The sequence below is a fragment of the Photobacterium indicum genome, from assembly GCF_003026215.1.
Taxonomy (GTDB): Bacteria; Pseudomonadota; Gammaproteobacteria; order Enterobacterales; family Vibrionaceae; genus Photobacterium; species Photobacterium indicum.
On sequence record NZ_PYOC01000009.1, the window covers coordinates 115,344 to 173,014 of the forward strand.

46 protein-coding genes (2 of these 46 cut by a window edge) are annotated in these 57,671 nt (G+C 42.0%); 18 read left to right on the forward strand and 28 right to left on the reverse strand.

Annotation, left to right across the window (positions count from 1 at the left end; all coding sequences use genetic code 11):
- Positions 1–593, reverse strand: partial view of a LysR substrate-binding domain-containing protein gene (locus C9J47_RS20185; protein WP_107255107.1) — the 5' portion only. The gene continues 292 nt to the left of window position 1, outside the view; the window shows 593 of its 885 coding nt (coding positions 1–593); the start codon lies at positions 591–593; the stop codon falls past the left edge of the window.
- A gap of 193 nt (positions 594–786) precedes the next feature.
- Between C9J47_RS20185 and cuyB the strand changes: the two genes are divergently transcribed.
- From cuyB to C9J47_RS20215, 6 genes are all read left to right on the forward strand, one after another.
- Entirely contained in the window at positions 787–1,497 is a 711-nt protein-coding gene (gene cuyB, locus C9J47_RS20190) for a cysteate racemase (protein ID WP_107255108.1), read from the forward strand.
- A 496-nt stretch (positions 1,498–1,993) separates the two neighbouring features.
- Positions 1,994–3,577, forward strand: a complete 1,584-nt coding sequence (locus tag C9J47_RS20195) for an L-lactate permease (RefSeq protein ID WP_107255109.1) — start codon at positions 1,994–1,996, stop codon at positions 3,575–3,577.
- A 151-nt stretch (positions 3,578–3,728) separates the two neighbouring features.
- Positions 3,729–4,448, forward strand: coding sequence for a (Fe-S)-binding protein (locus C9J47_RS20200; RefSeq protein ID WP_107242736.1), 720 nt, complete (start codon positions 3,729–3,731; stop codon positions 4,446–4,448).
- Between the two features lie 12 nt (positions 4,449–4,460).
- Positions 4,461–5,870, forward strand: a complete 1,410-nt coding sequence (locus tag C9J47_RS20205; RefSeq protein WP_107255110.1) for a LutB/LldF family L-lactate oxidation iron-sulfur protein — start codon at positions 4,461–4,463, stop codon at positions 5,868–5,870.
- Between the two features lie 17 nt (positions 5,871–5,887).
- Positions 5,888–6,634 carry a LutC/YkgG family protein gene (locus tag C9J47_RS20210; protein WP_107255111.1) on the forward strand — a complete coding sequence of 249 codons (747 nt, stop codon included), beginning with the start codon at positions 5,888–5,890 and terminating at the stop codon, positions 6,632–6,634.
- A gap of 138 nt (positions 6,635–6,772) precedes the next feature.
- Entirely contained in the window at positions 6,773–7,678 is a 906-nt protein-coding gene (locus C9J47_RS20215) for a LysR family transcriptional regulator (RefSeq protein ID WP_107255112.1), read from the forward strand.
- A 72-nt stretch (positions 7,679–7,750) separates the two neighbouring features.
- Here the strand turns inward: C9J47_RS20215 and C9J47_RS20220 are convergent, their stop codons facing one another.
- The 4 genes from C9J47_RS20220 to torE form a co-directional block, all read right to left on the reverse strand.
- The gene (locus C9J47_RS20220) at positions 7,751–8,233 is read right to left on the reverse strand and encodes a group II truncated hemoglobin (RefSeq protein ID WP_107255113.1); all 483 of its coding nucleotides are present in this window, start codon (positions 8,231–8,233) and stop codon (positions 7,751–7,753) included.
- 134 nt (positions 8,234–8,367) lie between these two features.
- Positions 8,368–10,845 carry a trimethylamine-N-oxide reductase TorA gene (torA, locus tag C9J47_RS20225; protein ID WP_107255114.1) on the reverse strand — a complete coding sequence of 826 codons (2,478 nt, stop codon included), beginning with the start codon at positions 10,843–10,845 and terminating at the stop codon, positions 8,368–8,370.
- A gap of 71 nt (positions 10,846–10,916) precedes the next feature.
- Positions 10,917–12,101 carry a pentaheme c-type cytochrome TorC gene (torC, locus tag C9J47_RS20230; RefSeq protein WP_107255115.1) on the reverse strand — a complete coding sequence of 395 codons (1,185 nt, stop codon included), beginning with the start codon at positions 12,099–12,101 and terminating at the stop codon, positions 10,917–10,919.
- 36 nt (positions 12,102–12,137) lie between these two features.
- Positions 12,138–12,311 carry a trimethylamine N-oxide reductase system protein TorE gene (gene torE / locus C9J47_RS20235; RefSeq protein WP_107255116.1) on the reverse strand — a complete coding sequence of 58 codons (174 nt, stop codon included), beginning with the start codon at positions 12,309–12,311 and terminating at the stop codon, positions 12,138–12,140.
- Between the two features lie 336 nt (positions 12,312–12,647).
- Between torE and C9J47_RS20240 the strand changes: the two genes are divergently transcribed.
- Positions 12,648–13,952, forward strand: coding sequence for a peptidoglycan DD-metalloendopeptidase family protein (locus C9J47_RS20240; RefSeq protein ID WP_107255117.1), 1,305 nt, complete (start codon positions 12,648–12,650; stop codon positions 13,950–13,952).
- A gap of 159 nt (positions 13,953–14,111) precedes the next feature.
- On the opposite strand, the gene C9J47_RS20245 is transcribed toward C9J47_RS20240, so the two are convergent.
- The 6 genes from C9J47_RS20245 to cmoM form a co-directional block, all read right to left on the reverse strand.
- A complete protein-coding gene (locus C9J47_RS20245; protein WP_107255118.1) occupies positions 14,112–14,930 on the reverse strand; it encodes a tetratricopeptide repeat protein in 819 nt (272 codons plus the stop codon).
- A 336-nt stretch (positions 14,931–15,266) separates the two neighbouring features.
- On the reverse strand, positions 15,267–16,295 hold the full coding sequence (locus C9J47_RS20250) for a hypothetical protein (RefSeq protein WP_107255119.1): 1,029 nt from the start codon (positions 16,293–16,295) through the stop codon (positions 15,267–15,269).
- Positions 16,296–16,570: 275 nt separating this feature from the next.
- Positions 16,571–21,034, reverse strand: a complete 4,464-nt coding sequence (mukB, locus tag C9J47_RS20255; protein ID WP_425440612.1) for a chromosome partition protein MukB — start codon at positions 21,032–21,034, stop codon at positions 16,571–16,573.
- On the reverse strand, positions 21,031–21,765 hold the full coding sequence (gene mukE, locus C9J47_RS20260; RefSeq protein WP_036804379.1) for a chromosome partition protein MukE: 735 nt from the start codon (positions 21,763–21,765) through the stop codon (positions 21,031–21,033). The genes mukB and mukE overlap by 4 nt, the downstream gene beginning before the upstream one ends.
- Entirely contained in the window at positions 21,746–23,068 is a 1,323-nt protein-coding gene (mukF, locus tag C9J47_RS20265) for a chromosome partition protein MukF (RefSeq protein WP_107255121.1), read from the reverse strand. Before mukF ends, mukE begins: the two co-directional genes overlap by 20 nt.
- A gap of 73 nt (positions 23,069–23,141) precedes the next feature.
- Positions 23,142–23,954 (reverse strand): tRNA uridine 5-oxyacetic acid(34) methyltransferase CmoM, encoded by an 813-nt coding sequence (cmoM, locus tag C9J47_RS20270; protein WP_107255122.1) that lies wholly within the window; start codon positions 23,952–23,954, stop codon positions 23,142–23,144.
- A 122-nt stretch (positions 23,955–24,076) separates the two neighbouring features.
- On the opposite strand from cmoM, the gene elyC reads away from it, so the two are divergent.
- A complete protein-coding gene (gene elyC, locus C9J47_RS20275; RefSeq protein WP_107255123.1) occupies positions 24,077–24,931 on the forward strand; it encodes an envelope biogenesis factor ElyC in 855 nt (284 codons plus the stop codon).
- Positions 24,932–25,264: 333 nt separating this feature from the next.
- A complete protein-coding gene (locus tag C9J47_RS20280; protein WP_107255124.1) occupies positions 25,265–26,662 on the forward strand; it encodes an L-cystine transporter in 1,398 nt (465 codons plus the stop codon).
- 167 nt (positions 26,663–26,829) lie between these two features.
- On the opposite strand, the gene C9J47_RS20285 is transcribed toward C9J47_RS20280, so the two are convergent.
- The 6 genes from C9J47_RS20285 to C9J47_RS20310 all read right to left on the reverse strand — a co-directional run bounded on the left by C9J47_RS20285 (position 26,830) and on the right by C9J47_RS20310 (position 35,741).
- Positions 26,830–28,770 (reverse strand): methyl-accepting chemotaxis protein, encoded by a 1,941-nt coding sequence (locus C9J47_RS20285; RefSeq protein WP_107255125.1) that lies wholly within the window; start codon positions 28,768–28,770, stop codon positions 26,830–26,832.
- Between the two features lie 627 nt (positions 28,771–29,397).
- The gene (gene kdsB / locus C9J47_RS20290) at positions 29,398–30,144 is read right to left on the reverse strand and encodes a 3-deoxy-manno-octulosonate cytidylyltransferase (RefSeq protein ID WP_006233571.1); all 747 of its coding nucleotides are present in this window, start codon (positions 30,142–30,144) and stop codon (positions 29,398–29,400) included.
- Complete coding sequence (locus C9J47_RS20295; protein WP_006233570.1) at positions 30,144–30,323, reverse strand: Trm112 family protein; 180 nt, start codon at positions 30,321–30,323, stop codon at positions 30,144–30,146. Before C9J47_RS20295 ends, kdsB begins: the two co-directional genes overlap by 1 nt.
- Positions 30,304–31,338 carry a tetraacyldisaccharide 4'-kinase gene (gene lpxK / locus C9J47_RS20300; RefSeq protein WP_107255126.1) on the reverse strand — a complete coding sequence of 345 codons (1,035 nt, stop codon included), beginning with the start codon at positions 31,336–31,338 and terminating at the stop codon, positions 30,304–30,306. The genes C9J47_RS20295 and lpxK overlap by 20 nt, the downstream gene beginning before the upstream one ends.
- Complete coding sequence (msbA, locus tag C9J47_RS20305) at positions 31,338–33,095, reverse strand: lipid A ABC transporter ATP-binding protein/permease MsbA (RefSeq protein WP_107255127.1); 1,758 nt, start codon at positions 33,093–33,095, stop codon at positions 31,338–31,340. The genes lpxK and msbA overlap by 1 nt, the downstream gene beginning before the upstream one ends.
- 186 nt (positions 33,096–33,281) lie before the next feature.
- Positions 33,282–35,741, reverse strand: coding sequence for a DNA internalization-related competence protein ComEC/Rec2 (locus tag C9J47_RS20310; RefSeq protein ID WP_107255128.1), 2,460 nt, complete (start codon positions 35,739–35,741; stop codon positions 33,282–33,284).
- A gap of 116 nt (positions 35,742–35,857) precedes the next feature.
- Between C9J47_RS20310 and C9J47_RS20315 the strand changes: the two genes are divergently transcribed.
- Both C9J47_RS20315 and C9J47_RS20320 read left to right on the forward strand, forming a co-directional pair.
- Positions 35,858–36,370, forward strand: a complete 513-nt coding sequence (locus C9J47_RS20315) for a DUF2062 domain-containing protein (RefSeq protein ID WP_006233566.1) — start codon at positions 35,858–35,860, stop codon at positions 36,368–36,370.
- A gap of 774 nt (positions 36,371–37,144) precedes the next feature.
- Entirely contained in the window at positions 37,145–37,810 is a 666-nt protein-coding gene (locus C9J47_RS20320; protein WP_107255129.1) for a DedA family protein, read from the forward strand.
- 99 nt (positions 37,811–37,909) lie between these two features.
- Here the strand turns inward: C9J47_RS20320 and lolE are convergent, their stop codons facing one another.
- Genes lolE through lolC form a run of 3 tightly spaced genes read right to left on the reverse strand, consistent with a single transcriptional unit; the run spans position 37,910 to position 41,044 of the window.
- Positions 37,910–39,154, reverse strand: a complete 1,245-nt coding sequence (gene lolE, locus C9J47_RS20325; protein ID WP_107255130.1) for a lipoprotein-releasing ABC transporter permease subunit LolE — start codon at positions 39,152–39,154, stop codon at positions 37,910–37,912.
- Positions 39,154–39,843, reverse strand: coding sequence for a lipoprotein-releasing ABC transporter ATP-binding protein LolD (gene lolD / locus C9J47_RS20330; protein ID WP_107255131.1), 690 nt, complete (start codon positions 39,841–39,843; stop codon positions 39,154–39,156). Before lolD ends, lolE begins: the two co-directional genes overlap by 1 nt.
- The gene (lolC, locus tag C9J47_RS20335; RefSeq protein WP_107255132.1) at positions 39,836–41,044 is read right to left on the reverse strand and encodes a lipoprotein-releasing ABC transporter permease subunit LolC; all 1,209 of its coding nucleotides are present in this window, start codon (positions 41,042–41,044) and stop codon (positions 39,836–39,838) included. Before lolC ends, lolD begins: the two co-directional genes overlap by 8 nt.
- A 248-nt stretch (positions 41,045–41,292) precedes the next feature.
- On the opposite strand from lolC, the gene C9J47_RS20340 reads away from it, so the two are divergent.
- The 5 genes from C9J47_RS20340 to bamJ all read left to right on the forward strand — a co-directional run bounded on the left by C9J47_RS20340 (position 41,293) and on the right by bamJ (position 47,579).
- A complete protein-coding gene (locus tag C9J47_RS20340) occupies positions 41,293–41,889 on the forward strand; it encodes a PilZ domain-containing protein (RefSeq protein ID WP_107255172.1) in 597 nt (198 codons plus the stop codon).
- Between the two features lie 9 nt (positions 41,890–41,898).
- A complete protein-coding gene (gene mfd / locus C9J47_RS20345; RefSeq protein ID WP_107255133.1) occupies positions 41,899–45,354 on the forward strand; it encodes a transcription-repair coupling factor in 3,456 nt (1,151 codons plus the stop codon).
- Between the two features lie 88 nt (positions 45,355–45,442).
- The gene (locus C9J47_RS20350) at positions 45,443–46,333 is read left to right on the forward strand and encodes a peptidoglycan binding protein CsiV (RefSeq protein WP_107255134.1); all 891 of its coding nucleotides are present in this window, start codon (positions 45,443–45,445) and stop codon (positions 46,331–46,333) included.
- Between the two features lie 150 nt (positions 46,334–46,483).
- A complete protein-coding gene (locus C9J47_RS20355) occupies positions 46,484–47,041 on the forward strand; it encodes a GNAT family N-acetyltransferase (RefSeq protein WP_107255135.1) in 558 nt (185 codons plus the stop codon).
- Between the two features lie 64 nt (positions 47,042–47,105).
- The gene (bamJ, locus tag C9J47_RS20360) at positions 47,106–47,579 is read left to right on the forward strand and encodes a BamJ family beta-barrel-assembly machinery protein (RefSeq protein ID WP_107255136.1); all 474 of its coding nucleotides are present in this window, start codon (positions 47,106–47,108) and stop codon (positions 47,577–47,579) included.
- Between the two features lie 154 nt (positions 47,580–47,733).
- On the opposite strand, the gene C9J47_RS20365 is transcribed toward bamJ, so the two are convergent.
- From C9J47_RS20365 to hinT, 8 genes are all read right to left on the reverse strand, one after another.
- Positions 47,734–49,023, reverse strand: a complete 1,290-nt coding sequence (locus C9J47_RS20365) for an NAD(P)/FAD-dependent oxidoreductase (RefSeq protein ID WP_107255137.1) — start codon at positions 49,021–49,023, stop codon at positions 47,734–47,736.
- A 101-nt stretch (positions 49,024–49,124) separates the two neighbouring features.
- Entirely contained in the window at positions 49,125–49,661 is a 537-nt protein-coding gene (ycfP, locus tag C9J47_RS20370) for an alpha/beta hydrolase YcfP (protein WP_107255138.1), read from the reverse strand.
- A gap of 140 nt (positions 49,662–49,801) precedes the next feature.
- Positions 49,802–50,611 (reverse strand): DUF6279 family lipoprotein, encoded by an 810-nt coding sequence (locus C9J47_RS20375; protein ID WP_245903552.1) that lies wholly within the window; start codon positions 50,609–50,611, stop codon positions 49,802–49,804.
- 137 nt (positions 50,612–50,748) lie between these two features.
- On the reverse strand, positions 50,749–51,669 hold the full coding sequence (locus C9J47_RS20380) for a phosphotransferase (RefSeq protein ID WP_107255139.1): 921 nt from the start codon (positions 51,667–51,669) through the stop codon (positions 50,749–50,751).
- Between the two features lie 122 nt (positions 51,670–51,791).
- Positions 51,792–52,385 carry a penicillin-binding protein activator LpoB gene (lpoB, locus tag C9J47_RS20385; protein WP_006233552.1) on the reverse strand — a complete coding sequence of 198 codons (594 nt, stop codon included), beginning with the start codon at positions 52,383–52,385 and terminating at the stop codon, positions 51,792–51,794.
- 23 nt (positions 52,386–52,408) lie between these two features.
- Positions 52,409–52,795: a YcfL family putative periplasmic lipoprotein gene (locus C9J47_RS20390; RefSeq protein WP_107242768.1), complete on the reverse strand. Its 387-nt coding sequence runs from the start codon at positions 52,793–52,795 to the stop codon at positions 52,409–52,411.
- Positions 52,795–54,180: a COG3014 family protein gene (locus tag C9J47_RS20395; protein ID WP_107255140.1), complete on the reverse strand. Its 1,386-nt coding sequence runs from the start codon at positions 54,178–54,180 to the stop codon at positions 52,795–52,797. The genes C9J47_RS20390 and C9J47_RS20395 overlap by 1 nt, the downstream gene beginning before the upstream one ends.
- Positions 54,181–54,483: 303 nt before the next feature.
- Positions 54,484–54,834, reverse strand: coding sequence for a purine nucleoside phosphoramidase (hinT, locus tag C9J47_RS20400; RefSeq protein ID WP_107255141.1), 351 nt, complete (start codon positions 54,832–54,834; stop codon positions 54,484–54,486).
- Between the two features lie 387 nt (positions 54,835–55,221).
- Here hinT and C9J47_RS20405 point away from each other — a divergent pair, with 387 nt between their 5' ends.
- Both C9J47_RS20405 and pyrC read left to right on the forward strand, forming a co-directional pair.
- Positions 55,222–57,225: a methyl-accepting chemotaxis protein gene (locus C9J47_RS20405; protein ID WP_107255142.1), complete on the forward strand. Its 2,004-nt coding sequence runs from the start codon at positions 55,222–55,224 to the stop codon at positions 57,223–57,225.
- A 295-nt stretch (positions 57,226–57,520) separates the two neighbouring features.
- Positions 57,521–57,671: the 5' end (the start) of a dihydroorotase gene (pyrC, locus tag C9J47_RS20410; protein ID WP_107255143.1), read on the forward strand. The gene runs 878 nt beyond the window's last position; the window shows 151 of its 1,029 coding nt (coding positions 1–151); its start codon is at positions 57,521–57,523; its stop codon lies off the right edge, out of view.

Sequence of the window (57,671 nt, forward strand, 5' to 3'; positions counted from 1 at the left end):
GGACTGTATGCCAGCCATGGCACTTCTGTGTCTTTGGTGAGCTGATAAAGTGGTTGCCCCTCACTATTACACGCACAAACTGGCAACAGCTCCGCCTGTCCAATTTGTAATGATTGATAGGGTGGTAACCGAAGCAACTCATCATCAAATGCTAATAACAAATCACAACTACCTTCTTGCAGCTCCTCAATTGCCTGATCGACATCGATCGCTTCAACACTCAATAAGGGGCTATGCTTACCCGCCAATAACTTAGGCTGAATAGACGGTACAAGGCTAGTTGCTAATGAGTGTGCAGCCGCCACCCGAACCATATTACCGCCAAGTTTCGATAAATCAGACAATTGACCAATTCCATCCACCATTTGGTTCATCAGGCTACGGGCTGTTATCCGAAATAATCGACCACTGGGCGTAAGAGAAACAGGCGTCTTGCTTCTATCTACCAATTCCGTACCCACCATATGCTCCAATGCTTTAATCCGTCGACTAAAGGCTGGCTGGGTCACATTGCGTATTTTTGCTGCCAAAGAAAAATTTCGAACATCCGCGAGAGCCAGAAAATCTTCTAACCACTTACTTTCTATATTCATAAGATTTGAGCTAAAGATAAAAAAGTAGTATATCGAAACGAGCAAGCTATCCAGATATATTTCAACCACTCATGATCACAGTTTAATTATTTAGTCATACGGATTCGGCATAATAGCTTCAGCAACGGCATTTCTAATCGAACTACCGTCATCTTATAGTAATTGCAGTTAATAATACTGTAGGAACAATAACATGAGCAGAAAATTAGGAATTCTTGGTGGTATGGGTCCATTAGCAACTGTTGAATTTATGCAGAAAATTATTTCACGTACCCCTGCTCATAATGACCAACAACATATTCCGATGCTTGTTAGTAATAATCCACAGATTCCAGATAGAACCGCGTATCTTATCAGTAACGGTGAAGATCCATATCCAGCACTAAAACAAGGTATGGAACAATTACAGCAAGCTGGCGCCGAATGTATTGTTATGCCCTGTAATACAGCCCATTATTGGTACACTCGCCTAAGCAATAGCTGCAACGTACACACCATCAGCATTATCGACAGTGTTGTTGACGAAGCGAAACACCGTCGCTACCGCACCGTCGGTCTGCTCGCGACAACCGCTACAATGATGGCAGGCATGTACCAAACAAAACTGGCTCAACAGCAAATCAATGCTATCGAAACTACCGATTCGGAACAGCAAGCAATAATGAACGGGATCTACGCGGTCAAAGCAGGGAATGTAGAACACGGGAAGCAACTTATGCAACCCGTCTTTGAAGCAATGCTAAACCGTGGTGCTGAAGCCGTTATTTTTGGTTGTACCGAAATACCTGTCGCGCTTGCAAAACAGACAATTTCTCAGCCACAGCACTGTTTAGATTCTCTCGACATTTTAGCTGAGCAGTGTGTTCATTGGGCCCAAGCAGATACGCCAGAGCTCGTCGCATAATCTTGTCTTAAATCGTAAATATGTAGAGAAAGTTTACAACAGGAAATTCATCAAACCCCATGTAATGTCGTAACTTTACGACATTACATTTCTTCTGCGATATCCCTCTCCTTTGTCATTCAGTAAAAACACCCTAATCCGCTATTAAACACACACTTCTATTGGTGCATTGCTACAAAATTATTGTTTCCAATACTGCTCCAATCAGTTATCAGCAAAAAGACCAGAAAAAAAGTAAGTGATTGAAAGGTACTGAATTAATGATACAGGGTTGATTTAACATCTAAACATCAATCACAAATTGATGATTTGTCTGATGAAACCATCAATAAAAAAACATAGCGCCAATCCGCTTGATACTTAAAATATTCTACTCACGACGTCGTCATTGCAATTTCGTTAAACAAAATTACAAAGCAGAAAAGGTCATTCCTGCCTTCTTTATTAAGAAATAGCTTTCTATAACAATAAGATTCACGATGGAGTGAAAGTACCCATGTTAAACCTGATTATTTCGGTAGTCCCTATTTTGCTATTGATATGGATGATGACCAAGCGTAATGCTTTGCCATCCCACATAGCTTTACCTACAACAGCGGCACTCATTGGTATATTACAACTTTTTTATTTTGGTTCGGATTTCACCCTTCTTGGTGCCAATATTATTGCTGGAACCTTGTCAGCTATTACGCCAATATCCATTATTGCTGGCGCTATTTTGCTTAACCGTACTATTGCTTTATCTGGTGCAGAAGACGTCATACGTCAATGGTTGGAAACAATCAGCCGAAATCAAGTCGCCCAATTAATGATCATTGGCTGGGCTTTTGCCTTCATGATAGAAGGAGCATCAGGTTTTGGTACCCCAGCGGCGATTGCTGCACCTATTTTAGTCGGCCTTGGATTTAATCCTTTAAAAGTAGCAATGCTTGCCTTGGTTATGAACTCTATACCTGTTTCTTTCGGGGCTGTGGGTACACCAACATGGTTTGGCTTTGGCAATCTTGGGCTTACAGATGCAGAACTATTAATTACAGGCCGTAATTCTGCATTAATGCATGCTATTGCTGCTTTTGTTATTCCCGTAATTGCCCTTCGCTTTGTCGTAAGCTGGCAGCAAATTCGTCGTAACTTTCTTTTTATCCAGTTAAGCGTATTAGCCTGTACTATTCCGTACTTTCTACTTGCTCAGTGGAATTATGAGTTCCCATCACTCATTGGCGGCGCCATTGGTATGGCAGGCTCCATTTTACTTGCGCGTTCTAATATTGGTTTAGAAACACCAAACGAAAGTAATCTAGATAAGCCTAAACACATTCCACGGTCTCAAATTATCAAAGCCATGAGCCCGACACTGATTCTAATCAGTATTTTGATTGTCACCCGTATTCAACAGCTAGGTATCAAAACCATGCTGAACGATGCCACGCCATTATTCAACTTCCAGTTAGGCGCATTCGGTGACCTATCTATAAGCCAAGCCCTGATCATCAAGCTAACCAATATTTTAGGTACAGATACGGCATGGGCCTATAAAACCCTGTATGTACCCGCGCTGATCCCTTTCTTATTGGTTGTGTTGATTTCAATTCCAGTATTAAGCCTAACCAAGCCAATGGTGAAGCAAGTCTTCAGCGAAACGGCAAGCCGAATAAAAATGCCATTAATCGCCCTTATTGGTGCTTTGATTATGGTCAAGCTCATGATGATGGGTGGCGACAATTCACCAATAATGACAACGGGGCGCGCTTTCTCCGAACTAACGGGCGCTAACTGGCAGTATTTCGCCTCATTCTTGGGCGCACTTGGTGCCTTTTTCTCTGGTTCGGCAACCGTGTCTAACCTCACCTTTGGTGGGATCCAACAAACCATCGCTCACACTGTCGACCTACCACAAACCACCATTTTGGCACTTCAGTCAGTGGGAGGGGCAATGGGTAACATGGTCTGTATCAACAATATTATTGCCGTCTCAACCATTTTGGGAATTGCCAATAAAGAAGGTTACATCATTAAACGCACAGTCATTCCTATGATGCTTTATGGGGCGATTGTCGCGGTGGTGAGTGTGTTTATCTAACCCTACAAAATACGCACCGCTATAACAATAAATCCGGCAGCAATGACTGCCGGATAACCTACGGCCCCGAGAGTTAATCGACAAGGGCGAGTACAGCAACTTCGGTTGCCAAAACGAAATACATGGCGGATCACCGTCAACTGGAGCAATTATGAAGGTAAACTTTTTCGTCACCTGCTTATGCGATACCGTTAAAGCCGAAGTGGCCAAAAAAACGGTCATGCTACTTGAACAGCTTGGCTGCGAAGTCATTTTTCCCGAGCAACAAGGATGCTGTGGCCAACCTTCGCTAAACAGCGGGTATATCGAAAGCAGCAAGCCGGCCATGAAAAATTTAATCAAGGCATTTGAATGCAATGACCTGCCAATTGTCACGCCTGCAGGATCGTGTGCGGCATCGATCAAACGCTACCCTGAATACCTCGCCGATGAACCCGAATGGGCAGAACGTGCACAACATGTTGCCGATCGCCTGTTCGAGTTAACGCAATTTATTGTCAACCAGCTAGGAACAGTCAATGTAGGCGCTCGTCTTGAAGGCCGAGCGGTCTACCACCCATCATGCAGTTTGATCCGCAAACTCAATGTACGAGAAGAACCATTAGCCCTACTTGCTAACGTTGAAGGATTAGAGATGCTACCCATCGAAAATCAGGAAACCTGCTGCGGTTTCGGCGGCACGTTCTCCGTCAAAATGGCTGATATCTCTGCAGAAATGGTGAAAGAAAAGGTCCATCACATTTCAGCAGTTGAGCCTGATTACTTAATCGGTGCTGACATTAGCTGTTTGGTTAATATTGGTGGACGTATTAGCCGTGAAGGCAAACCTATAAAAGTATTGCACATTGTCGATGTGCTGATGAGCCGCTAAGGAGATCACACTATGTCAATGAAAACCAGCAAACTAAAATTCAAAGAACGCATCAAAGTTCAAATGAAAGATGACTTTATGCGTGAATCTGTCGCCAATGCTCAAACCCGCATGTACACCAATCGCCAGATAGCGGCTGATAAACTGGGTAACTGGGAGCAGTGGCGAGAAATGGGCATGGATATTCGCGACCATGTGCTAGAAAACCTTGATTACTACCTCCACCAGCTTAGCGAGAACGTGAAAAACAATGGCGGACAAGTTTTCTTCGCCCGTACAGCCAGTGATGCTACCAACTATGTAGAAAGCATTATCAAAGCGAAAAATGCTAAAAAGGTGGTGAAGTCCAAATCAATGGTCACAGAGGAAATTAACCTTAATCAGATCATTGAACGTAATGGCTGTGAGGTCATTGAAACAGACTTGGGAGAATACATTCTACAAGTTGACGATTGCGATCCTCCATCGCACATCGTTGTACCTGCTTTACACAAAAACCGTTACCAGATCCGCGACATATTTAAAGATAAAATTGGTTATGAAGGTAGTGAAGATCCTGAAGAGCTGACTCGATATGTCCGAGATTATATTCGCCACGACTTCTTGCAAGCCGACATTGGGATCACTGGGTGTAACTTCGCGGTTGCCGAATCAGGCACTGTAACACTGGTGACCAACGAAGGTAATGCACGATTAGCGACAAGCCTACCCAAAACCCATATCGCTGTTATGGGGATGGAGCGTATTGTTCCTACCTTTGAAGAGCTCGATATTGTCATCAGCCTACTATGTCGTAGTGCGGTTGGTATTCCGCTCACGGGCTATGTAACTGCACTAACCGGTCCTCGTGAGGAAGAGCACCTTGATGGCCCAGAAGAGTTTCACCTTGTCATCGTCGATAATGGACGCTCTGATATTCTAGGCTCAGAATTTCGCGACATTCTACGTTGTGTACGTTGTGCAGCTTGCGTTAACACTTGCCCTGCTTATCGCCATATCGGTGGTCAGTCATATGGGTCTATATACTCAGGTCCCATTGGTGCAGTTCTGTCACCCCTATTAGGTGGCTACGATGACTTTAAAGATCTGCCCTACGCCTGTAGCTTGTGCCGAGCCTGTCATGATGTTTGTCCGGTCAAAATCCCTCTTTCCGATCTGCTACTCAAGCACCGCCAGAAAATGGGAGAGGAAAAAATCACCCCGCTTGCCGAGCGAGCTGCAGTAGGTGCCTTTAACATCATAAATGCTCACCCACTCTTGTGGGATAAGACGGTAAAAATAGGGGCAACTGTAGCAAGTGGTTTGATCCGAAACGGTAAACTGCCTTTGCAAATGGGAGCTATTAGCGAATGGACTGAAGCGCGTGATCTACCGCAGCCTGATGGTCAATCTTTCCGTAGCTGGTTCAAAAACCGTAACTAATTTTAGGAGTGGTAACCATGAGTCAAATTCATAACCGCGACAGCTTTCTCGATAATATAGCGAATAAACTAGGGCGCCCACGCCAAACTGAACCAGTTGAGCGCCCTAAGCTAAAGCACACTTGCCACCATGAAGTAATGGCTGAGTTTAGTGTCGATGAACTCAAAGATGTGCTCGTTAATTACGCCCGCACGGCTTTGGGTTCACAGGCTATTGAAACAACAAAAGCAGCACTTACCACTACCCTTGCAGACGTCTGTAAAAAATACTGCACTGATGAGGATAACAGTACTGATGCCACTCAGGTACCTTGCGAGACAATAGTCTCTGCAGACCCTCGTCTGCTGGCCATATTTGACCCAGAACAACTTGATACTCCTGAGCATATTGTTCATATTTGGGATACAAAACTTGGATATGGTCCGAATATTGAGGTTGCCGAGCGTGCAAAAGTGGGGATTGTTTTCGCCGAACAGGCTTTAGCCGAATCTGGCACTATGGTGCTATACAGCCAGCCAGCGCAAGGTCGTGCCATTAGTCTATTACCGGAAGCATCTATCTTTGTCGTGCCCAAAAGCCACCTCGTTGCACGACTCACTCAGGCCACTGCGGTTTTACATGAAAAAGCCAAGAAAGGTGAACGCCTACCTTCTTGCGTTAACTTTATTTCAGGTCCAAGTTCAACCGCCGACATTGAGCTAATCAAAGTTATTGGTGTACACGGCCCTATTTACGCAACCTACGTCATCATTGACGACATGTAAGTGCGAAGCCTAATCGCGGTATAACCGTCTAAGGTCAGCCTTCTAGTTATTCATATCATAACTAGGAGACTGACCTTTTCCTCTTTATACTTATATCAACCCCGTACTTATACAAACCCAACGACGAGAAACATCCAAATGCCTCAAATCGATGATCTGGTTCTTTTTACGCAAGTTATAGAACATGCCTCTTTTAGCAAAGTGGCTGAGCTAAACAAAATCACTAAATCAGTCGTCAGCAAGCGGATCAGCAAGCTTGAAAATCAACTTGGGGTACAGTTGATTTACCGCACCACGCGTAAACTCACGCTCACCGAACCAGGCTCGATACTTTATCACCGTTCAAAAGATATTAACCAAGTTGCCCAGTCAGCCTTTGATGCCATCACCGGTTATAATGAAGCTCTATCCGGTAATATAAGAGTATCCGTTCCAACCATTTCAGGAGAACTATTACTTGCTGAAGCTCTTTCTGATTTTTGCCAGAAGCACCCTGGGCTAACAGTAGAAATGTCGATGGATAATCACTTTGTTGATTTAGTCGCTCAAAACTATGACTTAGTAATACGCACAGGCTACCTTGAAGACTCAAGCTTAATTGCCCGCCACATATTCAATTCTCGCTGGGTGATCTGTGCTTCAACCGATTACCTAGAAAAAAATGGCATTCCGGAAACACCAAAAGCCCTTCAACACCATAACTGCCTGGGGTATACCCAACAAAGCACAGGTCCATTTGATTGGCTATTCATTCGCAATAACACTGAAACTTATACGCTTAAAGTAAACGGCAACTTTTCTTCGGATAACGCCGTCGCCCTGCGTAAAGCAACATTGGCGAATAACGGGATTGCTTACTTACCCACTTGCTTGGTCTTTGATGATCTTAAGTCAGGAAAGTTGATAGAGGTGTTACCGGAGCATTCCGGTAAAGTGGTGGGAATTTACGCTGTATACCCTTATACAAAAAAGCCATCGAAGCGAATTCAAGCGCTCATTGAACATATTCGCGATCGCTATATCACAATGAAAGAACGATTTTAACGCCTTGTACGACACGTGCTATTGCCTGCAATAAAGAACGATAAAACAACGCTCTTTATTGCAAAGAAAAGATTAACTTCTGTTACGACACATTTCAGCAGGGAAAGAAAGTTGTACCATAACGTAACGTTTAAAAACATCATCATAACCTTGCTCATCAAGTGCTTTTTGCATACACAATAACCACGCTTCTTTTTCTGCAATACCAATGGAAAGATGACGATGAGCACCAGGGATATTCATGCTGCCATATTTTTCAGCATAACGAGATGGACCGCCCATCCAGCCAGTTAAAAACGTAGTGAGCTTTTCACGAGAATCAGTAAGATCGGGCTTATGCATCGCACGTACAATCTCAGCTTCCGGCAATATGTCCATGTAATCATAGAAAGCATCAACCAGTTTTTTAACCCCATCTTCACCGCCAGCGGCTTGTAACGTAGCGTCTCCCATGCCATAAACTGGTGCTGGTTTTTTGGCTGGTGCAACATTCTCTTCTTGAATCGCGTCTTGTGTTTCACTGACTTGTGGGCTGCTAGATTGATCTGTTTTCATCATGGTTTCTTTTTGTGTTTTCGATAATATGCTCTTTATACCAAAGCATAGCGTATTTTATTAAATACTTATTCGATTGGCATTAAAATAAAAAGAGCTGCCAAAGCAACTCTCAGTATTGTTAAAGATGAACCTTAACTTTCAAATATTGGACCACCAAATGATGTTACAGGCGGTACTTCACCTTTAAACTTCTCAATCTCTACGATAACGGTATTAGCACAGGTTGCCTGAGCAAGCTCAGATGACCCGATATCTTGCGTAACCGTATTAGGGTCGCCATAGGTATCAATCGCACCAATTTTTTCATTTAGCGGGCCATACCAAGCACCTTCATGAATACGAATAACGCCTGTTGGGTAGTTATCTGACACTTTTGCACCCGCTAACAGTTGCCCTCGATCATTAAATACTCGCACCAGATCCCCATCTTTAATGCCACGTGCTTTCGCATCTTCAGGGCTAATGTAAACAGGCTCTCGATCTTGCACCGTATAGGTCGCTCGATATTCATCTGACTCACACATTTGTGAATGTAAACGCTGATCAGGGTGGCAAGATTGTAACCACAGTGGGAATTTATCTGAATGTGGCCCACCATGAGAACGTTCTGATTTTTCAAACCACATAGGGTGACCTTGGCAGTGCTCATAACCATAGCGATCAATCTTACGGCTGAAAATTTCAATAAAGCCAGAAGGCGTACCTAATGGATTTATTTCAGGGTCTTCACGGAATCCGGCGTGTTGAATGAAGGGTTTTCCGGGGCCAAATTCAACAATGCCATCCGCCCAAAACTGATCAAACTCTGGCATAGGGAAATTGGCTTGGTTCGCTTTTTTGCAGTCGGCGTACAACATACGCACCCACTCCATTTCATCCATACCACGAGTATATTGTTTCTGGCGACCAAATCGTCGCGTTAGTTCAGTAAAGATATCAAAGTCAGTTTTCGACTGATAAAGCGGATCCACCAGCTTATGCATCGCCAAAATACCACTTGCCGAATACGCACCATATAAATCAATATCGTTACGTTCAAACTGAGTACAGGCAGGCAAAACGATGTCAGAGAATCGACATGTTGCTGTCCATGCAAACTCAATAGTCACGACCGTTTGTAACTTTTGAAATGCTTTCTTCATTCGATTGCGATCTTGGTGATGATGCCAAGGGTTACAGCCGCTCACCACCAGCATCTTAGTATCTGGCAGGATCACTTTACTGCCGTTGTATTTAATTTCTTTGCCCGGCTCTAAAATCGCATCAAGCCATCGTGCAACAGGAATGGTTTTACTGTACCCATTAAAATCATCGTTATCCCATTTAGGCTTTTGACCTTCATCCACATTACGCGGAAAGCCCCCGGGACCTGCACCGCCTGTAGGAGGAATTCCCACCCCACTATAATGGTGTGAATAAGAAACACCGCCACCCGGTAAACCAATTTGCCCCAACATTGCAGCAATAACGGCTCCCATCCAGTAAGGCTGCTCACCATGTTGCTGACGTTGAATCGACCAACCGAACATTATCTGTGTACGATCTTTTACTATTAGGCGTGCCAGTTCGCGCGTCTGATCCGCCTTCACACCACAAATTTTTTCGGCCCACTCAGGTGTTTTTTCTACGTTATCTTTCGATTTACCCAGTACATACGGTAAGAAATCATCAAAGCCTAACGCATAAGTCTCTAAAAACTTTTTATCGTAAAGATCTTCTTTATAAAGTGTATGGGCAAGGGCCAACATGAATGCCACGTCTGTTTGCGGGTTCACATAAAGCTGATCACAATTCAGGTAATTCTGCGTTTTTGATTTAACAGGATCGATAGAGATCACTTTGATCTCGCCTTTTGCCACTTTCTCTTTTAACTGCTCATAATACTCATACGAGCCATGTGTTTCAGCTTGCCAGCCTACCTGTGTATTTTTGAAGGGATCGTTACCCCATAACACAATCGTTTTACTGTTCGATAAGATTTCGGGCCATGATGTTGCTTGCGCGTAGACCTCTGTTGAACCTAACACGTAGGGTAAAATAGTTTGACCAGCGCCAGTTGAATAATCACCGACTTTCGTCATGAAATTACCGTGCATACCAACAGCACGTTGCATATGTGATGTACAGCTGTGGAACTGCCCTGTTTGTCGCCAGCCTGTCATGCCGGCATGTAACGCCCAAGGGCCATAATCTTTCTGAACCCGTTCTAGTTCTTGATAGAACAGATCTAATGCTTCATCCCATGTCACCCGAATAAAGCGATTATTACCCCGTGTTTCACCGCTGTATTTGTGCTTTTTCAACCAATCAAGCCGCACCATCGGGTACCGAACACGAGAAGGGCTATAGATAATGCCTTTAATACCTTTCAACATATCAGTCGGATATTTATCTAATTCTAAGGCCTTAATCTCTTGCACTTTACCGTTATAAATACGGGCACGAAAAGCCCCCCAATGAGAACCCGATACCTTCCAGACCCCATCGGCAGTAGTGGCTGCACCTTCTGTCGCAGCATTAGCAGCTTGCACCAAAAGGCTTGGTCCAATCACAGACACTGCACTTGTCGTTGCTAGCCCTTTCAAAAATTTACGTCGACTCAGAGACATAAAAAATCCCTCGCTCTATTACACCACCCTAGACAAACAACTGATTATCAACTTATCCAGAATGGTATTATTTAGTGACCAGAATCAGAAAAATCTGATGAATGTTTTTGTAGGTATTTAAGCACTAACGCTTCACTATCACGATCGAGGTTAACGAACGCTAGCATGCCGTTAAACATACCTGGCCACGTATTGGCGTCGAAGTGGTTTTCTGCTGGCTGAGTATGACAAACACTACAGTTGGTTGTGTAAGCAGACTTAGTTTCACTCCAGATCATATCTACATTGTCTACTAACGATTCTTTTGGCATCCACAATTTCACTGTTACGCGCTGCCAAGGAAGACCGGTTAAATCATCTTCTTTTTCTTCAAATTTCTGTACTAACGTATTATTTTGCGCAGCATCTTTGCTTAAGGCAGCAGTCGGAATATTCATCCCAAAGTCTTCAGATATAACCCGTCCAAATCCTTTCGTTTTACGCCAGCCATTAATTTCAATTTGTATCGCATTGCCTTTTACTGCCACAACTTTTACTTCAGAAGCAGGATTCAGTTCTCCGCCACTTTGGGTTAATGCTTCATCTTCATACATAGGTAAGTAACGAACGCTGAAATAATTACTCCCTTCGGTGTAGCTGGTATTCTGAGATTGCGACACTAACTGCGATACCATGCCACCAGAAGTATCCATATTGTCGGGTAAGCTGTGAGCAATACCTTTATGACAATCCAAGCAACTTTGATCTTTCTCGGCCGCCTGTTTCATTTGCGATTGTGCCAAAGGAGACATTTCCTCCCACTTCATGCTTTCATATTGGTGACAGTTTTTACATTCGAGTGAACCATTAGAAGCAAAGCGTTTCCATTCATGTTGTGCTAACTCCCCACGTTTTGCTAAGAATTTTTCGCGGGTATCAATCGTGCCAAAAATAGCGCCAAACACTTCCTTACTAGCCTGCATCTTCCTTGCTATTTTATCCGTCCAATTATGAGGGACATGACAATCGGGGCATGTTGCTCTTACACCAGCATTATTCGACCAATGCACCGTTGTTTGTAATTCTTTGTACACGTTATCTTTCATCTCATGACAGCCAATACAAAACTTTTCTGTATTGGTAATTTCTAGTGCCGTATTAAAACCACCCCAGAAAATCACCCCAGCAACAAAGCCGCCTAACGTGAGTATACCTAAACTAATATGCACCGCAGGACGCCAAAAAGTGCCCCACAGCTTTTTAATAAAACTCATCATAATCTTAACCTGTCTGTTTATTGACTGTGATTTGAATTAGCCGTGGCCAGGAGGGCCGAGGAAGAAGATTTGTAGTGCCCAGACAATGAAGCCATAACCACCAACAAGCGCTACAGACAAAATGGGGAAGAGAAAAACAGTGATGAAAATAAATGATCGCCACTCATATTTTGATTTATCATTATCGGCAACATTATCGACGCTACTCATTGCTAATATCCTATTCTAAATATGCCACCCACCTCACCTTACGACTCATGAGGTAACCGTTAAAAAAGTATAGTTAACAATGTTACAAACACACATATTTTGAAGCACATCTGAGCTGCATTACAATTTTAAGCATTGTCGATTATCGTGAAAACTAACAAAAAACAAACATCCTGAAGTTGCTTGTAAAATTCAAATCATTAATTGTTTATAAATCAACCTCTCGAAACATCAGTTCATTTACCGTTCAGAAATGCTGTGCTTTTATGGTGAAATTTTGTGCCTATTTGGCGCAAATACAACACAAAAAAATAATAATGATGAGCACTTCTATTTATGTCGACGTTTAAAATGACAGTATTAAGTAAGTTTATTAACTATAAATTACTAAGCATTGCGGGATTATCTTTGGTCACTGTTGCGACAGTTTTATCTTTTCGTTCTAGTCCTATTCAAGACATCGAATTAGATATCGCATCATTCACATCAGTAAACACAGCCCCCGCTTCGGGCCCTCGCAACGACTCAATAAAAGACATTGTAAACCCGCCTAGCTATGAATATCAGATTCAATCAGGTGATACGCTAAGTGAGATTTTTGCAAAACTCGGCATCCCCCTATCTGATATGCAACAGGTGATGGAAGCTGACTTGGACAATTTACGTATTGATACGTTACGACCAGGCCACCTTTTACGGTTCTGGTTAGATGACTCGAGGCAGCGCCTCGACAAATTAGAATTAGAATTTAATGCAGCTCAGCGCGTTGACTATCAACGAGTGAATGAGGGTGGGTTTGAGTTTGTTGAAATTACGTTACCAGGTACATGGAAGTCATCTGTTGCTGCTGGTAGCATTTATGGCAGCTTCTCGGTATCGGCTCAAAAAGCAGGACTGGATTTCAGTGAAATTAACGAAATCATTAACTTGTTAAAAGATAAGGTTAATTTTTCGCGGGATCTTAAGGCTGGCGATACCTTTGAAGTTGTCGTTGCTAATCAATACATCGAAGGCAAAGCCACCGGATTGCACGACATAAAGGCTATTCGGCTTGAAAACCGAGGAAGAACAATATCAGCCTATTTACATGAAGACGGTAATTATTACGATGCAAACGGTGAAAGCCTGCAACGTGCTTTTTTACCTTACCCTTCAGCTAAGCGCTGGCGTATTAGCTCAAGCTTTAACGCGAATCGCCGCCACCCTGTTACTGGTCGCCGGGCACCACACAACGGTGTCGATTTTGCGGCACCAAGCGGAACTCCTGTATTAGCTACCGGTGATGGTGTCGTAGTAATGACCACCAACCACCCTTATGCTGGGCGTTATATTGTTATTCAACACGGGACAAATTACCGAACGCGATATTTGCATAACAGTAAAATCTTAGTGAAAAAAGGGCAAAAAGTATCTCGAGGACAACAAATTGCACTCTCGGGGCAAACTGGCCGAGTTACCGGTCCACATATTCATTATGAATTTTTGATTAGAAATAAACCCGTAAACCCAATGACGGCTAAGATTCCAATGGCGTCATCGGTTCCAACCAAAGAAAAAGTCCAATTCGAACAGACGGTCGCAAAGTATAATAAATTAATGCGACTAGAAGACACAAACCCCATCGAAATTGCTAAGCAATAACGATGAATTTATATCTTTTTAAAAGTCGCTAGTCATTTTTCATAGGCTTCTTGTCACGAGAATAAGCTGCGATCAAAAAGGGCTGACTTCCATAACTCGTTAGAGTATTAGAAGTCAGCCCTTTTATAAGGAATCTATTTATAGGCGATTAAATCATGATTAAAGTGAAGCGCTATAAAGTGTTTGGCTTTGCTTATAAAGCTGTAAGCGCTGCTCGAATTTAGCAATACGCTGTGTATTTACTCGCTCAGCTTTATTACTCGGCACGGCTTTTTCTAACTTACCAATCGCTTCTTTTTGTGCGTTTACTGCCTTTGAAAATTCACCACATGCTGCATACGCGGCTGCAAGATTATCATAATCACCCGCATCACCCGTTCCAGAACGGCTTAATACTTGCTTCGCTAACTTAAGAGCACGTTCACCATCACGCATACGTTCGTCGGTGCAGGTTGCATATAACCATACTAAATTACGCTTAGATTCTAACGACCCACCATTTGATGCATCATTGAACCATTTAATCGCATTAGCACAATCAACTGAGCCCGTAGCCCCTGACGCATAATATGAGCCTAGCTCAATCATTGCAGGTACAGAACCCTCTTTTGCAGCTTCTGTATACCAATATAAAGCTTGCGACGTATCTTTAGGTACAAGCTGACCTGCTTTAAATAAATCAGCAATCATAGTTTTAACTTCAGGCATATCAACAGCTGCTTTCTGTAACCAATACATACCTTTTAGTCGGTCAACCTTAAGACCATTAGTTCCTTCTAAATAAGCACGCCCGAGAAAAAGCTGCATATTTGTATCACCCTGATCAGCTTCAAGCTCAACATACTTCAATGTAGAAAGTAGGTGATTAGCTGGAGACGTGGTAACTGACGCATTGGCAGTTGAAATACCATATCCAGTGACAGCAAAGCCGAACATTGCACTGATAACAACTTTTTTTAGGGTCATAACTGCTGGCATAAAAATGTCTCTTTCAAATGACTGGGTGACGTTGAGAAGAGAAGTTATAGAACTGGCGGTTAAAAAACAACCACAAAAATACAGCATACGTGACCATTTACCACGACATTATCATTTAATTACAGCTTGGTCAGAAGGTTAAGTTAGCTAGCATTTTATTCTAGGATTTTAATAATGAGAGATCGATCGAATTAAAAAGGACCATAATGACCCAGCTTAACTGAATAACCGCTGAATAAATCACCAACAAAAACCCGATATAGTATGACCAAAAGCTGAAAAGCCGAGAAACTTTTTAAGATTTCTCGGCTTTTATCTCGTACAACAAATGCTCAGTTAGAAAGGCTTATAGTACTCTTGCCCACCACTAACAGATTGATCGTTATGCATAGAGTCTTCATCTAGATCGATATCCAAATCAATCTGATTAGGTAAATCAGCTAAAGCATTACACGCTAACAGAACATCGTATGTTCCTTCTGGTACGTAGCCCATTGAATATTGGTTATCAATAACTTTTGCTGTACTAACGGGTGGGTTATCAGACCCTAAATCACCATAACCTGAGTCGTCATTATCATAAAGATACACATACGCATTATCTGAAGAGTCACATGTTGCCGGATCAACATCACCATAAATAGTTGCGGCCATTAAATTATCAACTAACCGTAATCCTTTATTTTTCAAGTAATACGCATTTTCGAGCATCTGCAACATGCTTCTAAGATCAAATGTCATGGTATAAGTCGTTGGCACATCGATATTAATATCTAGCCCATCAAAAGACAGCTCATCCACCACTTCCATATATTGTTTATTTAAAGCATCACCAACATAAGAGTAATATTGTGGCTGACCAAGAGTGTCCCCTATTAGTGAATCATACGTACCCTGAATAACAGACAACGACATACCGGTATATTCTCCAGCTGCCACTAACTGATCAGAAATTAACTGAATGATATCCACACCAGTTAAGTCATGAAGATCGATCACAATAAATTTTGGGTAACCATCATTATCAACCGGAATAGAGGAATCAGCAGGAATACATTGCTTATTACTGATTTCATCTGGGTTGTTCATACTTTTGGTTGTCCACTTTGTAATCGTGCCGGCTATATCCGTCACACTTACAGCATCGATAGCAACACAAGCTTGCAATTCATCACCATCAGGTACTTCTGTTGGCGGTACGACGACATCAACAGAGATTGGCACATCTGCTTTCGCACCGTCACTGCTTGTTGCTGTTCCGCCACCAGAATCACTATCAGAAGCCGATGTTGTACTAGAATCACCGCCACCGCCGCACCCAACCACCACAAACATGGTGAGCACCATTAAAATTATTTTTTTCATGTCATCACCCCTACGAGATTACAGAAATTGTTATGTTGGATGGCCGAATCCAACATTAATACCCACCTAGCAAATCAGATTGGTAATGAAATTTTAGGAGTTATTTGAGGTGTGAAAAATTTATCGGAGCCGTTATTAAACATTGAGAAAATGATCTTACAAACAAGACAATTCTAGGGGGAGAAAAAAGGAATTACGTGGCAGGGAGAAAGCCAAGAATATATTTGAAGTATAAAAAAGGCCAGATTTCTCTGGCCTTTTCAATACATAAGCTATTATGCAGGATTAAAATCTAACATCTCTTGTATGTTTGTTTCGCTCTTTGGTTCTTGTCCAAAACCACGAAGACCCACCACATGTACGTGCTCTCGATCTTTGAAAATCTTACGCACTAACTTGTAGGTCGTTCCCTTTTCAGGGCTAATATTTTCTGGTGCTGCAATTAATAATTGCATATCCAAACGCTCACAAAGTTCGAATAGTGTCGCGATGGATTTACCATCTAAACGTGCAGCTTCATCCAAGAACAATAAACGACATGGGATAAGATCTTTACCGCGTAAGCGGCGCGATTCTTCTTCCCAGCTTTGAATCACCATCAGTAGAATTGCCTGGCCCGTACCAATGGCTTCACCCGTGGATAACGCGCCAGATTCAGCCTGTAGCCAACCGTCTGTACCACGGTTTACTTCAATGCTTAATTCTAGGTAGTTACGGTAATCCAATAATTCTTCACCTAAGATTTGCGGCGAACGCTGCCCCATATCAATATGAGGATTCAAACGCTGGAACAACTTCGCAATAGCTTCAGAGAAGGTTAAGCGGTTATTACCAAATAAGTCTTGGTGTTGGTCTTGCTGCTCAGCCAAACCACTCAGCAATGATTCGTGCGTCTCGCGTACTTTAACGTTTAGACGTACACCATTAACCTGACCAAAACCGATATTTTGCAAACCTTGGTTTAGCATACGAATACGGTTTTGCTCACGCTGAATCGTTTTTCGAATAATGTTCGCAACAGAGTCAGAACTGATAGCCAAACGTTGTTCACGTGCTGTTAGCTCTTCAGTAAGGCGGGCGAGCTCTACCTCCATCTCTTCAATCGCTTCAACCGGATCATCGGTACGAATAATATCGTGACGGATACGTTCACGAAGATGTTGATAAACAGCAATGTAGAACAGTACTTTACGCTCAGGGCGCGAAATATCTTCAGAAGCACGTAAGGCATCACGCAAGTCTTCGTTATCTGCGACGGCAAGACGTAAAGCACCTAATGATTTATCCGATAATGAACGTAATTCATCAGCAGACATATACGCCATTTCACGGCGGTGTAAACGGCGCTCAACATCATTTTCGCGTGCTAGGCGTAATACTGCACACCAGCCTGCTTTCGCATTCACGACCAACTTACGAATTTCTTGGTACTCTTTGCCTACTTTACGCAGACGTTTCACCAATGCCTTCATTTCAAGTTCAATGGAGGTAATCGCTTTTTCTAGCTCACTACGACGGCTACGCGAACTGTGTAGACGTTCATTAAGCTCATCACGGCGAATACGTGCCCGCTCTTCTGCTTCAACATCAGCACGAACACCCAGCTCTTGCAGCTCACGTTCAAACTCCAGCACGGTTTCACGTTTGGCTTGATGCGAACTCTTTAACGACGCCATTAACTGGTTGTACTGGTTCGCTTGCGCACGAGCTTGTTTAAGGGCATCACGACAACGTGTACGTTCACGCTCTGCTGCTACCAATTTCGCTTTAAGCTGCTCATTAAGCTCTGAGCTTTTGTTCACTAACTCAACAGAATCGATATACGTGAAGTGATGACGACGCTCTACCAAATCGGCGACAGCAAATATCTGCTTCTTAAGAGCCTGTAGTCGACTATCAGCATCAACATAACTTGTTTGTAGTGCATCAAATTGCTCTGGATCCGCATCTAGCGCAGACACTAAACCTTCAAGCTCTGTAATGGCTCTACCGTGACGATCTAAGTAATTACGCGCTTCATCAAGTTGTGAAAGTTGCTGCTCTACTTCTTCAAAACGAGCAGTTAAGGTTTCATCTTCTAACAAGTTAACAAGCGGGTTCAGTTTACCTAATAACGCTAAGCCTTCACGCGCTGCGACAAGCTGGCTACGTTGCTGTTGTTCTTTAGCCGCTGCATCGGCTAATTGACGGGTCGCTTGATTTCGCTTTTCTCTCGCAAGCTTTAATTCCGCTTCAGGATCAGCATTGAATGCTATCGACATGTGTGTCGCGACAAAACTGTTAAAGCTCTGATATAAACGCTGGAGCTTTTGCGAATCAAATGCCGATTTCGCGTGGTCTTCAATCAGTTGATCACGTTCTTCACGTAATTGCTCTAGACGTTGTTCACGAGCTGCTCGCCCAAATAGAGGCACCTTCGGATAACGAGAATAGCGTAATTGACGGTCGTTTAAGTGAACGCATATCGCCCCGTCTAATTCATCAACATCAAAGCCGCTGTCATCAAATGAATCAACATCGCCTTCAATGATATAGAGATCGTCGGGGCAATCTTCTAATGCGATGAGCTTATCTTTAATATCTTTAAGGTCGGGTACAACAATCGCATGACGAGCAGGACCATACATCGCGCTAAAATACGGTGCATCAGCTAAAGTAATGTCATCATAAATTTCAGACAGTAGACTGCCGCCAAGTGTATCTGCTAAGCCACTTAAACGTGCATCATCACTGCCACCAGGCTGTGCAAGACGTTCAATATCAAGCTCCAGTTGTTTCTTGCTCAAGGCAAGCTGATCACGATGAGCAGAGACTTCACGTTCATTGTCTAATGTTTGTTGCATTGCATTCATAACAGACTGACTATCTGTTAATTCTGCATCTACCTGATCAGACAGTTTTTCAAGTGCATCAGATGCGGCAATCCATGCGGGTGCCGACGCTTCTAAAGACTTAATTTGAGTACCTAGTTGCTGCTCTTGACGACGCAAATCGTTGCGTTGATCAACTAAAGCTTCTTGTTCTTGCTCAAGACTTTCGAATGTAGCTCCATGACGAGCTTGCTCTTCTGCTAACACTAACTCGCTATCAACAACAGTTGCAAAACGCTTGCTGTAACTTTCTGCCAGCTCAACCGCTTGACGTTGATTACGCACACTGCGTTCAAGATCACGGTACTGACCTTTTAGCTGATCGCCTCGCTCTGAAACTGCACGAAGTCGACGAGCATGTGTGATCAATTCACGGGCTTTTTGACCAGCCGTTGCTCGGTCAATGGCACCCGCAATGGTCTGGACAATTTTAAGGCCTTTCTCAAATTGTTCAGCCGCCGCAGACGACATATCCAACTTGTGTTTAAGTGCCAATAAAGCGGTGGTTTGTAATTCTTGGTCACGCTTTAGTTGCGACAAATATGCAGGTGCGTTATCAGCCAATAAATCATTAACATTCGACAGTTCACGTGCTTTTTCTAAAGCATGAACCGCTTGTTGATATTGTAAAGCACGGGTTTGCTGCATATTCAATGCTTGCTGGTAGTCAGCAAGCTGCGTCTTCAAGCTATCAACTTCTTCTTCAGTTAATACAGCTTGTTCTTCAGCCATTGCAAGTTGTTCAGCCGCTTCTTCAACGACCATTACCTGCTCTTCAAGACGCTCGGTTAATTCTTCTAGATCTTCTTTATAACGTTCGATCTTTTCTTGTTGACGTACTGCATTTTGTACAAGTTGCAGATGATCAGACGCTGCTTGATGATCTTGCTCTAAAGCACTTTCACGATCATTTAATTCGTCTAGCTCGCCTGACATGTTAGTCAGTGAGTTATTTTGATCGCCCAGTATCTTGCGTGAACCTAATAATTCGCCACGTAATTTCAGCGTTGTTTCTAACTTATTACGACGTTCATTAGCATGACGCATATAATCAGCCGCAACATAGTGTGTTGCTTCAGAGATCAAATGCTTAAATAAATCACGATCGCTTTGAGTCAGCTTAATCGCTTCTAATGTCATGCGGTTTTCACGTAATGCCGCTTCCATATCTTGGAAAGCTTTTTTCACACCGGAGTTATGTGGTAATAAGTAGTCACGTAACGAACGGGTAATGGCACTTGAAATACCACCGTAAAGTGATGCTTCAATTAAACGATAGAATTTAGAGCGGTCTTGGGTATTACGCAATTTCTTGGGTAATACACCAAATTCAAACATTTGCGTGTGATAATCCGTAACAGAATTAAAGGCTTTAAATTGTACGCCTTCATATTCACCCGCAATTTCTTTCACTTCATTAATTTGACGAACACGAGCCTGATTTTCAGACAAGGTTTCAACCAATAATTCAGTCGGTTTAACGTGTGATGGCAAACCTTGAATAAGGAACGGTTTAATATCGACTTTTTTATCGCGACCCGCTACTTGCTGCAGTTTTACACCAAAAATAATACGCTGCTTTTTCGAGTTAACGACATCCAATGCCGCATAACACGCACCCGGTTTTAACTTACCGTGCAAGCCTTTATCACGAGATGCGTTTGAACTACCCGCTTCTGTGGTATTACGAAAATGCAGAAGACTTTGATCAGGAATTAAAGTCGTGATGAACGCAGCCATGGTGGTGGATTTACCCGCACCATTACCGCCAGATAATGTGGTAACCAAATTATCGATATCAAAAGTACGAGCAAAAAAGCCGTTCCAGTTGACCATTGTGAGTGATTGATACTTACCGCGTTCCATCAGACTTCACCCTCTTGCATTGTCTGCTCTGAATCATGATGTTCAGTATCATCCGCGTCAAACCCATCAAGTAAGCTTGATTGACTTGGTTCTTGTTGATGCACAACAGCTTCACCGTCACGAATTAGGCGTAATTGCGCTTCGCGCACATCATCACCTGTTCGTACATCAGCACCAAAACGGAATACCGATTCACTGATACGGAATTTACCATTTTCACCAATTGGGATAAGCATACCGATACGACGTAAACGACGAAGCGACGTTTTCACTTTGTCGTACAGTTTTTCACGATCAAGATCGGAACCCGATGCACGGTGTGTAACAAACTTCATTAGCTTTTTTTCATCAGCCAACACTAAAAGTTCATCAAACAGCTCTTGATTGGTAAAAATACCTTCATGGGCAAGGCGCTCAGGGCTAAGGTATAAGAAACACAGCACTTTACCGACCAGCATGTCGATTTCAGACAAGACTGAACGACCAATCAATGACGTAGAACGTGGGCGCAGATAAAAGAACCCCTCTGGTGCGCGAATAAGTTCGGCATTGTAACGGCGGTAAAACATACCTAACTCACGCTCAAACTCGATCAGTAAAGCGTGGTTATCTAAATCTTCGCTAGAAACATGACGACCAGATCGGAGCGCATTATCTAGCGCCGGAAAAAGTGGGTTAGCTATCGCTTTTGCCAGTTTTTCAGGCATATATTCTTCAATATTTATCGATGACATTGGCTTGTACCTTGGCTCCATGTTCATTAATCGCTTCCCAATCAGGCTGAATGGCATTGAAGTCAGATTCGGAATACCCAAGTCTTACTGCCTGATCAATTACAATTCGCGTTACATCAAAATGTCGCGCTTGCGGGTGTTGAGCCAAATAATCTTTCAGAAGCGAGCTCAAATTAATGGCTGCACCTGTTTCTTTATGGGCTTTTAGCATTTCAGCAACTTGATCAGAAAGCTGATCATTGACTAGGCTAAGTTCTTCAAATTCCATTTCTTCAGGTACGATGCCTGTTACTTCATCATCACGTAAAACTAAGGTTTCATCGCGCATATCAAGTAAACGTTCGGCATCGGCATATGTAAGAAGCCATGGGTTATCGAAGTAATCTGTTACCGATTGGCGCAAACGCTGGCTAAATGCCCGGTTCTTATCCATATCGATAGCTGTTCGAATAAATTTATGTACGTGGCGATCATAACCAATCCACAAATCAATCGCTTGCTGACCCCAATTAATAATACGGTCTAGCTTCATTTGTAGAATAAAGATCATGCCATCAACGAAATCCAGTTCAATATTGCCCTGAATTTCTTCTTGGATAATCAGCAACTGTGTTTGCAATTGGTCACCAGCAGCTTGCAAGGTGTCTTGCAATTCACGTAACGTGCTTGATGTTTCGTTAAGCAATGCTTCACAGTTAGTAATTGCCGCGCGCCAATCTTGAGTCAACAATTCAGCGATATTGGTTTTCACCTGCTGTTGCTGCTCATCCATAGTGCGTTGGTTTAAATCAATGCGGTCAAAAATTTCTGCCACTGAATATTTCAACACTGCGTGAACATTCAGTCGCCAGTGCTTCTCGTCACCGCCTTTTTGCGCTGCATCTGCTGCTTTGTTAATTTCATCAGCGACCATCGCTAATTGAATTGACAACTTCAGCGTCGAATACTCTCGTTGACGTACGTAGTAGTCTGTTATACCTAGCGCTAATGGACTTAAACGGTAAATACTTGCACCGTCGTTCATTTCACTGGTAAAGCGCGTAATTAAGCGCTGACGTACTAATTCATTTATGGCGTTGTTGGCACGAAAGGCTAGAGTTTCTTTTGATTGATCAAATAAATCGCTCACAATACGGAACGCATCAATCAACTCTCCTTCCCCTAATTCTTCATCAAAGCGATCGCCACTTAATACAGCAATCGCCAACAAGAACGCCAGCCGTTCGGTTGGTAAGTTAAGCGAGAAATCATGCTGCTTAACCCAAGTCACCAACTCAGGAACGGTCTGGGAAACTTCACTCATCCGTTGTCCTTATTGCTGTTATGTTATGTTCTTTTCTATGGGTAATATGTTCTTTTATAAGGGTAAATAGTGCTTATTCACAGTTACTGCCGTTCACTTGCATCTCTTCGCACAAGGGTTTACGTGCATAAACGTGAATATAACGCCCCAAAGACAAATAAGGCTCCTGACGACAAAGCTTTTGCTCCATCTCAAGAACTTGTTCAAAACTGTAATCACCAACCATCGCATTTTGCATGTAATCGTGAAAAGTGCGTACGCCAGTTTTGCCTAAAATAGTTAATCCCGCGTTTATCAGGCAACTATACACCTCATCAGGCTTAATGCCTTGCTGCGGTTGCAGCTTAAAACGCTTACGATGAGGCATACCTTCTTCTATGTGCGTCAAATTACCACAAATTAGGTTTTTAAATAGCAAACCATTGTAGTTATAAAACATCACTGAAATGACACCACCAGGTTTGACTTGTTCCAATAATTGGTCAAGTACCGTTATTGGATCCGATAGCCACTCCATCACTGCATGAAAAAGCACCAAATCGACAGGTTCATCAAGATGGTCACCAATATGCTGAACAGGACTATGAACTAAGCGATATTGCTTAAGAAGTCCATTTTTAGCAATTTCCTGCTCGGCTAGTGTCAGCATTTCACCAGAAAGATCACATAAAGTGACATGATGACCTAACTCTGCAACTTTTTGTGACAATTGTCCGATACCCCCACCAGCGTCTAAAATACGCAGCGGAATATCACCGTCGAACCCAGATAGAATCTGCTCTATATCCTGCCAGACAACTGTTTGTCGGATCTGCCCTTTGGCAGTGCCATATATGTTTTTCGCAAATTTTTGCGCTAAATCATCAAAATTTCGATCTTCGATCACGGCAACTTTACGTTATGATAGTGGTTCAAAAAAAGTGAAGCTTATTTTCTCACAAGCGTTATAGGAATAAAGGCTTGTGATGCTTTTTCAAGCTTGATTGCTGAAATTTCGGACGACATTACATGTTTGAACTAAAAAAAATGATATCTGCCTTACTTATGCCCCTACCCGCGATGCTTATTCTTGGGTTTATCGGGTTATTGATTTTATGGTTTACCCGTCGAAAAGGACTTGCTTCTTGCTTTATCGCTTTTGCGTTCTTAGGAATTTTCATGGTCTCTTTCCAACCGATTGCGACCAGTTTATTACGCCCATTAGAAACTGAAAACCGACCGTTTGTACCTTCATCCACACCGGTTGATTACATCATGGTACTGGGAAGTGGGCATGTTATTGACAAGGCAATGCCAATAACATCCGAATTATCTCGTGCTGCCCTAATGCGCCTATCTGAAGGCATGCGCATTTATCGGCTCTTTCCAGGCTCTAAATTGATTCTATCCGGTTATGGTGGAGGCAGTGATATAAGCCAAGCACGTATGATGGCAAAAGTCGCATTAGCGCTAGGGGTGAACAAATCTGATATTTTATTACTTGAAACGGCCCGTGATACTTGGGAAGAAGCATTTCAAGCAGCCTCTGTTGTGGGTGATAAGAATATGGTGCTCGTTACCTCGGCAAGCCATATGACACGCGCATTGTATGAGTTTAATCAGGCAGGGCTAACCCCAACACCCGCTCCCACTAACTTCTTAGCCAGTAATAAGATTAAGCAACCATGGGACAGATACGCGCCTAAAGCAAAGTATCTCGAGCAAACTGAGCGCTATTGGCATGAGACCATGGGGCAGATTTGGCAAAGAATACGCGATACAGCAGCAAACGTTGAAAAAGACAAAGCGGATGAAACCAATAAAAATGCAAATATCAGCCCTGTCGAAGTATTGGATGAAAACGACAGTACTGCCACGCCATAAAACAAAGTAGTAAAATCACACAAAACCAACATAAGGCTAACATTCATTGTTAGCCTTTTTTATTCACCAAGCAAATACCTCTTTTACTTAGCTTTTCTGCTTGAAGTACACATTTCAACCCTTATTACTAAAAGTTTTATTATGTGCGATTTTCATATAGGAAATTCACCTAAAAGTACTAACGGTTTTGCAACTCACGTCATATTATCTACGCCCTAAGCATATTGATGCTTCTGTCGGTATTTCTTAAACATATTTTAGACACAACACACTTTTGTAATAAGTAAGTAAACGGACTTACGGCTTAACTTCTCTTTTTTTAGGATTCCACCCATGATTTATCCCATTATCAACTTGGCTTTTTTTGCCCTACTCATTGCTTTATTGCTGAAGCAACAACGCACAGAACAAACTCTTTCTAAGCGCGTGTTTACTAGCCTTGGCTTAGGGGTACTTTTTGGTGGCGCATTACAACTCATTTATGGTGGTGGCAGCCAGATAGTTGCAGACACACTTGAGTACGTGAACATTGTTGGTGCCGGTTATGTCAGCCTACTGAAAATGATCATCATGCCGCTAATCATGGTGTCTATCATTGGCGCTATCGTGAAAGTGAAAGACTCAGGTTCACTGGGTAAAATATCAGGATTAACCATTGGTATTCTGCTGGCGACAACAGCGGCTTCAGCGTTAATTGGTATTCTAGTTAGCAATATGTTTGGCTTATCTGCAGATGGTATTGTGCAAGGCGCACGAGAAATTGCACGTGGCGAAATGCTTGAATCACGCTTAACGAACATTGAAGCTGTGTCGTTTGCTGACATGGTTATTTCTTTCTTTCCTGGTAACCCATTTGCTGACTTAGCAGGTAGCCGTGCTACATCGACTATTGCCGTTGTTATCTTCTCTGCTTTCATTGGTGTAGCAAGCCTGAGTGTTATGCGTACTCATCCTGAATTGGGTGCAAGCTTCGAAAAGTTCATTAACGTTGCTCAAGAAATTGTTCGTACATTAGTACGCATGGTACTTAGCCTAACGCCTTACGGTGTTCTTGCGTTAATGACCAAGGTTGTCGCAGGCTCTAACTATGCTGATATTCTAAGCCTAATTAATTTTGTGGTCGCGTCTTACGTTGGCTTAGCACTAATCCTTGTTCTGCATTTAGTTCTTGTTTCATTCGTAGGTGTTAACCCAATTCGTTTCTTGAAGAAGATTCTTCCGGTACTGCTGTTTGCTTTCACTTCGCGTTCAAGCGCTGGCACTATCCCACTAAATATTGATGCGCAAGTTAAGCAACTGGGTAACGGTGAAGGGGTTTCAAACTTCTCGGCATCATTCGGGGCGACAATGGGCCAGAATGGTTGTGCAGGTTTATACCCTGCGATGCTTGCAGTAATGATTGCACCAACTATTGGCATAAATCCACTAGACCCAGGCTTCATTGCAACACTTGTAGCGATTGTAACGATCAGTTCATTTGGCATTGCAGGTGTAGGTGGTGGCGCAACATTTGCTGCGCTAATTGTTCTTTCTGCTCTTGATATGCCTGTTGCGCTTGCTGGTCTACTTATTTCAATCGAACCTTTGATCGATATGGGCCGTACTGCTGTAAACGTTAGTGGTGCCATGACGGCCGGTACTATTACTTCTCGTGTACTGGGGCAAGCTGATGACACCATCTTCAATCAAGACCTTGAAACAGATACAACGACTGATACTGCGAAAGTGTAATCTGTTTTAAAGTTGGCTTTTCAAAAGATAATATAAAAAATCCGAGTGCATGATTACACTCGGATTCTGACATCCCTAGAGGATCGTTCAACTGATCATTTTTCGCTAACTGATCGTCATTAGAGCTAATGCTCCCTTTTATTTACACGTAAACAATATCAGTGAAATTAAATTCTAAAGTAAGAAAGCAGTGCTTTTTGCTCCTCAGAAAGCCTTGCTAGTTCTTCACTTGCCTGTGAACTCTGTGCAATCCCCGCAACATTTTGGTGAACCATATCAGAAGTCGATACGATGTTTTGAGAGATATCCTGTGTAACACCTGACTGCTCTTCGGAAGCAGTAGCTACTAGGGTGTTTAGATCGGATATTTCACTAACAGAATGAGAAATTGTTTCAAATGTATTAGATAGCTTTTCATTAATAGTGAAAGCCTCAGTGATTAGCACTGTATTGTTTCCCATGAACTGATCTGCTTTTAAGGCTTGCTCTTGAAGGCGAGAAATCAAGCCTTGTATATCAACAGTAGATTGTTGGGTCTTCGCGGCTAGCGATCTAACTTCGTCCGCAACTACAGCAAACCCTCGACCTTGTTCTCCAGCTCTAGCTGCTTCAATTGCCGCATTCAAAGCTAATAAGTTTGTCTGCTCTGAAATGCCATTGATAACGTCAACTACTGTTCCAATTTCAGTAGAGAAGTCTCGTAGTTGACTAACAATTTGTGTCGATTCCTGAATAGACGAGGCAATTTCGTTTGAAATTCTATCTGATTCAACTAGTGCAGTTTTTCCATCGTCTACGTTCACATTAGCTGTATTAGCTGCTGTTTCAGCATTGGAAGCGTTTATGCTCACTTCATTAGCCGTACTTGATAGCTCACTAATTGCTGTCGCTACTAGCTCTACTTGAGTTAATTCCATTTCCGAGTTTGCTTTAGACTCGTTCATCACCGCAGATAGCTCAGAGGAGGCAGAAGAAACATTTTCTGAGACTGAGTGCAGCCCAGATAATATTCTTCTTAATTCGTGATGCATGTTGAGAATATTTGCGTAAATACCGGTTTCATTACCTGTCATTGAGAGTTCAGTTTTCAGATCTCCTTCTGAAACCATCTTCACCATATCAGCAATTTCACTTGGCTCACCACCTACAACTCGCATAATACTTCTGTAGATGTAAACTGCTGATGCCAAACTTGCAACAACTGCTATAACTGACAGCAAACTTAGTAGTATTTTTGCATTGCTTATCTCGCTTTGCAATTGAGGGCCAATAATGTTTTGGCGAGAAGAAGTATCTTCTTCTATTTTCTCAATAGACGCCGCAGTATCATCGCCAACTTTATTAAGAACTTCGTAATTTACTTTGTTCCGCTCTTTAATTGTTTTTGATAGATCTAAAAATGCAGATTGATATAAGTATAACGATCGCTCATATCTATTTAATAATGCCACTCGTTTAGGGTTTTCTATTTTATCTGTTAGAGTTTTTAGCCTTTTCTTCATGCTGCTAAACTCTAAAAGTACTCTTTTTTCGTCGTTACTGCTGTTGCTATCTAAGAATTTCATAATATAAAGTCTAGACAGCAACGTACTTTCTTGTAGCAAACCAGAATAATAGCCAGCTTCAAAGTCTAGATCATCACGAGCTGTTCTTGTTATGTCTGTTAGTGACTCTTGCATTATTAACCCATTAGGGTCAAGAATATCATTTACTATTTCAGTTCCGTCCTTTAACAGAGTGTCAATTCTCAAAAAACCATCATTATATTTTATTGCCGAGTTTTCTATTTTTAAGAACTTGTCTCTCAATCCCGAATACTGCGGCAAGTCAATTACTCCGCCAACAAGGCTCTTTAGTTCTCCAATATTTTCATGAATAACCCCCTCTAGTTCAGGAGATTGCTTTCTTATGTATTTGCTGGCAGCTAGCCTAGTTTCTAGGATATTTGACTGTATTTCGCCAGAAGTAACGCTGGCAATAGCTAAATTACGGTATTCAGTAAAACCGTCTAGTGTCACGCTGAGTTTATAAAATGAAGATGTTGCCAATAAAAGTAATAACACCAAACACACTCCAAACCCACCAATTAACTGATGCCTTAATTTCATACACTTGCCCTTTAAAATATTAACAACTTTCTAATTATTAGGTTTACTGCACTCGGTAACTAATTCTTATTTAAAGATTTATACCTATGCCGCCCTCTATATACGCCTAGCGCATGGATATTAAAGGATGACGTCCTTAATAACTAGCATAAGAGGCTATTACCTGTGCTTCATATCACAGGCGTATGTTCTTAATTGTTTACAGTTAGTATTGATTTCTTTGCTACTTGGGGAAAATTGAGGTTTTAAAATCTATTATGAGAGAAAAATTTCTGTAGATTGTGTTATTTATATCTTTGTGATACATGAGCCCCTAAAAGGGTAATGCCGATCAGTTAGCGAAAAATGATCAGTTAAACGATCCTCTAAGGATGTCAAAATCCGAGTGTAATCATAAAAGGAATATGGCAGAGAGCTTAATACTCGAAAGGTGGAGAGAAAGAACATTCCCGAGAACGGTTAAGCCTCGGCCTCAGCGATATGCCAAAAATAAAAAAACCGTTCACCTTAAGTGAACGGCATTAACTCAATATAGTGGCCTTTTTATTTGTCTATCAACGTCTTATTGATAAAGAAATGAAACGTGGATAACGGCTATTTACAGCTAGCGATGAACGCTTGCTACTCTTAGCCAATTAAAGCACGTACTTTCTCTAAATCTTCCGGTGTATCAACACCCGCGGGAGGCGCATCAATAGCAACAGCAACATGGATCTTTTCGCCATACCAAAGTACACGAAGCTGTTCTAATGCTTCCACTTTTTCAAGTGCGCTTGGTTCCCAGTTGATGTAAGTATTTATAAACCCAGCACGATAAGCGTAAATACCGATATGACGTAATAAATTATGATGAATTTCCTTTGGTGATTTCGCATAGTTATCACGATCCCAAGGAATAGATGCTCGGCTGAAATACATCGCATAGCCATCTTTATCCAACACCACTTTCACCGCGTTTGGATTAAACACTTCATCTTCGTGATCAATCTCGACACCTAGCGTTGCCATTGGGGCATTGTTGTTTGCTAGATTATCTGCGACTTGTCGAATAATGGTGTCAGGAATTAATGGTTCATCACCTTGTACATTAACGACAATATGATCATCTGCTAACTGATATTTTTCAACCACTTCAGCAAGGCGCTCTGTGCCTGATTCATGATCATTTCGCGTTAAACAAACTTCTCCGCCGAAGGCTTTAACGGCATCAACAATACGCTGGTCATCCGTTGCTACGATCACGAGATCTGCACCGGCTTTACTAGCTTGCTCGTACACCCACTGAACCATTGGCTTGCCACCAATATCAGCCAAAGGCTTACCCGGCAGGCGGGTTGATTGATAACGCGCTGGAATAACTACCGTAAATGACATTACTTTACCTCGTCTGAACTCAGCGTTCGCGCTTCAGGTTCGATCAATACAGGGATACCATCTTGAATAGGATAAGCTAGACGATCAAACTTACAAATCAGTTCATTTTTTTCTTTATCGTAGTTCAATTTACCCTTACATACTGGGCATGCTACGATTTCAAGCAGACGGTGATCCATATTCTTCCTTTACCTTAATTATTCGATTAATAATGGCATTTGCATTCGATGTTGGTATCACTGCATCTACAGGTACATACCACCAATTCGACTGCGCAAAAGCGTGGCATTTAACCGCATCTTTTTCTGTCATCACTAAATGTTGTCCCTGTTGGGCCAAATGTTTTAATTCCGTTTCTGAGAATGCCTGATGGTCAGTAAATGGCTGACAATGTACAGGTGTTACTCCCAGTTCTTCTAATGTTTTAAAAAAACGGGGGGGATGACCAATACCAGCCATTGCCACAATATTCTCTAATTCATTAATTGAACATCGCTCGCCCGTTTTAACATTAATTAATGCTGAGGGCTGCAGGTGCATCGGTGCTTCGTTTTTTTTCGCCTTTCCACCGTTACAAATCAAGAAATCAACTTCGGCTAAGCGATCACACGTTTCACGCAATGGTCCTAATGGCAGTAATTGCTGATTACCAAAGCGGCGTTGACCATCAATAACAACAAATTCGATGTCTCTTGCGAGTGCATAATGCTGTAGACCGTCATCAGTAATAATCACATCAACATCATGTTCGAGTAACATCATTACGGCATCAGAACGTTTAGGTGATACTGCAACAGGTGCACCCGTTCTTCGACGAATCAATACAGGTTCATCACCGACGAGTTCAGTGGAAGTCTTATCTTCCACCAAATAAGGGTAATGTGGCGCTTTACCACCATAACCACGAGAAACAACCCCCGGTTTAAGCCCTTTCGCTTGTAGCTGTTCAACGAGCCATACAACAACGGGCGTCTTACCATTACCTCCAGCTGTAATATTACCAACAACAACAACAGGAACCGGTGCCCGATAAGCGACCTTTTCACCCGTTTGGTACTTATTACGGCGACGAACACTGATAAAACCAAAGAGTTTACTCAATGGCCAAAAAAGTGGCCAAAAAAGTACATTCAGTAACAGCATCAAACCTTTCGGATGATGCCCAAACCAAAACTTTTCAATAAGTGCAGCCATTAATCACCAAACTGAATGCGGTGAAGTTGCGCGTAAGCACCATCATGTTTGATCAATTCACTATGCGTACCACGTTCAATGATTTCACCATCATCAACCACTAAGATTTGGTCGGCACCTTCAATAGTTGATAGGCGGTGGGCAATCACTAAAACCGTACGATCTTTTTGCAATTCATCCAATGCCGACTGAATAGCACGTTCAGATTCAGTATCAAGGGCTGAGGTTGCCTCATCTAAAATCAACACTGGCGCATTACGTAATAGTGCGCGAGCAATGGCTAAACGTTGACGCTGACCACCAGAAAGGCTAACACCGTTTTCACCAATAATTGTATCTAAGCCTTGTGGCATGTCTTTAATGAAATCCATCGCATAAGCAAGCTCTGCTGCTTTTTCAATATCAGCACGACTGAAGTTATCACCGCTTGCGTAAGCAATATTATTTGCAATGGTATCGTTAAAAAGGTGCACATTTTGAGAAACAACTGCAACCTGTTCGCGCAGATTCGACAATTGATAGTCTTTAACCTCGCGACCATCTAATATCAATTCGCCTGAATCAATATCGTAAAAGCGCGTTAATAGATTCGCAATCGTACTCTTACCCGACCCCGAACGTCCAACAAGTGCCAGTGTTTTACCTGCAGGTAAATCAAACGACACGTTACGCAATGCTGGCGTATCTTTGGTTGGATAAGTGAACGTAACATCTTTAACTTGAATATCACCGCTTACACGCGCAACTTCATGCTTACCGTTATCTTTTTCAGTTTCAAGATCCATCAATTCAAACAAGGTTTGACAAGCAGCCATACCGCGTTGGAATTGCGAAGTAACGTTGGTTAATGCTTTTAAAGGACGCATCAAACCAAACATTGCACCAAAGACAACAGCGAATGTACCAGGAGTAAGCTCGGCACGTAATGCATCAGAGTTAGCCAAGACTAATACAACCACTAAAGCAAACGATGCAATTACCTGAATCACAGGGTTGGCAATCGCCTGCGCAGACACTAACTTCATTGTTTGCTGGCGCATATGATTACTAACAGAATCAAAACGTTTCTTTTCAACCTCTTGACCACCGTAACTTAATACGACTTTGTGTCCTTTTAGCATTTGCTCTGCAGATGATGTAACAGAACCCATTGCATCTTGCATATTTTTTGAAATCTTACGAAAACGCTTAGAAACCAAACGAATACTGAACGCCACAACAGGGGCAATAACCAATAAAATGGCCGAAAGCTGCCAGCTGTTCCAGAACATCAATGCCATTAAGCCAATGATAGATGCACCTTCACGTACCATGCTCACTAGCGCGCTACTTGTCGCAGAAGCAACTTGTTCTGAATCATAAGTAATTCGAGAAAGTAAGGCTCCAGAAGATTCTTTATCAAAAAAGCTCACTGGCATTTTCATGAAATGATTAAACAAGCCACGGCGTAAATTCATTACGACTTTGCCAGATACCCAAGACAAGCAATATGTTGATACAAAGCCACTCGCGCCACGTAGTATCATTAATCCGACTAAATAATATGGCATCATAGAAAGAAAGTCTGATTCGATGGTCTCTAATCCACCGAAGCTTTCATCAAGAAGAGGCTTAATCATCGATAACATTAGGGTATCACCCAATGCATTAATGATTAGCGCAACGACCGCGACTGATAAGCCAGCCTTATAGAAACTGATATACGGCCAAAGTCGTTTGTACGTTTCCAGTGTTGATTGTTCAGTAGATTGCGTCATTAAAATTCATTTTTCTTAAAAACAATTCCTATCATTCTACTCTGATACTAGGATTGCGCCAAATAAGTTAAGCCATTGATGCATGTCTTATCTACTTTTTGCTTATTGATTATACAGCTGTATTTATTCTAAAAAGCCCATCGACGTTATCAGACTAACTTCTCACATATTCACGCCTAAAGAGCATCATTCATCCGAAAATAAACGTCGATACCAAGTATCATCAACATCTTGTCGATAGCGTTGTGTTTTTCTGCTGCCAGCTTCAATATCTATGGATATTTGCCCAGTTTGTGCGGTATCTAACCACCTTGTGCCTTTATCTATATAACGCTGCTTGATTTGTGTTGATGGTAAATTCCAAGGGTTATATTTAGCACTCGATACCAGAGCAAGTTCAGGAGACATACCTGCCAGCCACGTATTGGTCGACGATGTTTTACTGCCATGATGAGGAACAAATAAGATATCAGGCGCAAGATCTGGGTATTGGCGAGCCAAAAGTAATTCAGATATCGCATCAATGTCACCTGTCAGTAGTGCGTTGGTTGGCTTAACTGTATGAATATTTCGATCGCTTATTTGCACGACACAAGAATGAGGATTAGCCGCCCGCTTAACGATTTTAGGTGGCCACAACACCTCGAAGTTGAGCCCTTCCCATTGCCAGAGGGCTCCTTGCACACAGGGAAGAAAACCATCTCGACGATCACTACTACGCTTCCAAATTGGTTCAAACTGCTGAGATATAATATCGAAGCCACCAGCATGATCACTGTCTGCATGGCTCAAAATTATCCCGTCTAACTGATTAATGCCTTTCTTTCTCAGCACGGGCTCTATGACAGATGTAGCAATACTGCCTTGTTGCCAACGGTTTCCCGTATCATACAAAACCGCTTTCCCATTACGCTCAATTAACACTGCAAGACCATGCCCCACATCCAGCATATTGACTGTCCATAACGGTGACGCAGCATCACCTATTGAAGATTTATAATGATTTACATCAGCATCATTGGCTAAAAACGACTGATTAAAAGTCACCAACGTAGACATCGCTTGCTGGAAAAATAAAGGGATTCCCCAAGATACGAAGACAATCAAAATTGAGATGTGTATCCATTTGAAGTTACGCCAAGAAACAAACCACCCTAGCGCTGCCCATGCCATTCCCCCTATTAAGAAAGGCAACCATGCGGATGATAATGATAACCACGTACCAACAGATTGCTCAGCCAACCAAATAACTGGATATAAGGTCCAATCGGCTAATTGCCAAAAAACATTCGATAACCAAGGAAACCACACCGTCGCAATGGCAGCTAAAACCAAAGGCACAGTCAATGTACTCACCCAAGGGACAGAAACAAAATTGATCAATGGCGCGAGTAGCGATGTCCCACCAAACCAATACCATTGAAGCGGTAACATAAATAGCAATAACACACACTGTAACTGTGCTAATACTTTCATCTTTTCCCACAATAGGTCTTTCTGATAGTCAATATTGTTTTCAGTCGGAACTGTGCGCTGTTGCCTTACACCACTCAAATTCGCAAGATATAAAATGAAGACTGCAGAAAAAGACATCCAAAAGCCCGCGGCATAAGACGCTAACGGGTTGAGCATTAAACAAATAGCCAGAGCAACAATAAAAATTTTCCAGCCAGGCCACTGAATGCGTAACCTGATTAAAATCATCACAATTGCACACATTAATACTGCGCGTACCGTTGGTAAACTAAAACCCGCTAACCATGCGTACCCTAGCGCACACGCAAAACCACTCCATAACGGTAACCATATAAAACGATGCAGCTCCGGCAAAAGCGCACATATTTTACTGCCAAGCCACCAGCCTAATAACATCGCCAAACCGATATGTAGACCTGAAATTGCCATTAAATGGGCTAAGCCACTGTCTCTTAGCCGTTGCCAATCATGAAGCTCTAACGCATCCCGTACGCCAAAGCCTAAAGCCATTAAATAAGCTTTATGGGTTTTATCAGCCAATTCTGCCATTGCCTGAATGAAAATACGCTGCCGTAAGGTAATAGCCGAACTATTGTCACTCGGTGTTCGTGCTGTTTGTTCTACACTAAGGCTATCGATGTAAGAGCGGCCTACAATCGTTCCGCTTAAAACGGTGCCTCGCCCATGAATACCGTTTGCAACGAAATACTTTTCGGCGTCAAAGCCTGCACTATTCAATCGCCCATACGGACGGCGAAGTTTCACCGTTAACTGCCAAATTTGGCCTTGATACATTTCAGGAGGCTGTAGCCAATTTAAGCGGACGTTTAAAGGATAATATGAATCTATTGGATAAGAATTGAGCGTTAAGAGTTTGAAATCTATTGTACTAGTGGAGATCTCGCTATTAAGTAGGCTACTTACCTTAGCAACTATGGTAATATTCTCGCGGTCAATGGGTATTTCTTTTACTGAATTTGTATAAATATTTACACTTAAAGCTGCCATAGCGGCACCTAACGCAATCCAGATCAATAAATGAATACGTAAAAAATAAGAAACTACGGCACCTAGCATTACGGCAGTCACAAACCAGAGATAATCTGGAATGGCATGCCACCAATGAAGAAACAAAAGCCCTATTGCAATGCCAGTAACCGCTTGGTTCATTGTGTATTGCCTTAAGCCTGTTGATTTAAAATAGTATTTTCATGCTTTATGTTTTAATACTTAGTATTCGCAATTAATGACTTTCAGTTCATTGTTTTCAAAGCGTATGTATATCGATGCCAAGACAACTTATTAAACGTTTTTTACCAAATCACGAAACAATTAAGCGCCAAAAAGCACTTAAAATTTTCGGTAATGTGCTTTATAACCCGAACCTATGGTGCCTTAATCGCCGCTCTGCTTCGGGTGCTTTTGCTGTGGGTCTGTTTATGGCGTTTGTTCCACTGCCCAGCCAGATGATAATGGCGGCCGGACTCGCCATTCTGTTTGGTGTAAACCTCCCTCTTTCTATTGTATTAGTGTGGATTAGCAACCCTATTACGATGCCCGTATTATTTTATGGTGCGTATAAGGTTGGGGCTTGGTTGATGAACTCACCACCACAGCCATTCCATTTTGAGCTGTCTTGGGAGTTCCTGCTTCACCAAATGAGCCAGATAGGTCCACCTTTTATGCTTGGCTGTTTTACTACTGGCATTGCTTTTTCTTTAATCGGTTACTTTGGTATTCGCGGTTTATGGCGTTACTCGGTAGTAAGAAGCTGGAAGAAACGTAAATTTCGCAACTAAGACTCATTTAGAAACCCAATAAGTATTGAATGCTGCATTTCACTAAAACCTCGTTCGCGGGGTTTTTTTACGTTTATATAAATAATGCAGCAAGCAAAAAGCCACCCATTCTCTTAAAAATGAGAGTGACCACATTTACCTTAAATATGTTTGTTTTCACTACAATTATATTTTAGAGCGAGTTCACTACTGTCTATGGCTCTCCAACTCAAACGCCTCAATGGGTACTCTTTACACCCAAATACTTCATTCTATTGCAGCCCGCCCCATAAACAGATTGCTTTTATTTTCAAACTTGAGTAAAAGACATGAGGCTTTCATTTCTGAGCAATTACCTTGCGTAAAATATTTAACTATTTTTTACTCAGTACTTTTTTAGTATTGGCGATAACAGTCAATGTCACGGAAAGCAGCCAGCAAGCAACAAGCAATCCAGTACATTTTTCGCATACTCTTATTCAGAATGATAATCACGACGCCTATATTTCAACCCAGCGTAGCTTTCGTGTTGAACAAAAAAGACAATGGAGGCCTCTCCCGGCATCGTTGCACAATATTCAGTACTATCTCTACTTTTCAGCTCGATTATCGGCGGCGAATAAAATAGCAGAGCAAACGCTAACAAAGTTGTTCTCCTTGTCTGAGCGGCGACATGTACTTAACGGCCAGCATTTTAACAACCTACAGTACAAATTTATTCACACACGAGCATAACGCCCCCTTTCAACTCGCTATTTATTTATAAATTTAATTAATAACAGAAAGGTAACCCGTATGTTCGAGTCATTCATGGCTATTTTCTCGGCACTATGGCATCAAAATTTTAGTATTCTAGAAAACCCTGAAAGCATCGCAATGATCTATTTTTGCGTAACATTTGTCATTTTCTTAGAGAGTGCATTATTACCTGCAGCACCTTTGCCGTGCGACAGTATCGTCATTTTAGCTGGCACATTAGGTGCGATGGGAATCATTGATTTTAAGGTTATCGTCTTACTGCTTACACTCGCAGCTGCAATTGGAAGCTGGGTTGCTTATATGCAGGGGCGATGGCTAAAGCATTTGCCTAAAGTACAGTCTTGGGTAAATTTAGTTCCGGCACACCGAATGAAAACGGTTGATAACCTGCTTTTTCGTCACGGTTTAATTGCACTCTTTATAGCCCGCTTTATTCCTGTCGTACGTTCTCTATTGCCTTTGATGATGGGAATACGGATTAAGAATCAAGTGCACTTTTTTCGCTTTGCTTGGTTAAGCGCCATCGCCTGGGTGTTACTACTCACTGGCATAGGTTATTCGCTCACCTTCTTACCCGAGAAAGTTGCCCATATTGCAACGGTAGGACTCATGTTAGCGCCATTTGCAACCCTAGGATTGGGCATTATGACTCTCATCATCAGCTGGGTTATAAAGAAAGATAAGAAGCCCACTTCAATCTGAAGAGATTAATCAACCTTCTCCTTAAACAAAAAAAACCGTCGCAATGACGGTTTTTTACTCATAGCAACCTAGATAAGTATTACGAGCTAAAACAATATGTTACTTAGCGCTCAACACCAATGCTGGTTGTAAGGCGCTTGCCCTGCGTGCGGGGTACCAGGTCGCTAGTAAACTTAAAATAATGGCCGTTATAGCAACAACTACAACATCATTAATCGCCAACTCGGTTGGTAAAAAATCCACAAAGTAGATGTCACCTGATAAAAACTGGTGTCCGATCAGCGTTTCGAGCCCTTTAACCAAGCTCGTCAGGTTTACTGCCACTAAAGAACCAATAATCGACCCAACAAGGCTACCGACAACACCGGATAATAAGCCATGCCAAATGAAGATGGATTTCACCAGACCATCAGTGGCCCCCATTGTTCGAAGAATCGCAATGTCTGGCGCTCGATCTTTTACAGACATCATCAAGGTTGAGATAATATTAAAGCAGGCAACACCAATCACAAGTATCATCACCAAATACATAATGGTGCGCACCATCTGAATGTCTCGATACAAGTAGCCATATTTCTGTGTCCAACTTTTTAAATAGACGTACACAGGCAAGGTAAAGCCGACTTCTCTAACAATAGATTGAGCATCAAGCACATTATCGACATTCAACGAAATTCCCGAGACTCCCTCGCCCATCGATAAATACTGCTGAGCATCAGCTAACGGTATAATCGCAAAGTTATGATCAATCTGACCACCAAGTGCTAATAATCCAGACACTTGTAAACGAATACGATGTGGTGAACGGAGCTTTTTCTCTGGGTCGGAATTAGGGATCATCGCTGTAATCCAATCTCCCACGCCGATCTGCAATTTTTGAGCAACACCTTGCCCTAAGATAATCTGCTTATTCCCCGCAGCAAAATTCTGCCAAGCATTATCTTTTACATACTGTGGTAACGCACTGACTTGTATTTCATCTTCAGGTTTTACGCCACGCACTTCTACCGCTTTTAGATTAATGCCTTTTTCAAGTAAAGCAGTAAATGAAACATACGGCGCCGCACCCGTTACTCGCGGATGTTTTTTCACCGTTTCAAGTATGGGCTGCCAATCGTTCAAAGGGGCTTTGACTGCTTCTAGTTCACCATGAGGAATAACCGCTAATACGCGGTTTTGTAATTCACGTTCAAAGCCATTCATTGCCGATAACCCAATGATAATGACAGCGACACCAACAGCGATACCCAAAATAGAAGAGATTGAAATGAACGATACCATGCGGTTTCGTTGTTTCGCTCGGCTAAAACGGCTACCGATATAAAGAGATAAAGGTCGAAACATTAAACTACCTCAACCTGAACCAAGTTACCGTCTTGCATATGCATACAACGATCTAGCTTCGCCGCTAATTCATTATCATGAGTAACCACTAAAAAGGCCGTACCCGACTCTTTATTTAACTTACACATTAGATCATAGATTTCGAGTGCCGTTTTATGATCTAGGTTACCCGTAGGTTCGTCAGCCAATACAATTGATGGGTTATTGACTAATGCACGAGCAAAGGCAACACGTTGACGTTCACCACCACTCAATTCGGAAGGTCGGTGCTCATAGCGGTGACTAAGACCAACCATGTCTAAAATAGATTTTGCTTTTGACTCAGCTTTATCTGTAGCCATGCCGCCGATTAATAGTGGCATGGCGACATTTTCCATCGCACTAAAATCGGCAAGCAAATGATGAAACTGATAAACAAATCCTATTTCCTGATTTCGAATTTTCGCTTGTTTATTCGCGCTCATCGAATTCAATTTCTGACCTTTAAAAAACACATCACCGTCACTGGGTTCATCAAGTGCACCTAGTAAGTGTAATAACGTGCTTTTTCCTGAGCCTGAAGAGCCAACAATTGCGACTAATTCATTGGATTCAATGGCAAAGCTCACCCCTTTCAACACTTCAGTTTCAAGCTGAGCTTCGCGATAGATTTTACGTAAACCATGACAAACTAATAACGAATTACTCATAACGCAATGCCTCAGCAGGACGAACAGATGCCGCACGATAAGAAGGGAAAATAGTGGCAATAAGACTTAACAAAATAGCACCTAAAATAACAAATATAACCTGTAACGGTTCAATTACGACTGGTAGAGACCCACCCGCCATAAGATATTGCACACCAAAAACGGACATAACCGTGTTCAAATTCGCCGCCAGTAATATGCCTAGCACACCACCACTCACGGCACCAATAACACCACTACTTGCACCTTGAACCATAAATACCATCAGCACTTGGCGGTTAGTCATACCTTGGGTTTTTAAAATGGCGACTTCTGCTTGCTTCTCCATCACCACCATAATCAGGGCTGAAATGATGTTAAATGCAGCGACACCAATGATCAGCCCAAGCATTAAGCCCATCATATTCTTTTCCATTTTAACGGCTTGAAACAGCTCACCGCGTTGTTCTCGCCAATCAGACCATTGCCAATCATTCGGCATAGGTACTTGAGCAAGTTCAGTCACAGCAAAAGGATCATCGAGGAATAATCGCCACCCCGTCATTTGATCAGCTTTATAACGAAGTAATTTTCCTGCGTCTTGCATATTGGTAAGAATAAGTTGCTTATCAACATCAGAGCCCGTGTCGAAGAAACCTTCAATAGTAAAGTTACGTTGGCTAGGAATACGCCCTAATGGTGTGTACTGGCTCGCACTGGTTACCATAAGGCGAATTTTATCACCCACTTGCACCCCAAGCTGATTGGCTAACGCTTGACCAATAATAACCCGATAGCTACCCGGTACTAGGTTATCTAGTTTTCCTACCGTCATGTGCATTGCTATAGGCTCAAAATAACTAGGATCAATCCCTATCATATTACCAGCCGCTAAAGACGATGCACTTTGCAGTACCGCTTCACCGCGGGTGATCGGCGTAACATGAGTAACATGGGATAATTGTTGCAATGATTGGGGGGCGGTATCTGATACAGGCATGCGCCCATCATCTTGAGAAATAACAGCTTGAGGTAAAACACCTAAAATTCGGTCTTTTAGTTGTTGCTCAAAGCCATTCATAACGGAAAGTACAGTCACTAAAGACAGCACACCAATGGTGATACCTGCAGTGGACATATATGATACAAAGCGACTGAATCGGTCACCTGAACGACCACGCAGATAGCGTAGACCGATAAAGAAAGATACTGGATGAAACATAGGTTAGAGAAACCATCCCTTGTCTAGAGTAAAGAAAGAATACCCGTTGCTGCCTTTGATTACCATGCAACAACGTAAAACTAATGTAAAAACAGAGAGTAAAAAACGTACAGTCAGATGTGTTTACTTGCTCGAATGCAATACCTAAGTAATAATCGAGTAATTATGAATAAATACTAACACTCGCATAGCTGTTCGACCTGTAATACAGGGAATAGTTGCGAATGTTAATTAATAACGAGAGCGACATGGAACAGGACGAATATTTTTCAGTCCATACAGGGCTAACCATAAACGTAGAACCTCTGGCTAGCGATGAGTGCTTGCCTGATGAACAAACGTTTATTCAGGAAATCCCCCCTTTATTTCGTGTCGCCAGCGAGTGCAGCGGTTTAGAAGAAAGTGCAGAGCGCACGCTTAAGGGGTTTGGTAAAGAAGACAGTAAAGCATTACTGACTTACCTTGCAGCCCAAAACAGTAAAATAAATTTACTGCTTTCTTTTGTATTATCTCAACAAGATAACCCTAATTTTCGTTATATTACCGACAGTTTTGGTGCTAGTCAGCTTACCTTTGTTTCAGGTTCTCCTTTTACTGTTGGCACATCTGTTAGAGTAAAGCTGTTTCTTGAGCAGCCACCCGCTGCAATATACTGTTATGCAAACGTAACAGCATGTGGAACTAAAGTGCATGAAGACGACTCAGATGAAAAGCAAACTCAATATGAGATCACTCTGCGCTATAACCGTTTACAAGAAGATGACCGTGATCTTCTGATCCGTGCTGCTTTGCATATTCAGCAAAAATTACTGCGCATACGCGCCCAACAGCGAACAGAATCATAAGTTAATCACATGAAAGCATTATCATTACTCTCACTGCCCCTGCCGAGTAAAAAAGGGGATAACCGTTTCATTGGTAACCTATCTGGTGCTGCTTTGGCACTGTCTGTCGCTGAACTGTCTCACGCACATCAAGGCCCTGTCCTTGCTGTTGTGCCTGATACGCAAACAGCGCTGCGCCTACAACCAGAAATTAGTCAGTTCACGTCTGTCGACGTGAACGTATTTCCTGATTGGGAAACACTGCCATACGATAACTTCTCGCCACACCAAGATATTACGTCTGATCGTCTGGCGCGTTTATACAAGTTACCCACTCAGTCTGATGGCATTATTCTGGTGCCTATTAGTACCTTATTGCAGCGTTTAACACCCCGTGATTACCTTCGCAAGCATGCTTTAATTGTACGTAATGGTGATCGCCTATCACTTGATAAGCTTCGTTTACAGCTAGAAGCATCTGGCTATCGCCATGCCGAACAAGTAATGGAACATGGCGAATATGCCAGCCGAGGTTCATTACTCGACCTATTCCCAATGGGCAGCAATCAACCCTATCGAATTGACTTTTTCGATGACGAAGTCGACTCCATTCGTCAGTTCGACCCTGAAAATCAGCGTTCAACCGGTGAAATTGATAGCATCAATTTATTACCCGCTCACGAGTTTCCAACCGATGAAATTGCAATCGAAAATTTCCGGATGCGTTGGCGTGAACGTTTTGAAGCTCGCCGTGAACCCGAATCTATCTATCAGCAAGTGAGCAAACGCACTTGGCCTGCTGGTATTGAGTATTGGCAGCCGCTGTTTTTTGAGAAAACTGAAACACTCTTCGATTATTTACCTGATGAAACCTTATTAGTAACATTAGGGGAATTAGAGCCTTCCGTTGACCATTTCTTGGCAGATGCAGACTATCGCTTTGATCAACGTCGTGTTGACCCATTGCGTCCTTTGCTAGAACCCAAAGAATTATGGCTAACAAAAGATGAGATGTTCCGCGGTTTTAAAACGTTACCGCAAGTTCGGATTCGTAATGAAAACGAACCCGATAAAGCAGGTCGCTACAACCCGACGTTAACGCCAATACCAGAAATAATCATTAACCAGCAACTTAAAGAACCTTTTGCAGCCCTGCGTCGTTTTACCGAGCAATTCAAAGGCAAAGTTGTCTTTTCCGTTGCATCTGAAGGCCGACGTGAAGCACTACTCGATCTATTAGCGCGTATAAAAATGCGCCCAATGGTGTGCGCAAACCTAGAAGAAGCCATTAAAGCACCAAGTGATTACACGCTGGTTATTGGTGCTGCAGAGCAAGGCTTTATTCTTGAATCGCCTTCTGTCGCGTTTATTTGTGAAAGTGATTTACTCGGTGAGCGCGTTAATCAACGCCGTCGTCGTGATGAGAAAAAAAGTGTCAATGCCGATACCATTATTCGTAACTTGGCTGAATTACAAATCGGCCAGCCCGTAGTACACATCGATCATGGTATTGGTCGCTATCAAGGTCTGCAAACATTAGAAGCCGGTGGTATAACAACCGAATATGTCATGCTTGAATACCATGCTGGCGCAAAGCTCTATGTACCTGTTGCATCGTTACACCTGATTAGCCGTTACTCCGGCGGGGCTGATGAAAGTGCGCCGTTGCATAAACTGGGTGGTGAAGCATGGGTAAAAGCACGTAAAAAAGCCGCTGAAAAAGTACGCGATGTAGCAGCAGAATTACTCGATGTTTACGCAAAGCGAGAACTAAAACCTGGCTTTAAATTCACGTTAGATCGAGAATCCTATGCTGATTTCTGTAGTGGCTTCCCTTTTGAAGAGACCCACGATCAAGCCTTAGCGATTAATTCCGTACTTTCAGACATGTGTCAGCCTAGAGCCATGGATCGCCTTGTGTGTGGTGACGTTGGCTTTGGTAAAACAGAAGTTGCTATGCGTGCTGCATTTGTTGCTATTGATAACAACAAGCAAGTCACGGTATTGGTGCCCACAACATTGTTGGCACAGCAGCATTTTGAAAACTTCCGCGATCGTTTTGCCAATACGCCTGTGCGTGTTGAAGTGCTTTCTCGTTTCAAAACAGCCAAAGAACAAAAACAAGTTATGCTTGATGCCGAAGATGGCAAAATTGATATCCTCATCGGCACACATAAATTGCTTAACGCATCAGTCAAATACCATGATTTAGGCTTGTTAGTTGTTGATGAAGAACACCGCTTTGGGGTACGTCAAAAAGAGAAAATTAAAGCCATTCGTGCTGATATTGATATTTTGACTCTAACAGCAACACCGATCCCTCGTACGCTCAATATGGCAATGAGTGGAATGCGTGATCTATCTATCATTGCAACACCGCCTGCACGTCGCTTAGCCATTAAAACCTTTGTACGAGAACGAGACGACGCCATTGTTCGTGAAGCAGTATTACGTGAAATAACACGTGGTGGTCAAGTTTACTTCCTGCACAATGAAGTCGATAGTATAGAGAAAACCACCGATGAATTAGCCAAGCTGATCCCAGAAGCGCGTATCACTTTTGCCCATGGGCAAATGCGGGAACGTGAGCTCGAAAAAGTGATGGGCGATTTTTATCATCAGCGCTTCAACCTGCTCGTCTGTACAACCATAATCGAAACCGGTATTGATATTCCGACAGCAAATACGATCATCATGAATCGTGCAGACAACCTTGGTTTAGCACAGCTACACCAACTTCGAGGGCGTGTTGGACGATCGCACCACCAAGCCTACGCCTATTTATTAACACCACACAAAAAGCGTATGACGAAAGATGCAGTCAAACGTTTAGAGGCCATCGAATCACTGGAAGATCTTGGTGCAGGGTTCACACTCGCAACGCATGACCTTGAAATTCGTGGTGCCGGTGAATTATTAGGTGACGAACAAAGTGGGCAAATTCAATCCATTGGGTTTTCACTATTCATGGAAATGCTAGAGCAAGCGGTTGAAGCATTGAAAGAAGGTAAAGAGTCATCACTTGATGATCTGCTACGTAAGCAGACGGAAGTAGAGCTACGTTTACCCGCGTTACTGCCTGATGATTACATTCCAGATATCAACATGCGCTTATCATTGTACAAACGTATTGCCAGTGCGATTGATGAGCAAGATTTAAACGATTTAAAAGTCGAACTGATTGATCGGTTTGGTCTATTACCTGAAGCAACAACCAACTTGCTAACGGTAAACAATTTAAAATTAAAAGCAGCTGCAGTCGGTATTCGTCGTATTGAGGCGGGTGAAAAAGGTGGATATCTTGAATTTGAACAAGATGCCGCCATTAACCCTGTTTTTCTCGTCGGTTTACTGCAATCAAAGCCTCAACATTACCGTATGGAAGGTCCAACCAAACTAAAAGTCATGGCACCAATGACAGATCGCAAAGAACGCATCAAGTTTGTGGACCAGCTACTAACCCAATTATCAGAAAACACAATATAATCCAAAACATACAAACCAAACGGCTGACTTTACTAAATCAGCCGTTTGTATGAATTGGAAATACAAGCACTGAAGTGCGGAGATTACCTTGAAAAAACTGATTTATTTGCTTCTTCTGGCCGTTAGTTGGCCATCATTTGCGGCGAGACAGTTTGATGTAGAAGTTATTCTATTCAAGCGAAACATTAACCCTGAACAGGTTAACGAATCTTGGCCCGAACAACTCAAACAAGTTGATATGCAAGGCGCTCTATCTTTAGAAGATACCGCAGCATTAAAAGCGAAAGGGGTAACTATTCTACCGTCTAGCCAATATGCACTTGATACCCAGTATAACAAACTTAAAAAACACGCTGGCTTTACGCCTCTTGCACACATTGCATGGCGCCAAGGTGATCAGAATCAGGCTAATGCACCTAAGTTATATATCACAGCGGGGCGTGATTTTTCTGAGCAGTTTTTACCTGATGGCCGCTCAAAAAAGGATGTTGAACAACCTACGAACGCCATTTCAATTGACAGTGATACCAACAATGCTGGCATTTCTGTCGTAACAGATAACAGCACATCTCTGCTATCAAATTCCAATAACGATGTAGATGCCGATGCAAGCTCAGATTCGCTATATCAATTAAACGGAATGCTACAAGTTTATGTTCAGCATTATTTATTTTTAGATGCCAACCTCGATTTACGAGAGCCAAGTCGTCGTGAAGTTATTATGACGAAGCCATTACTTGAAAGCATTGTTAATGAACAGAATGCGATGAATACTGATACTGCCACAGAAAATGGCATTGACGTAAACAGTAATGTTCAAATTGGTCACCTACAAGAAGTGAAAAAGAACATTAAGGTTGAAGAGTTTTTGAAGCCTTATCGATTATCACAACAGCGCCGCATGCGCAGTGGCGAAATACATTACTTAGATAACCCACTACTAGGCATTATTATTCAAGTACGCCGAGTAGGAAGCTAAATTATACTACCAACTAGCCCTCGCACTGCGGGGGCTTTTTATACCATTCTAGGTAAATAGTAGATCATAATGTTGCGCTAATTCAATGCTATGCTTCGATAGAACACCTCGTTTTATCACACCATAGAAAAGAGTAGGTAAACAATTATAATGAAAATGGACTTTGAGCTATCAACTCAGCGATTAATTTTACGTCCTTTTAAAACTGTCGATTTACTCGCTCATCTTACTGCTGTTCAAGAATCGACCGAACAATTAAGCCCTTGGCTTGAGTGGTGCACGCCCTATTACGATCAGCACGACGCCCATGAATGGATTGCGTCTAGCCGGTTAAGCTGGCAAACAGACATGAGCTATGAACTTGCTATTTTTGACCGTTTTGACGATACCTTTGTTGGTAGTGTTTCTATCAGTGCATTAATTCCTATGTGTAATTCTGCCAACCTTGGTTACTGGGTACGGACGTCATACCACCGCCAAGGTATCGCATCAGAAGCCTGTTTAGCACTCGCCCAGTTTGCTTTTATGACTTTAGGGTTAACACGATTAGAAATCATCGTTCACCCAGATAACTATCCAAGCAAAAAAACAGCCATTGCCTGTAATGCACAGTTTGAATGTGAAGCAAGAAACCGAATATTTACTCATGGAAAAACCCAAAATGGGCTTGTATATTCTTTGATTCCTGAAGATCTGTTTCCACGCTAAACCAGTACATTTCCAAGTTTAATTACAGTAAACTTATTTAAAATCTAACCGTTAGGAAAACACCGTGTTTAAAATTATTGTTACCATTGCCCTTATTGGCTTAGTGATCTTCTTTGTACAGCGTTCTTACAGCAACAAACAAGCAGCAGGCGAAAACATCAGAATAGGTCAGGAGTTTCTAGCAGAAAATAAACTCAAAGACGGTGTAAAAACAACAAATTCAGGTCTTCAGTACTTAGTTTTACAAGAAGGTACGGGAACGGAACACCCTAAAGCTTCAGATAAAGTAACCGTTCACTACCACGGCACATTAATTAATGGTTCGGTATTTGATAGTTCTGTTGATCGCGGCAAAACAATTTCTTTTGGTTTGAATCAAGTAATCAAAGGTTGGACGGAAGGTGTGCAGCTGATGGTTGTGGGCGAGAAAACACGCTTTTTCATCCCGTCAGAATTAGCATATGGCAACGGTGGCGCTGGCAGTATTCCTCCTGGTTCGGTGTTGATATTTGATGTGGAATTATTCAAGATTAACTAATGTGAATCTAAACAAATATCGACGATCAGAGTGATAGGCAACTTATTTAGGTTGCTATTATTGAATCGGCATGACTGAAACAGCATAAAAAATGCCAGCTTTGTTATAACAAGGCTGGCATTTTTATTTAAATCAATACGTTATAAAAGCGCGATTAGTGCAGTTTTAAGTTAGGACGAAGTACACGGTTAATACGGCCAACCAACATCATCAAACTGGTTTTAAATACACCATGAAGCGCGACTAAATGCATGCGATATAGAGAGATATACACGATACGTGCAATGCGCCCTTCTACCATCATCGAACCTTTCGTCAGGTTACCCATCAAGCTACCAACGGTAGAAAAACGACTCAGTGATACCAGTGAACCATGATCACTGTATATATAAGGTTTTTGCTCGCGGTTTGTAATTTTAGCGACAATATTAGAGAAACAACGACTTGCCATTTGGTGTGCAGCCTGCGCGCGTGGCGGTACAAAACTACCATCTTCTTGCACACATGATGCAAGATCACCAATTGCGTAAATGTCGTCATCACGCGTTGTCTGTAACGTTGGCTTAACCACTAACTGATTAATACGGTTAGTTTCTAGCCCTGCAATATCCTTCATGAAATCAGGTGCTTTAATACCTGCAGCCCATACCATTATATGCGCTGGAATGTGTTCACCATCTTTAGTTGTTAGGCCAGTAGAATCAGCTTTTGTCACCATTGTCATGGTGCGAACATTCACGCCCAATTTGGTTAATTCGCTGTGAGCTGCAGATGAAATACGTGGCGGTAATGCAGGTAGAATACGCTCACCAGCTTCAATAAGATTGACGTTCAAACGTGAACTGTCTAAATCACCAAAGCCATATGTACGCAATTCAGCAACAGCATTATGCAGTTCAGCAGATAGCTCAACGCCTGTTGCTCCAGCACCAACAATCGCAATATCGACTGTTTTTAATTCTTTATTCGCATGAAGCTTCAAAAATTGGTTATTCATTTCAGTACGGAAACGATGTGCTTGCTCCGGACTATCAAGGAAAATACAGTTATCTTTTACACCTGGAGTGTTAAAGTCATTGGATGTAGATCCAATCGCCATAACCAAAATATCGTAATCAAGATTACGTTCTGGCATTAGCAGTTCGTTGTGCTCATCATGGAGCTCAGCTAACTTTATCACCTTATTTTCACGATCAATCTCTTTCAAACTACCCATCTGAAAGTCGAAATGATGATTTTTTGCATGAGCACGGTAACTTAAAGCATCAACACCGGCATCCATGGAACCTGTTGCAACTTCGTGCAAAAGCGGTTTCCATAAATGGCTGGCTTTACGATCAACTAATGTGACTTGAGCGCGCCCTTTACGACCTAGTGTTCTTCCAAGCTTTGTAGCAAGCTCTAGACCACCAGCGCCACCGCCTACAACGATAATACGCGTCACAATAACTTCCTCTTTATTTTATAGAATTTTTTTGGATATACAGACTGACTAAATCTGGCAGACGGATCTGTGATCCGTCTGAGGTGTAGGAGGGCTTAAGACTATTCTTTAAACGCTTTTATAGCTTGTAGATGCTGCGAGATCTTTTTAAATTTATGATTTTGTGTCTCATCCCAAATGATTTTATAGAAATCACTGAGCGCATCACTTGTGAGCTGATTATCTAACACTTCATCATTAGTTGAAAGTACACAGAGGCAATTACCTGCATTTTTTTCACGAAAATCGGTAACACACTTAGTACCGATATCGATATATTCTTCAGGGCGATCGATCCTCCCTTCCATATTGACGCTAGGGTTTAGGTTTGGGTTAAAAATAACCTGCTTAATGCCGCATAAAAAACCAATTCGCTCAGCCCAATATCCACCTAGCCCAACCCCACAAATCAATGGCGTAGTATCGTCTGACTCTTCTATGAGTTTATGCACTTCCTTAATTAAATGCTGCATATCATGCTTAGGATGCAAAGTACTGTAGTTAACGAAACGAACATCAGGGTCAATGAATTGCAGTTGTAACACTTTCTCGTGATTACCTGGGCTATTTGAATCAAAGCCGTGCAGATAAATAATCATATTTTCTCCCTCTTGCTCTTAACAAAACATCACCATATGGTGTGTAATTATGCATTTTTTCGTTACAATAATTTAATCTACCATGTTTTATAAGGTTTAAAAGGCTGAAATTGAAAACTATGACTCCGTTTGCAAAAACATCATTTTTCATTGATCAACATAGCGATATCTTTTCGCATATCAACCAGCCTACTATTCAAATAACGTGTCTGTTTACTACTTAGAGTATGATTTAATCGACGTAATACATCGAAGCGCCTCGTTAAATAAACATTAATATCAAGTTGTACACTGGCATTTTCGAAAGCGATCAACTGCTGTAATAACACATTCAGTTTAGATTCGAAATCTGGATTATCTCGATTTTTTATTAGTTCTTTCCAATCACGAAGAAAATCACGCCATATTGAAAAGAATATAGGCTCCATTTCAACCTGATATTCAGTCAATTCAAGTAATATCGCTTTTTGTTTATTAGACAAAGAGCCTATCCAACCACGGGTGGCATCTTGTAATTTATCACGCCGTATAACTATTTTTTCCTTGAGTGATAATTTCTTTCTTTTTGCTATTACCTGCTCTATTTTTTTCTCTAAATTCTGATTTAACTCATTAATTTGACTTGCACTGAGCGATTGAATCATTACAGCAAAAGGTTTAGATAAAACACTCGTAGACTCTTTACCAGCCTCCGTGAACTTTAAATAGTAGCCGCGAATTTGATTAAAGCTAAGCGGTTTAGCCAAGTCAGCTTGCAGTTCATCAATTAAGCGGTGGAATTTAGGCAGCTCTTTGGTGCGGTGAATCACCAAAGCGATATCGAGGTTTCTTTCAAATGTACGTTCTTGCGTTGAGTTAAGGCTGACATAATCTGCAAGGTAATAGGTAACCCAAAAATTCAATGTATTGTAGCCAAGCCGTAGCGTACACCCAGTAAGCAATATAATCATAACGGAACAACACACCCATCGGGTTCGATCTTTAGTCATTCGTAGATAATACCCAGCTCAATTGATATATAAACTATATACCCAAGTAAGCTCTAGATACTCGATTCAGAGAGAATTGATTCAATAAGCAATCGTTATTATACGGTAAGCGCAGTAAGCAGCTGCAATGCTTGTTCAGTGTATGTCTCGTCCTGCCAAAGTTCAGCCCCGACAAGAAACCACAATAAAGTCAAAAATTCACACCACGGTTGCCACAATGCTACCGCTTTATGCCATGCCTGAGTGCCTGTTATCTGAAGCGCTGAACAATATGCATTAACAGCCATAAAAGGATCGAGCCCGTTGGCATTAATGGTTAACGCAAGATCTAATGATGGGTCACCAGCCGCGGCATACTCCCAATCAATGATCTTATACCCACCATCTTCTGTTTGAATAATGTTGTAACGGCCTAAATCATGATGGCAACATGTATCAGCAAAGCCAATTGGCAATGCTTTATTTTGGAAATCAGCATATACAGACTGAAGAAGAGGCGTTTTTACATGTTCAGGTATGAACTGCCAATAATGTTCAAGTTTGGATTTTACATCTAACCGCCAATCAGGCACTGGGAGTTGATGCACCCTCGCTTGCAAAGCCATTAAATCGTCATCAGATAACAGCGGAGTTTTTTTTGTATTACCGGTAGGCTCAGTTTGTTCTTCCTCAACAACCTGCCCAACAACCCATTCAACTAATAGGCCGCTCTCTAATAACCGATACGGTGCAGGAGCGACATGCTGAGACTGAATTAATGACAGTATTTGGTATTCGTGTTGACGAGACACCCCAAAAGCACGGGATGACGCCGCATTCGGGCGCCAGACATACTGACGAGCTGTTGAGCTAACTAGCTGAGATGTAGAACGTGAAGACGAGTCAGGTTTGTGTAGCGGGATATGATGCCGTAATTCAAGTAACCAACATCGATTACTAAGACCGCCAGAAAGCGGCCTTGCTGTAATAAATTCAACATTGGCTAGAGCACTAAGCACTGATTGATCGAATGATTCCACTTAGTACCTTTTTAACTAGTACCTTTCTAATAAAATTAGGTTATTCCTGCTCATTGATATCGACCGACAAAACGAACAAGCAATAACCTAAATCATTTATCACTGATGTGAATTAACTGATATTACCAACCAAGAAAGCTTTTTGCTTCTTGCTTACGGATCTCAGTTTCATCTGCCCACTCAATAAGACCTGTTTTCAGATCCATTAGACGCATTGTCATTTTGTAGTAAACATCTTTATCGCTACCCGCTTGCTTCACAATGCTTGATAGATTGCCGTACAACATGTACTGAGCACCAACCATTTGACCAAACTGAATCGCAGTGCTTTGGTTCACTAGCTCGTCATCATTTTGAAAGTTAAGTTGCTTACGTACTGCTTCAACACGCGTCATATCAACAAAACGGAACTTACCAGAGTTAAGTAAACGTGTACTGATCGAATCGGTTACAGATTCGGTATCAATGTGCTCACTGGTTTTGTTTTTGATGCTATCAACAACGATAATTGGACGCTGATTCGCACCGGTAATCGCCGCAACAGAGCCAGAAGCTAGCATGCTATCTGTCATCTCTTCTGCAATCTTCTGCAGATCAGTTGAACCAAACTCAATCGTTGTTGTTTCTGCCTGCTGCGCATCGCCATAGCTAACCTTTTGCGCACAACCACCTAATAAAACAGCGACACCCAATACAGCAATAATGCTTTTTTTCATTTTCTTACCTTCAATGGTTGTAATTAATAACTAGCTTCTCGAATATAAATACGGTATTGCTTGGCTTCTAGGCTTCTTGCCATTGCTTGCAATGTCATGGTGTCTTTGCCGTGTAAGACAAACTGGCGCCAAGGTGAATCACTACCACTGATCTCTAAGCCTTGACCGTCATACCAGTAAAAACGATATTGTAGCTCTAAATCACTACTGATTTTGCTTGTTACAGGTACGCCTGCTTTCATTAAGCCATTATTATGACCAACTGTTGCACGTTCAATGGATAAGCGATTCGCCAGTGATGAATTACCAATAACGACATTTTGGTTACTACTTTCAATACTGATGCCCGATGTAGTTGTACTACAGGCAGTGAGTGCGAAAGCGAATAACAATATGGATAAATATTTCATTAGATTCCTCCTAATAGCGTCGACCACCAGCTAATCTGATTACCTTGCCGAGACACCCAAACCATGGTTGTTCGATTAGCTTTCACATCGACATTCAATTGCTGTCCATTCCAACTTAAGTTATGCGCTCCAGCACTTAAGTCCTTATGATAGATATCCACATTTGCAGGTAACGACTGCCAACTTCGGGTATCTGGTTGCTCTGTTAAGGTATTAAAGATATTGGCTAAAATATTGCCAACATCATTTCCTTTACTTGATGCTGTTTTACGTACTTCATTTTTAGCCAATACGCGTAATGATTGTCGAACAACAATGGCGGGTAGTGCTTCGTTTAAGCTATTTTTTGCCATATCGTTCACGCTCGTGACTTGCCCGCCATTCACTGGCTGGTTGTCTAACTTTAACGGTGTAAAACGTTTAACTGGTTTATTCGAATAATATGGCAATGCTAAATTGTATATCGCACCATCACCACGGCTATCAGGTAACCACAATGGCAACCGCCAATTATCAAGCGCTTGTACCACACCTTGCTCATCAAAAATAACAACACGACCATTGCCTTGCACTGGCTTTTCATACTTGCCATAACGTGCTTGCAAGGTCGGTAAATCGTTTGTCATATTCAAAGCGGTTGCTACACGTAAAACAGTATTTGCTATAAAGGTATTATTCGGTGCAACGGCAAAAGCACGCTTGTAATCAATATAGGCGTCGTTCAAATTGCCATCGGCTTCATACAACACCCCTGACAAATAGAATAAGTAACCATTTTGCACCTGCCCAAGCTTTTTTCCTGCATCAGGGTAACGAGCGAGTACAGCGCCAACATTATTGCTAATGCCTTTTTTCTGTACTTCTTTTTCTGCACTCTTTAATTGTGTCTCACGCTGCTTACGTGCCGCTTCTTGCACCTGATTGGCACGACGAACTTCAATTAAGGCGCCTTCAAGCTTTTTTTGCTCAAGATAATTCAATGCTAAATAAAGGTGTAAAAAGCCCAGCTCATAATCGGCAGGCTCATAGGTGATCATATTATCGTTTGTTAACAAAGCTCCCGCCTGATTCAAGCCTTCCGAAACCTGAATAGTTGCTTGGCGTTGCTGCTCTTTCACTGCCATATCGGCACGCTGAAAAGCACCAAAACTGGTTGGGTATTGCTGAGCAACAAAACTTATTCGACCGCGCTCCATGCCATCAAGAATATCCCCTGCTGGAGCATCGGGTAGTGCATCAACAGCTTTACTATATAAACCTTGCTCAAGCGCCAAGTGCGAATCAGCATTTGCAGCACTATAATGGCTAAATAAATTCTGAGTAGATAAGTTAGCACAGGCCATCAAACTGAAAGAAAGCAGCACTACTGTGGCATGTTTAAACATGAATTTGATAACCACATCCTATGAAAAATCCTGAGATATTAGAATACTAGCCCTGTTTCGATTAAAACGAAAAAGACTCGCTAATATACCCAAGTTTTGCAATATAAAAACAGAATCACTGTTCTCCCCCTTTACTGGTTTATCGTTAGTTAAACGACCAATACACAACAAACCGTAAAATAGACAACAGTGTTATTCTTTAGTTGCACCTAGGCCTGTTTATATTGAATCATCAAACAGACCAAAATCTACCAAAGCCACTTAAAGGCATATGCTGCTCCTAAAGTGGCCCAGATATTACATTTACCCGACTAACATCGGCCCTAATGGGCGACCGCCCAGTAAATGCATATGAACATGGTAAACTTCTTGTCCACCATGTGGGTTACAATTCACAATTAAACGGTAACCATTTTCTGCAACACCCTCTTTCTCTGCTAGCTTGCGTGCAACAGTAAACATGCGCCCCATCATTACTTCATCATCAGCTTCTACATCATTCACTGTAGGAATAAGCTTATTAGGAATAATTAAGATATGGCTAGGTGCTCGTGGATTGATATCACGAAAAGCCGTGACCAAATCATCTTGATACAAGACATCTGCTGGAATTTCTTTGCGAATAATTTTACTGAAGATAGTTTCTTCTGCCATATCAAGCTCCGTTTAGATTAAAACTAACGTCATCAGTATGCTTGAGTAAAACGCACAGGGCAATATTGGACACTGTTTTAAACGTATTTACCAGTGAAATTTGCATCAAATAATTTTTTTTTTGATGCAGCCGTCAAAGTATGCGTTCAATCAATTACTTATTATCAAGGATGATAATAACGTTCTTAAAAAGACTGATAGAGTAATGAAAGGTCGATTTCCCCTTGTTTTTAACGACTTACTTCAGTGATTGAAAATTCAGCAGCAAGAATGATGAAAAGCCAATACAGACAAGTTCATACAATGTAATTAATAAAGCCTCATTCTAAATTAACGTTGTGAGTCAGCATTGAATGCTCACCTTGAAATATACTCTTTAGGGATATTATGAAATCAAAAAAACAAACCTCAGTGATACAACGAATATATGCTGGGTTTGCGCTAATGGTCGCACTACTTATTGCCACCATTGTTCTGATGCTTGATGGAACAAGCCGCATTCATCAACAACTTGAATCTGTTACGACCAATGCACTCCCACTTGTTTCCACTACAAACCAAACAAGTGTCAGTCTGCTAGCTGCCGATAAAATTTTTAAGGACTACCTTACCACGCAAGATCCCACTCGGATGCAAACCTATGATACTAACTTTACTCAAGCCCAAGACGCGTTTGTACAAGCAAGAGAGCAACTTGCTAAAGTGGCAAAAGGCAACCCAACGTTAAATGCTTACCTTGAAGACCTCTCGGCATTAGAAGAGCGTTACTTCAACGAAGCACACAGTGCAATGAACAACTATCGTGTTCAATTACTCGCCCAAGAAGAACGCCAACAATCCACGCGCCGCTTTCAACAGCTACACACTGAACTCAATGTTCGTATGAAAGAATACATTGCTGATCAAGATAATCTTTCCGTAAAAATGATCGCAATGAGTTACTTTAATCAGCTAGCTAAAACGGAGACGATCACATCAGATGCCCTCGCAACTGAAGATATCGCTAAAATTGAAAAGGCGCTTAAAAATAACAGAAAATTCGTTAACCACCTTGGCCAATCATATCGAGCTCTTACATCCCAATTACCGGAAGTAAAACGCATTTTTGATAAAACCGTCGCTCAATACACGCTAGATATTGGGCAAAAAGGTGGAGTACTTGATCAGCACTATGAATATATAGAAGCAAGAAATCGTCTATACGACAATATTGCAGTGCTAGCCGCTGAAATTGATCAAGCAATGGTGTTACTTGATAACTTCAGAACGCTTGCGAATTCGCAAATGGATTCAGCCATAGAAAGTGCCAATAATACCTACAGCCATGGCTATACCAACTCTATTTTAATCGGCATCTGTGTATCATTGCTGGCCATATTCATTGGTTGGTATCTTGCTGGTTGTGTTCGTAAACCTCTTGTATCAACGTTAAAAACATTAGAAGCCTTAACCAATGGTGATATGACCCAGCGAATCAACGGCAATACTTTTATTGAATTCGATAAATTAAGCCACCACATCAATACGCTGGCTGATAATTTACAAGAAATACTCAGTAAACTAAGCCAGGCATCGGAAGGGTTAACAAAGGTTGCAGCAGAGAACCAAACAACCACAACAGAAGCAAAACACAGGTTGAATGAACAACGTCAGCAAACAGCATCTGTTGCAACGGCCATGACCGAGATGGAGCAATCTGTTACCGATGTATCGTTAAGTGCACAGCAATCGATGGAGCGCGTACACGCAGTAGAAAAAGCATCTGAAGTCGGTCGTGATGTGATGAGCAAAAACATTCACACCGCACACCAACTTTCAGACCGTTTAGATGAATCCGTTCTTGCTGTCTCTAAATTACAAGAAATGAGTAGTAATATCGGTTCAATTCTTGATGTGATCCGAAACATTGCCGATCAAACCAATTTACTTGCATTGAATGCGGCAATCGAAGCAGCACGAGCTGGTGATCAAGGGCGAGGTTTTGCAGTCGTCGCCGATGAAGTCAGAGTGCTGGCTAAACGCACCACTGATTCAACGTCTGAAATTGAAAAGATGATTCAAAGTTTACAATCTAGTTCGGGACAAGCGGTTAGCGTCATGCAAACTTGCGTAACTGAAATGACAAGCAGTATTACACAAGCCTCTGATGCCAATGGTGCAATGGAAGAAATTCAAGCGCTTATCATGGAAATCAGTCAGATGAGTGCGCAAATAGCTCAAGCATCTGAAGAACAGCAATGTACTACAGGTTCTATCGCACGCAGCCTTGAAGACATCAGTCATATTGCCGATGCAAACTTTAGCTCAATGGAAGAAGTGGCAGAGGCCAGCTCTAAACTTGATGAACTTGCCAATCAGCAAAATACACTGGTACACCGATTTAAACTCTAAAACCAGCAACACATCATAAACTAAAAAATACCACTATTAAGGTCAGCATATGCTGACCTTTTTACTTTACAGCCACCATAAATATACCCAAGTCACTTCAAGACACTCCCGAAAAGCGAGTTTTGAAGTGACTGGGATATAAATTGGAATTATGCTCATTCAACTAAACTTATAGTAGGTTAAAGCCAAACGATTGCGTTATTAATCAACAATTGCTGGTTAGTGCGATAATTGACCTTTACTTAGTACGTGTATGCTTTTAGAATCGGGCGAATTTTTTGGGAGGGAAGAAAATATGACAACGATTACAATTACACGTCCTGACGACTGGCATGTGCATTTACGCGATGGCGACGTATTAAAAGATACTGTTCGTGACATCAGCCGGTATATGGGACGAGCGATAATCATGCCTAACTTGATCCCACCCGTTATTGATACAGAAT

Excerpts from the sequence above, each read along its gene's own strand:
- cuyB (WP_107255108.1), top strand. The coding sequence starts at position 787 with ATGAGCAGAAAATTAGGAATTCTTGGTGGTATGGGTCCATTAGCAACT.
- C9J47_RS20195 (WP_107255109.1), top strand. The coding sequence starts at position 1,994 with ATGTTAAACCTGATTATTTCGGTAGTCCCTATTTTGCTATTGATATGG.
- C9J47_RS20200 (WP_107242736.1), top strand. The coding sequence starts at position 3,729 with ATGAAGGTAAACTTTTTCGTCACCTGCTTATGCGATACCGTTAAAGCC.
- C9J47_RS20205 (WP_107255110.1), top strand. The coding sequence starts at position 4,461 with ATGTCAATGAAAACCAGCAAACTAAAATTCAAAGAACGCATCAAAGTT.
- C9J47_RS20210 (WP_107255111.1), top strand. The coding sequence starts at position 5,888 with ATGAGTCAAATTCATAACCGCGACAGCTTTCTCGATAATATAGCGAAT.
- C9J47_RS20215 (WP_107255112.1), top strand. The coding sequence starts at position 6,773 with ATGCCTCAAATCGATGATCTGGTTCTTTTTACGCAAGTTATAGAACAT.
- C9J47_RS20220 (WP_107255113.1), bottom strand. The coding sequence starts at position 8,233 with ATGAAAACAGATCAATCTAGCAGCCCACAAGTCAGTGAAACACAAGAC.
- torA (WP_107255114.1), bottom strand. The coding sequence starts at position 10,845 with ATGTCTCTGAGTCGACGTAAATTTTTGAAAGGGCTAGCAACGACAAGT.
- torC (WP_107255115.1), bottom strand. The coding sequence starts at position 12,101 with ATGATGAGTTTTATTAAAAAGCTGTGGGGCACTTTTTGGCGTCCTGCG.
- torE (WP_107255116.1), bottom strand. The coding sequence starts at position 12,311 with ATGAGTAGCGTCGATAATGTTGCCGATAATGATAAATCAAAATATGAG.
- C9J47_RS20240 (WP_107255117.1), top strand. The coding sequence starts at position 12,648 with ATGTCGACGTTTAAAATGACAGTATTAAGTAAGTTTATTAACTATAAA.
- C9J47_RS20245 (WP_107255118.1), bottom strand. The coding sequence starts at position 14,930 with ATGCCAGCAGTTATGACCCTAAAAAAAGTTGTTATCAGTGCAATGTTC.
- C9J47_RS20250 (WP_107255119.1), bottom strand. The coding sequence starts at position 16,295 with ATGAAAAAAATAATTTTAATGGTGCTCACCATGTTTGTGGTGGTTGGG.
- mukE (WP_036804379.1), bottom strand. The coding sequence starts at position 21,765 with ATGTCATCGATAAATATTGAAGAATATATGCCTGAAAAACTGGCAAAA.
- mukF (WP_107255121.1), bottom strand. The coding sequence starts at position 23,068 with ATGAGTGAAGTTTCCCAGACCGTTCCTGAGTTGGTGACTTGGGTTAAG.
- elyC (WP_107255123.1), top strand. The coding sequence starts at position 24,077 with ATGTTTGAACTAAAAAAAATGATATCTGCCTTACTTATGCCCCTACCC.
- C9J47_RS20280 (WP_107255124.1), top strand. The coding sequence starts at position 25,265 with ATGATTTATCCCATTATCAACTTGGCTTTTTTTGCCCTACTCATTGCT.
- C9J47_RS20285 (WP_107255125.1), bottom strand. The coding sequence starts at position 28,770 with ATGAAATTAAGGCATCAGTTAATTGGTGGGTTTGGAGTGTGTTTGGTG.
- kdsB (WP_006233571.1), bottom strand. The coding sequence starts at position 30,144 with ATGTCATTTACGGTAGTTATTCCAGCGCGTTATCAATCAACCCGCCTG.
- C9J47_RS20295 (WP_006233570.1), bottom strand. The coding sequence starts at position 30,323 with ATGGATCACCGTCTGCTTGAAATCGTAGCATGCCCAGTATGTAAGGGT.
- lpxK (WP_107255126.1), bottom strand. The coding sequence starts at position 31,338 with ATGGCTGCACTTATTGAAAAGTTTTGGTTTGGGCATCATCCGAAAGGT.
- msbA (WP_107255127.1), bottom strand. The coding sequence starts at position 33,095 with ATGACGCAATCTACTGAACAATCAACACTGGAAACGTACAAACGACTT.
- C9J47_RS20310 (WP_107255128.1), bottom strand. The coding sequence starts at position 35,741 with ATGAACCAAGCGGTTACTGGCATTGCAATAGGGCTTTTGTTTCTTCAT.
- C9J47_RS20315 (WP_006233566.1), top strand. The coding sequence starts at position 35,858 with ATGCCAAGACAACTTATTAAACGTTTTTTACCAAATCACGAAACAATT.
- C9J47_RS20320 (WP_107255129.1), top strand. The coding sequence starts at position 37,145 with ATGTTCGAGTCATTCATGGCTATTTTCTCGGCACTATGGCATCAAAAT.
- lolE (WP_107255130.1), bottom strand. The coding sequence starts at position 39,154 with ATGTTTCGACCTTTATCTCTTTATATCGGTAGCCGTTTTAGCCGAGCG.
- lolD (WP_107255131.1), bottom strand. The coding sequence starts at position 39,843 with ATGAGTAATTCGTTATTAGTTTGTCATGGTTTACGTAAAATCTATCGC.
- lolC (WP_107255132.1), bottom strand. The coding sequence starts at position 41,044 with ATGTTTCATCCAGTATCTTTCTTTATCGGTCTACGCTATCTGCGTGGT.
- C9J47_RS20340 (WP_107255172.1), top strand. The coding sequence starts at position 41,293 with ATGGAACAGGACGAATATTTTTCAGTCCATACAGGGCTAACCATAAAC.
- mfd (WP_107255133.1), top strand. The coding sequence starts at position 41,899 with ATGAAAGCATTATCATTACTCTCACTGCCCCTGCCGAGTAAAAAAGGG.
- C9J47_RS20355 (WP_107255135.1), top strand. The coding sequence starts at position 46,484 with ATGAAAATGGACTTTGAGCTATCAACTCAGCGATTAATTTTACGTCCT.
- ycfP (WP_107255138.1), bottom strand. The coding sequence starts at position 49,661 with ATGATTATTTATCTGCACGGCTTTGATTCAAATAGCCCAGGTAATCAC.
- C9J47_RS20375 (WP_245903552.1), bottom strand. The coding sequence starts at position 50,611 with ATGATTATATTGCTTACTGGGTGTACGCTACGGCTTGGCTACAATACA.
- lpoB (WP_006233552.1), bottom strand. The coding sequence starts at position 52,385 with ATGAAAAAAAGCATTATTGCTGTATTGGGTGTCGCTGTTTTATTAGGT.
- C9J47_RS20390 (WP_107242768.1), bottom strand. The coding sequence starts at position 52,795 with ATGAAATATTTATCCATATTGTTATTCGCTTTCGCACTCACTGCCTGT.
- C9J47_RS20395 (WP_107255140.1), bottom strand. The coding sequence starts at position 54,180 with ATGTTTAAACATGCCACAGTAGTGCTGCTTTCTTTCAGTTTGATGGCC.
- hinT (WP_107255141.1), bottom strand. The coding sequence starts at position 54,834 with ATGGCAGAAGAAACTATCTTCAGTAAAATTATTCGCAAAGAAATTCCA.
- C9J47_RS20405 (WP_107255142.1), top strand. The coding sequence starts at position 55,222 with ATGAAATCAAAAAAACAAACCTCAGTGATACAACGAATATATGCTGGG.